This is a genomic window from Bacillus cereus group sp. BfR-BA-01383 (assembly GCF_022663495.1).
Taxonomy (GTDB): domain Bacteria; phylum Bacillota; class Bacilli; order Bacillales; family Bacillaceae_G; genus Bacillus_A; species Bacillus_A cereus_AU.
On sequence record NZ_JAKUFP010000026.1, the window covers coordinates 1 to 57,671 of the forward strand.

Here is a 57,671-nt window from a genome sequence, read left to right on the forward strand (position 1 = left end):
AACCTATAGATTATAGTTTCATAGTATTCAATATTTTATTAAAATGATCCAAATCAATTAACCAATTCGTTTTAAAAATAAAAATAAAGTTTACATAACCTATCATTATCGGTAGCAAATTTTTCCTAGAAGCCTTGTTTTTATGGTTTTTTTTCTTAATTTAATTGAAAATTGATATATTCAGAAAAATAAAAACTACAAAGAGGATGCAGGGGAAATTAAAGATGACGAAAGAGCAATTAGTTAGGGAAGCGGTGAAATGGGATGCCGAGACTTGGGACGGATTTGGAAAAGGAGAATTACACAATCGCAGCACAGCAAAGGAAATACATGAAGAAATCGCGTCGTAACATGTATGTGGCTTTAGAAGATTTGGACTTGTTATTCGATGAGAGTGAAGTGATTCGATTCCAAAAAATGTGGGAAGAAGATAAAAGCTTCATTGAAATTGTAGTAGAGCTGGGAAGACATCAGTTAGAAATTGCAGCTTTAATCATGGATCAAGCGGATAAGAACAAGATTAAATCTCGTCCAATGGGGTTAGGGGCATGAAACAACTAACGCTTGAGGATGTTGTGGGAAGTTTTGACTATGCAGCAAAAAGTACGTCGGAGAGGTTCTTGCAACGTAATAGCGTTATGACGTACTCAAGAGAGTTTTACGACAAAGATGAGAAGTGGAAGCTTTGTTGGTTTGAGGCGGGGTCTGAGGGCGAAGCTATAGGAATGGCTAAAAAGAAATACGGAAAGATACAAATTATTACCACTTATATTTCGGATAGAACCTTAGAAGAGATAATGCATTTGGATTAGGAGGCATAGTGCTATGACGTGTGATACAAAGTTACGCGTGGTTATTGGAACTGTGGATAGTGGTTTTAGATGAGAAGTTGGTGTGCTAGTTGATAACATTGAAGTACCTAAAGAGGCAATTATGCAAGCTCATGTAATTGAAAGAGGGACTTCGGATAGTGAAAGAGGCAATAACGGGTTTGGATCGACAGGAGTAAAATAAGACCAATTTTGAATTTTAATCAGGATGGGAATTCAGTGCAACAAAAAGTAATGAATAAAAGAGAAAATCCCTGTGGGGACAGGGATCTAATAGGAGAGATATTATTGTCGTACAGTGTCGGAATTTGGCGTATTCGACGAATTAATATTATCACGAGTTTTCAAGTAATTGTGATAGTTGATGTGTCAAAAATGTGTACGACTTTCATATAAAAGCGTTATTTGATACCGAATAAAAATAAAAAAAGCCCTATAAGGGGGCCGTGTAAATGCTATCGCATATCGTATACCACAGTATATACATGTTTTGGAATAATGTGAACAAAATAGTTATTGTATTGAAAAAAAACACGCACAAGAATTGCGCATGTATAATAAAAAGCTATGTCTTGTCTATGTAAATATATGCGTTGCTTATACAAACCGTGAGTATGTTTGAGCAAAATGGTTATTTATTAACAAATATAAAGAGCGCTTTCCAGGGCGATCTCTGCCAAAACTAATATTGAAAAAGAATACTCATAATATTGTATGCGTGCTGTTTAGGAATGTTGAATTTTATTACAAAAACGCTTTTTTAATCTCAAACAAAAGAGCAGCTAGCAAAAGCTATCTGCCCCGTTTTGGAGGAAAAATCAATTGTTACAGATTGGCGTATTCAAAGTATATACAGAATTTCGGGATTTATTCAGGAAAAACTGAAAAGAGCACCTTCAAGTAGTGCTCTCAGTAAGGTGGGCCCTCAGAGAGTAGTGTGGCACACATAATAATATATGTGAGTTATTCATTGAGGTGCAAATACCTAATAAAAACTACATTTTGCACAACAAAGTAGCTAGCTCAGTTAGGCTAACTACTTGTTATACAAAAGAAACTAAGTCATACAAGCAACGCTTCATGAACTGTAACTTAAAGTTACAGTTTTAGTATAAACGGTTTTGGAAATATGATGCGTTATGTTAACCTCACATGAATACAATATACAACAGGAAGTGTATTGTTAATAGAGGAATAACTTATAAATAAAGGAGGTGCCATATGAGCTGGTTTATGATTGTATTTTGGTCTTGCTGTGTACTCATTGTTGGATACTCAATATGGAGTATTCGAAAGAATAAAAATCAAACACCTACTAAAGTAGATAAGAGTTTAAATCAGCAAATAAATGAAGCTAATACTTATAAAGATATTTCTCGAAATATACCTCCTCCAGAATAAATAAAGAATCTCCTTCGGAATAACCAACTGGAGGGGATTCTTTATAGAATTTTAGATACTGTTTACTACCGAGAACGAGAATTATGTAAATGAGCTGTCCATATGGGCAGCTTATTGTATTTTTTTGCTTAGCGTGTTTTTCTTCAAAAATGCTGGCGATACCCCATCGCCAGCAAGTTAAGAAACTCATCGTTCTCCAAAACGAAAAAATGCACTCGATTATCATAGAAAACTGTGTTGAGATGAAATTTTTGTTTTTGAAGTACTTCAAAATCTTAGCTAGATGGCTATGTATCGGTACCTCCATAATAAAAAGGCAGGAATATTTTGTACATATCAAATATGTTCCTGCCTTTGATTTTATTAAGTTTAACATCTATGACCTAAATATAAGTTTATTGAGGTCTTCTTTATTTATTATTTTTTGAACCGCAAATGAACAAACTTCAATATCTTTATTAAGTTTACAATTCGAATCATTATACGCGTACTACCATCCCAATCTTTATTTGTAGGTATACCTTTAAAGAAAGGAGAGCAGCTTAATACTTTTATGTTAGAAGACCATTTTTCTATTGATTTTGGATTGTTTACATAAAAATGCATCATCGCGCCGTTATTACCAGATTTTTTTACAGTAGCATTCGAAAGATTCAGTGCGAATTTTGATTCAGCATCAAAATATAACTCTCCTCCAGGGAAGTGTTTCGACATAGCAACTATTACCTCTTTTAGTTCCTCCTCTTTAAAGTAATAAAACACACCTGCTGATATAAAAAGAATACCGTCATTCGGATTATATTGTATATCGCCAAACCAAGAAGTATCAAAAAATGATTTAGCAATACTTATATTTCTCGGTGTATCTTCAATTAACGTTTTTCGAAAAGAGATTGCATCGGGTAAATCAAGGTTGTACCAATGGATTGTACCATTATCAATTCTTGAAAAAGTAGTGTCTAGTCCAGAACCAATATTTACAATAGTAGCATTCGGATGTTTTGTTATAAATTGTTTTATCGTATCGTCAATTTTTCGTGCACGGGTAATGTAAGTAATACAGCCGTATTCACCAAATGTATCCTGTATTTTAGAGAAATTAAAGTCGCATTCTTTTATAATCCGAATAGCCTCTGAATCATCTAAAATATCCTTATTTTTCTCACTTCCATACGCCCGTCCCCATAGGGGAATAAGCATAGTGCCTTGTACTGAATGTATATCTATTTCTTTAACCATGAAATATCCTCCGTTTAATAATAAACAATATATTTAGTCGTTATTTAACATTTTTGAAAGTATTCTATTTGTTTTATATAGTCCGTAAGTTAAATCCCGTTGATCTTCTTCAGATAATTTTTCGAGATTAACTGTGAAATTATTATAAATTTGTTTCCACCTCTCATAATGCACCTTTTCAGCTTTTTCTGTCAGAAAAATTAATACAGCTCTTTTGTCTACCGTATCTTGCTTTTTTACAATATATCCGTTTAGTTCTAAGTTACGTACTGTTACACTTAATTGTTGCTTAGGGATATTTAAATAACTAGCAATCATTTTTAAATTTACAGGCACTTTTTGCTGGGCGATATACTCCACTACGTGTTGCTCTAAATGTGTAAACTCAGAGGATTTCTCCGATAGTAATTTAAAAGTACCGGACATATTTAATAATAAATTTATGTATTCGTTTAATAATTCGTTATGGGCCATTGTTTTCTCTTCCTTTATGAATTTAGTCATTATTTTATTACTATTTTAATGATTAATCAAATGATTCAATTGATTATAGTAAATAAAAAATTACTATAATATTGTTTTGAGAACTATAAGAACTGAAATAAAGAGTATAAGAAGTGATTTTTGGGTAGGCGAATATGACCAGAAATAAAATATTACTAAATATATTTAACTAATGAATGCAATGTCTTTTTCAGTTGTTATGCTGTGAATAATTTTATGATAAAATCTTTTACATAATTAAATAAAGGGGTAGTATTCTATGGGTTATTTCTCAAATAGTTTATTAGTTTTGTTTGTTCTTATCGTATGTAGCTGTATGATTTTTGGTTGATAATATAATGATAGATTTATAAAAAAGAAGGTAATTCTCAATGGTGAGATACCTTCTTTTTCTTATTTAAATCAGTTTCTCCATGTCTTAATACATAAATCAATACAATTTCCTCCTAACATATTATTTCCTTACATTATTCTTTAGAAGCTGTATAGGTCCTTTTTGTAGAGAAGGAATTCCATTCTTTATATTGAAGTACTGTTCTAGTTAGTTTCATGTCGGTCAGAATTTTTTATAGGATAGTTTTATGGAATACAAACAAACTGGAGAATAGGGAGTATTTAAATGAAAAATAGTATACGCTACACGATTGAACACCCTACAGATTTCAATGAATTATTAGCTTTATATGAATCGTTAGGATGGAATTCTCTTAAATTAACGGTTAATGAATTAGAACAAATGTGTAAACAAAGTTGGTATGTGATATATGCATTTAAGGAGCACAAATTAATAGGAATGGGGCGTGTTATATCCGAGGGAGTAATAACAGGCGTTATTTGCGGTGTATGTGTATTGCCAGAATATCAGTCTATTGGCATTGGAAAAGAAATGGTGGAACGATTAATACAGCATTGTGAACAAAACAAGGTTATTCCCCAACTTATGTGTGTAGAAAAATTGCAATCTTACTATGAGTCTATCGGATTTGAAGCATTCTCGATTGGGATGATAAAACATATGAAACGATAGTGTGGCTTTAAATGTTCAATTTACTTGCATCTATTTTATAATTTTAAAGGAGGATAGATTTATGGAGATTGCTAAGGGAGTAGAAATGCTACATCTTGAATTTCAAGAGTATATTATTCACCCAATTCTTTTATGGGATGATGAAATGGCAGTTTTAATAGATACTGGTTTTCCTGGACAATTTAGAGATATACAAGTAGAGATGGAGAAGATTGGGGTATCATTTGATAAGCTAAAGGTCGTGATTTTGACGCATCAGGATATAGATCATATAGGAAGTCTGCCTGAGTTACTGAAGAACGGTATGAGCGATATTAAGGTTTATGCACACGAGCTAGATAAGCCATATATTGAAGGGGATTTACCTTTATTGAAAGATGGAAATGTAAAGAATCCACCAAAAGGAAAAGTGAGTGATACTGTGATTGATGGGCAAGAACTTTCGTATTGTGGTGGCATTCGTATTCTCCATACTCCAGGACACACTCCGGGTCATATCAGTTTATATTTGAAACAAAGTAAAACTCTTATCGCTGGGGACTCTATGTATAGTGTGAATGGAAAGTTAGGAGGAGTTCATGCCCCAACTACTTTGAATGTAAAGGAAGCACAACAGTCTTTAGGGAAGTATTTAAATCTAGATATCGAATCTGTAGTTTGTTATCATGGTGGATTAAGCAAGGAGAATATACATGCACAAATTCAAAAGTTGTAGAAGGTGAAGATAAGAATTCTTTGTTAAATAATGCTAAAGGATAATCTAATTACTATTATATAAATAGAACTCTTAAATAAATTATAAAAGAGCATGTTTGAAGTAATTTCAAACATGCTCTTTTATTAGAACGGATATATTCTATATTAATGACTTAACCCATTCCAATAAAAAGAAACGATTTGTTTTGCTAATTCATCTATATTTGTAGTAATAGGATTGTGATTCTCATCCTTAAAATTCCCCATTGATAATAAGGCTACGAAAGCGTGGGCAGAAAATTTAGGATTTCCTTTAGGTATTTCTCCAAGGTTAATAGCGTTATCGAGTGCTTTTTCCAATACTTCATACATGTTATCTTCGGCATTTTTTAAATCTTTCAATTGTTCTTCAGATAACGATAGTTTTGCATCTTTCATAAAATTCTTCATATCAATATCTAACGTTGCGTGTAAGTAGACTTTAGCGAAGTCCAATAATCTTTCTTTTAAAGTTTTATTTGTAGAGAGTATTTGAGACATATTCTCTCGTATACGTATCATCATTTGAATCATAGTAGCGGTAAATAAATCGGCTTTTGTTGAATAATAATAGTAGACGGTTGCTTTTGTAACACCGCATTCTTTCGCGACCTCATCCATTGAAACGACTTGATAATTTTGAGTAAGAAATAACCGAGTTGCAACTTCTAAAATCAGTTCTTTTGTAGATTTTGTATTTTTATTTTGACGAGGCCTTCCGAGAGGACGTTGTTTTTGTTCCAACTACATTCGCTCCTGACATTTATTATTGAGTTAATTATAGCATAATTTTTAAACATTCTTGATTAATTAACTAACCAGTATATATAATTAATAATGGAGGGGAAAAGGAAGGTGGGTTTTTATGAAAAAGCACCCGTTACATATGTTAGGGAGGCTTGTAGCAGGGAAGCATACGCAATGGATAACTTTATCGGTTTGGATTCTTATTACATTAGTACTTTCATTTACATTACCACAAGTAAACAGTACGAAAGAACCGAATCCGAAAAATTTACCCGAAACAGCAATGTCACAGCAAGCGGAAGCAGTTATGAAAAAAGAGTTTCCTAATAATGCAGGAAATCCGTTGTTAGTAGTATGGTATAGAGATAGTGGATTACAGTCAAAAGACTATAAACTAATACAGGACGTTTATAAAGAGTTAAAAGCTAGTCCTTTAAAAGAACAATCAACGTTACCGCCATTTGATACAATCCCAGAGCAAGTATTATCAAAAAGTGCATCAAAAGATGGTACATCATTTGTTACACCGGTATTCTTTAATAAATCAGCTGGAACGGATATATTAAAAGGAAATCTTGAAGATTTAAGAAAAATAGTGAATAGTAAGGTGGATGTAGATCCATTTAAACAAAAAATAAGTGACTCTGGTTTACATGTTCGATTATCTGGACCTGTAGGTATTCAAACGGATGCGGTTAGTTTATTTAGTCAAGCAGATGTGAAATTATTAGTTGTTACTGTATTACTTGTATTGGTTTTATTAATTTTATTGTATCGCTCTCCAATTTTAGCAATTTTACCTTTACTTGTTGTTGGTTTTGCGTACGGAATTATTAGTCCGACACTTGGTTTTTTAGCCGATCATGGATGGATTAAAGTAGATGCACAGGCAATATCAATTATGACAGTTTTATTATTTGGCGCTGGAACGGACTATTGTCTATTTTTAATTTCGAGATATAGAGAGTACTTGTTAGAAGAAGAAAGTAAATATAAAGCATTGCAACTCGCGATTAAATCATCTGGCGGAGCAATTATAATGAGTGCATTAACTGTCGTACTTGGATTAGGAACATTATTACTTGCTCATTATGGTGCCTTTCATAGATTTGCAGTACCATTTAGCGTAGCTGTTTTCATTATGGGGATTGCAGCTTTAACGATTTTACCAGCATTATTATTAATTTTTGGTAGAATTGCATTCTACCCGTTTATACCGAGAACGACTTCAATGAATGAGGAGTTTACAAGAAAGAAAAAGAAAGTAGTAAAAGTAAAAAATACTAAAGGATTCTTTAGTAAAAAACTTGGGGATATCGTTGTACGTAAACCGTGGACAATTATTATGCTGACCGTATTTCTATTAGGAGGATTGGCTTCGTTTGTACCACGTATTCAATACACATACGATTTATTAGAGTCATTTCCGAAAGATATGCCTTCACGCGAAGGGTTTACGTTAATTAGTGATCATTTTTCAGCTGGTGAATTAGCACCTGTAAAAATTGTTGTTGATGCGAAAGGAAAAGATCTTCCTATTAAACAAGAACTAGAGAAGTTTTCTTTCGTAAATACAGTAAAAGAGCCAAAAGAGGGTAAAGATAATAATCAAATTAAAATGTATGAAGTTTCTTTAGCGGAAAATCCTTACTCAATTGAAGCAGTAGATCAAATCCCTAAATTGAAAAGTAGTGTAGAAAAAGTATTAAAAGATGCTGAGATTAATAATGTTGAAGATCTAGTATGGATTGGTGGAGAAACAGCGTCACTATATGACACAAAACAAATTACGGAACGTGATGAAGCAGTTATTATTCCAGTAATGATTAGTATTATAGCTTTATTACTACTAGTTTACTTACGATCAATTGTTGCGATGATTTATTTAATTGTAACTGTCGTTTTATCATTTTTCTCAGCATTAGGAGCAGGCTGGGTCTTACTGCATTTCGGTATGGGGGCTCCCGCAATACAAGGAGCGATACCATTATATGCATTCGTATTTTTAGTTGCTTTAGGTGAAGATTATAATATCTTTATGGTTTCAGAAATATGGGAAAATAGAAAGAAACAAAATCACTTGGATGCAGTAAAAAGTGGTGTTATCCAAACAGGTAGTGTAATTACATCAGCTGGTTTAATTTTAGCAGGAACATTTGCGGTGTTAGGTACACTTCCAATTCAAGTTCTTGTTCAATTTGGTATTGTGACTGCAATCGGCGTATTACTAGATACGTTTATTGTAAGACAACTACTGGTGCCTGCAATTACGGTTGTTTTAGGACGCTTCGCTTTTTGGCCAGGAAAGCTTTGGAAAGAAGAAAAGCAATTACAAAAAGAAGATACTTTATAAAAGAAGGTTGCCGATAAGGTCAGTAAAACTGATTTTTAGGCAACCTTCTTTTTTGTTTGTCTGATAAAGAATGACCATTTTGAATATGCAACGAAAAATATAGAGGAAATGTAACATGAGGTTTTAAGTGCATCAAAATTTTTCTTATCAGACATAATAATTCATAAGAAATTCCAATTGAGTGAGGAATTTCTAAAATTATGTATTGTTATAGGATGATAAAAATGTGGGACACGATTGTTTCTTATATACCTGAGTGGAAAGTTTTTATACAAGCCTTTATCGTACTTTTCATTCCATATATAATTTCAAGATTTTTCAGTTGGATTCGCGCATTAGAAAAAGAATAATATAACGAACTACATTCAAGTGAAAACAAATATTGATATGTAAGGAAGAGTGGTATAAGAAGATTTTTTGGGGAAAGAGTGATGAAGGTGAAAGCTCAAGATTCAATGGTTAATCAAAGTAAAGATCAAAGTAATACATATGAAGATGAGCCTACTGAAGTTCCTGAAGCATATTTTACAGGTGATTTCAACTTAGATTTAGAGGTGATAAAAAAAGAAGTTCTTGATAATTCGGACGTGTATTGTCGAGAGTTTAATATCGGCGGGACTAGCATCCGAGCAGTTCTTGTTTTTGTAGAAGGGCTTTCAGATAAAGATCTTATTGATACGCACATTTTGAAATCATTAATGTGTAATTTTTTTGATGAGTATAAAGATGAATCATCTAATGTGAAAGAAAATATTTCAAAAGAGTTTATTAGAAATCGGGTTCTTTCTATTAGTGGAGTCGATGAAGTACAATCTATCCAAAAAATGATGCCAAAAGTGTTAATGGGTTCAACGGCATTATTAATTGATGGATTATCAGATGTATTAATAATTAATACAAAAAAAGGAAAAACACGTAATGTTGAAGAGCCAATATCAGAGGGATCGGTTAGGGGTCCACGGGTAGGTTTCACAGAAGTTTTGTCGGACAATACGGCTTTGTTGCGGTTACACGGTGAAAATGAAGGATTATCATTAGTGAAATTTCATGTAGGAGAACGGGCTAAGAAAGACTTGGTTGTTGCCTTTATGAAAGAGATTGCTGATCCAGAATTAGTAGAAGAAGTTAAGAAGAGAATTGAGAAAATTAACATTGATAATGTGCCAGAGTCAGGTTATATAGAACAACTTATTGAAGATAATTATCTTAGTCCTTTCCCGCAAGTACAGAGTACGGAACGTCCTGATAAAGTTATCGCGGCATTAATGGAAGGAAGGGTTGCAATTTTATTGGATGGAACACCTTTTGCATTAATTGTTCCAGTTACATTTAGTATGATGATGCAATCGCCTGAAGATTATTATGAGCGTTGGATACCAGGTACACTGATTCGCTTATTGCGCTTTGGAACAGCCATTATTTCTCTATTTGCTCCCGCTCTGTACATTTCATTTATTTCATTCCATCCTGGATTGATTCCAACTAAGTTAGCCATTTCAATTATAGGAGGGCGAGAAGGCGTTCCGTTTCCTGCAATTATAGAAGGATTATTTATGGAGATTGCGATTGAAATTTTACGAGAAGCAGGATTACGACTACCTAAGCCGATTGGTTCAGCGATGGGAATTGTAGGAGGATTAATCATTGGGCAAGCAGCTGTATCAGCTGGAATTGTGAGTCCAATCATGGTAATTGTTGTGGCGGCCACAGCTATTTCTTCTTTTGCACTTTCTCATTATAGTACAGCAATCCCATTACGTATTCTTCGCTTTGTAGCTATGTTTTTCGCTGCGATATTCGGATTATATGGAGTTATTCTATTTTTCCTATGTATATGCAGTCATATTGCAAGGCTTAAAAGTTTTGGTGTACCTTATGCTAGCCCGGCTGTCTTATATCAATTTACTGATTGGAAGGATTTTATCGTTCGTATGCCAATTCAGATGATGAAACGGCGTCCAAAAATGTTGAATTTAAAAGACTATGTACGGAAAGGAAGTGAAGAGGAGTGATTACGAACTCAAAGGACAAAATTCCTACTTCACAAGCAGCTGTTATTCTTATCAATTATATACTTGCTATCGGAATTCTCACTTTACCTAGAACAGCAGCTGAGAAAGTACAAACCCCTGATGTTTGGATAACGGTTATTTTAGGAGGATTAATTGCGATAGTTGCAGGCATAATTATCGTGAAGTTAAGTCAACAATTTCCGAAAAAAACATTTTATCAATATAGCCAGGAACTTGTAGGGAAATGGCTTGGGGTGGTAATTAGTTTATTGATTATCGGTTACTTTTTAACACTTTCGTCATTTGAGCTTAGATCGTTGAAAGGTATAACAAGTTTCTTTTTACTAGAAGGTACGCCTGACTGGGCTATTATTATGCCGTTCATGTGGATATGTCTGTATTTAAATTTAGGCGGAATAAATGCGATAGCACGTTTGTTTGAAATTATTTTTCCAATTACAGTTTTTATTTTCTTAGTTACATCCTTTATGAGTATTGGAATATTTGAACTCGATAATCTTCGTCCTGTATTAGGATTAGGGATTATTCCGGCATTAAAAGGTCTAAAAACAACAACTATGGCATATTCGGGAGCAGAAATTATGTTGTTACTTTTAGCATTTATGAAGAAACCGTCTCAAGGTGTAAAAGTTGTTATAATTGGCACTACGATTCCTTTACTTTTTTATGTTATTACAGTTGTAATGGTTATAGGAGCGTTTTCTATCGATGGTGTATTGGTGAGAACATGGCCTACAATTGACCTTATGAGAAGTTTTGAAATTCAGGGCTTAATTTTTGAACGGTTTGAATCTTTGTTACTAGTGATATGGATTATGCAAATCTTTGCAACATATACAATTTGCTATTATGCAGCTGCTTTAGGGTTAGCGCAGCTCTTTAATAAAAATATTCATTCCTTTTTGTATGGATTACTTCCAGTAATATATATCGTTGCTGAAATTCCGAAAAACATAAATGAGTTATTTGAATTTGGAAATTTGATTAGTAACGCAGCGATAATATTATTTGGTATTCTCCCGTTTCTTCTCCTTATGATAGCGAAGGGGAGGAAAAACAGGCATGAATCAAAGTATTAAAAATAGAAAAATTTTTATAGGGGTAACATCAATTGTTGTTCTCTTATTACTTACAGGATGCTGGAGTAGTCATGAAATTGAAGAGTTAGGTTTCGCCGTAGGTTTAGCAATAAATAAAGAAAAAGAAACGAAGATTGAGAAAGAAATTGAAGAAAAGGGCGGCGGATATAAAAAGAAGAATTTAATAACAACCACCTATCAATTTGTTAAAGCACAATCATCATCAGACGGAGGCAAAGGTGGAGTATCACAACAAAAAGCTTATATGAATGTTGCAGAAACAGGAGATTCTCTTCATCAATCAATACGTGAAGTTGCATTAAGAAGGCAAAGGCCTATCATTTTTCATCACACGAAAGTAATAGTTGTTAGCGAAAGTATCGCCCGAACATATAATTTAACGCAGTTATTGGACATCTACGTTCGTGATAATGAGATGAGACCGAGTTGCTTTATTATGGTTAGTAAAGGGCTAGCTAGTGATGCGTTAAAATCAAAAGAACCTGGGGAAATTCCAGCATTTCGATTAATTGAAATCGAGGATAATCAATATAGATCCTCACGAATTTTACCGCCGATGCCACTTGCAAAACTACCAGGAAAAGTGAAATCTGGGGCGAGTTTTCTTTTACCAAATGTGATTTCTATAAACGGAGAAGTGAAATATGTAGGTGCTGCTGTTATGAAAGGGAGCACAAAAAAACTTCGTGGCTTTTTGAACGAGAATGAATTAGAAGGTTTAATGTGGATAACTGCAAAAGGGAAAAGTGGTTTGGTGAAAAGTTATGATGAAAAGACGAAAAAATTAGTGATGTATGAAGTGAAATCTATAAAAAGTAAAATTACGCCCCATGTCAAAGGGGATAAAATATCTTTCGATGTCAATGTACAGTCTGTGGGAAGGTTATCCGAAAGCTGGTCTGAGTCAGAGGAAGCTTTTAAAAATACATTTCTCAAAAGAGTAGAGCAATCTGCGGAGCAAGAAGTGAAGCGATTAGTGAAGCATACATTACAAAAAATTCAAAAGGAATATAAAACTGATGTTGCTGGCTTTAATACTAGTTTGAAAATCGAGTATCCAAAAGTATGGAAGAAAGTTGAAAAGGATTGGGATAAAGTGTTTAGTAAGACACCAATTAAATATAATGTAAAGTTAACAATTGAAGATTATGGTACAGAAGGCGCTTAATGAATGAACAACATGCTGGAAATATTGTGTATTGGGACCAGCAAAACCAATATCCATATTACTATATTGAAGGTGATGCTCGTCGCTGTGGCGGTTGTGGTCGTTGCTCTAGTTGTTTTGATGGTTTTAATGGTACTACTGTAACATTTGAATATTGATAAGAGACAAAAGGAATCCATTTTGAAAAAGATTGATCAAAACGGATTCCTATTTTGTGAAGCATTATACAAATTTTATAAAAAAGTGCTAACAAGTTTGCAAACGAACTTGCTAAAACCAATACGGAATAGACATAAAATATCGCTGATATGTCACTTGCTAAAATGAAAATAATCAACCACTTATAATGAATAATAGTATATTATAAAAAAAGAAACCGAAAAATTCTTTATTTTATAATTATTAGTAAAAGTTAGTGAATTCGGTCGCTAAAAATAGGAGTGGGAAAATGACAATATTACCTATACGAAAAGATGAAGCCTTAATTATTAATATCGCAAAACTATATTGTAAAGTATTTGATAAAACAAATTTTGATGAAATGGTAGAAAGAATTACAAGGCATATGGAGTATACAGATTTTAAAGGAGTAGTAGCAATAAATGATGAAAATGAAGCTATTGGTTTTACTTATGGTTATCGTTCATTGGAAGGCCAGTACTATAATCAATTAATGAGAGAAGCATTGAATTTGGAACAAATGGACCATTGGTTAGAAGATTGTTTTGAATTTGTAGAGTTAGCAGTGCACCCAGAATATCGAAATGAGGGTCTTGGGACGAAATTACATAATGGATTATTAGAAGGGGTTACAAATAGAACGAGCGTTTTAACAACACAAATAAACAATGAAAAAGCGCGTTCTTTATATAAAAAATTAGATTGGGTAAATGTATCGGAACCATTTCATCCAAGTAAAGATGATGTTCCATATGTAATAATGGGGAAATCAATAAAAACAAAAGTAAACTAGTAACTAGTTTGTTCATATAAGTTATTTGTTTATGAAAATTAAGGGGAAAGCGAAATGACGATAATATCTATTGAAAAAGCTGCAATTTTAGACGCAGAAAAGTTAACAGCAATAATGAAAAGAACATTTGATGAAGAAGCAAAACAATGGTTGTGTGACCAAGAGCATGTAATTGATTATAACATTCAACCACCTGGGTATTCTTCAGTTGAAATGACTGTATATTCGATTGAAGAGCTGGATTACTTCAAAGTGATAATGGACGACGAAATTATTGGGGGGATTATAGTTACGATTTCTGGTAAGTCTTACGGGAGAATTGATCGTATATTTGTAGATCCTAAACATCAAGGAATAGGAATTGGAGCACAGGTTATCGATTTTATTGAAGAAGAGTTTCCGAGCGTAAGAATTTGGGATCTTGAGACGTCTAGTAGACAAATTAATAATCACCATTTTTATAAAAAAATGGGCTTTGAAACAATTTTTCAAACGGAAGATGAATATTGTTATGTGAAAAGAGTAAAGACAGCTGCAAGCGAAGAGAACTTAGTTAATAATAATGATATGAAGAATGGGCAATATGAAAACTGTAATATGGCAAATACAGAGTATTATCAAGTGAACTTAAAAGATAGCTCATTTGTTTATAGCAATGTAATGAATATTAATATGAGTAATTGTAATTTAAGTCAATCAAAGTTTAAAAATATAAATTTAAGGAACTCCTCATATGCAGATTTAAATCTTTCGGGCAGTAAATTCAATTTGGTGACATTAGGTGGAGTTCAATTCAAAAATACAAATCTTGGAGCGGAAAAGGAACCTATTTCATTTGAAAAATCTGATTTGGAAGGATGTACAATAAGTAATAGTAATCTTAAAAACGTTAAGATAGAAAATTGTAATATAACTGGTATGAAAATAAACGGTATTCCAGTAGAAGAACTGCTTGAGTTGTATAATCGGGTGAAAATTAAATAAAAAATCAGGTTCTGGTGCGAAGACTTAAGGACAATTGCAATGAATCTATAAATCTTGGACATACTGTTACTATTACTTTAGAAAGGGTGCGTGATTGGTATGGAAAAGGAAAATGTATTCAAATGGAGGCATTATCAGCCTGATATTATTTTGTTAACGGTAAGATGGTACCTACGGTACAACCTCAGTTTTCGTGATTTGGTGGAAATGCTAGAAGAACGGAGTTTATCCATTTCTCATACAACGATTATACGTTGGGTACACCAGTATGGTCCTGAATTGGACAAACGAATCCGACGTCACCTCAAACAAACAAATGACTCTTGGAGAGTCGATGAAACATATATCAAAGTAAAAGGTCAATGGATGTACCTGTATCGTGCTGTTGATTCGAAAGGAAACACAATCGATTTTTGCCTGGGCAAAACAAGAGACCAGAAGACTGCAAAACGCTTTTTCAAGAAAGCTTTGCGGTCTTTTCATGTTTCGCAGCCTCGTGTTATGACAGTCGATAAGAATCCAGCTTATCCTATAGTAATTGAACAGTTGAAAAAAGAGAAAAGCATACCTGATGGCATGCAACTTAGACAACAAAAATACTTGAATAACATAGTAGAACAAGATCATCGCTTTATAAAGAAGCGAATCCGTTCTATGCTAGGGTTCAAATGTTTTGACACAGCTACATCCATTCTTTCTGGAGTAGAAGCTATGCATATGATTAAAAAAGAACAGATTGATTTACGGGACCAGTCTGTCCAAAACCAGAAAAAATTCATCCATCAATTGTTTGGACTAGTAGCATAAGATACGATTCCGTTAGGAATATATGCGCTTTATTCTCTTGTATTTTATTTTTGCACCAGAACTGGTGTTAGCAATAGAAAACGAAAAGGATTAAATATAATACTTGTAAAAAAATAAAATATCAAATAGAATCTTCCTGGCCTTTCTTAGGTAAATAGTACAGAAAGATCAGGAAGAAGACTGGTTTATACTTTAATCAAGTATGTCTATTTATTACGTATACGTTGCTCTGTATCAATATCGAAAAAATGAGCTTTAGTTAAACTAAAAGCTAACGGAATTTTATCGGTAGCTTTAATTTCTGAACGGGCATTGATTCGTGCAATAAAGTTTTGGCTCGCAAGTTTGCCATGAACCATCGTTTCAGCACCTAATAATTCAGCAACTTCTACTGTAATTTCGACAGTGGATTCAGGAGAAGATTGAAGAACAATTGGTTCATCATGAATGTCTTCAGGACGAATACCGAGTATGATTGCTTTTCCATTATACCCCTGTTTGTTTAATGTTTTTAGTAGACCATCTGGTACTTTGAAGCGAATATTTTCGATATGAAAATATTTATCTTGTAAAGTTCCAGTAAAGAAATTCATAGCTGGAGAACCAATGAATCCGCCAACAAAAATGTTTTCAGGATTATCATATACTTCTTTTGGAGTACCCACTTGCTGGATGAGTCCATCTTTCATAACAACAAGGCGTGATGCCATTGTCATTGCTTCTGTTTGATCATGTGTCACATATATAGTGGTCGTATTTAAACGGCGATGCAGTTTAGAGATTTCTGAACGCATACTTACACGTAATTTTGCGTCTAAATTCGATAGAGGCTCGTCCATTAAAAATACTTTTGCGTCACGGACAATGGCTCTTCCTAGTGCAACCCGTTGGCGTTGTCCACCTGATAATGCCTTTGGTTTTCGTTGTAAGTAATCTTCAAGCCCTAAGATTTTCGCCGCCTCCGTTACTCGGCGATTAATTTCATCTTTTGGAAGTTTGCGTAGTTTCAAGCCAAACGCGATATTATCATAAACAGTCATATGCGGGTATAGTGCGTAATTTTGAAATACCATCGCAATGTTGCGGTCTTTTGGAGCGACATCATTCATACGTTCTCCATCAATATAAAACGAACCATCGGAAATGTCTTCTAGACCTGCAATCATACGTAGAGTTGTTGATTTTCCACATCCAGAAGGTCCGACAAATACGATAAACTCTTTATCTTCAATATGTAAATTAAAATCAGAAACAGCAGTCGTTTTATTATCATAAACTTTAAAAATATGATCTAATACAAGTTCTGTCATGATTACTCACTCCTCTTTATAATTAATTGAATTATAAGATTATTTAAGGCGTAGGTAAATTGGCAGGGTGCACAAAAGAATGAGAGGTTTTTATGCAAGTTTACGAAATATCCAATGAAAGAAAAGCCATATAAACTGTTACTGCACCTTCAAAAGTTTTTATATTAATTCCTGTCTTTTCAATGAATTTATCAATTCGATATTGTAAAGTATTACGATGTAAATATAATTGTTTAGCTGCAAGTGACACATTTAAATTACATTGGAAGAATACTTTAACACTATCTATTAGTTCCTTGTTATTAGAAATGTGTGCTAATAATTGATTCGTGTATTTTTCTCTTTCTTCTTTCGGTAATGAGATCATTAATTGATAAGGGAGTAGTTGTTCAATGTGTATAATTTTTTGCGATAAATAGGGAGAAAGAACAGAAAATAAATTTCGCTCCCATTGATATAGTCGAGAAATTTCATTTGTTTGTGTATAGTGTCTTCCCATAAAAAAGGATAGAGATATAAAAAAATCTGTTTCTAGTGTATCAAGGGCTGCTTGCAATACAGACTCCGGTACATTTTCTTCTAAGATGAGGGTGCCAGTTTGCGAAGTTTCCCATATTGTTGTAGTGGTGAAAGAAAACATAGACTGTAAAGCGTATTGAAATTCTTCTCTTTCTACTATAGGGTGCGTTGTGAAGAAATGTAAAAAACGAACCGATACTATAGGGATGTTCTTATTTTTATATAATACTTCATACCATGATTTTTCTTTTTCTGTTTCATAAAATGTATCAGTATGAATAGGTGTTAAGATAGATGAAAGCAATAGATGTTCCTTTTTATGTAATCGAGTTTTTCGAATCCCTACTTTATGTTCTTCAACTAAAAACCAGCTATAATCCTCAGACAACACGGCTTCATTAATCTTTATATCTTTACCATAATATGATTTTAATTTTTGAATCATAGGAACACTCCCTTTTATATGAATTAGGCTTCATTTTTCGCTATTCGTTAGGACAAGGTAAACTAAAAACTTGAGGGGAGGATTTCTTTATCTTGTATTAATGATTAATCTTCATCAATCCGATTTTAATAGAAAGAATATATTTTATAAAAAAAATTTTTCTTTTATAGGCAATTCAATTCATAGTTTGCATTACAAAATAAATATAGAATAAGTTTGTTGAGTGATAAAAAATTAAAAAATTCAGAAAATATATTGCAGAAGAAAAAGTTGTGATGGTATACTTCATAACAACTGGTAATGACAACATTATATCATAATTGAATCTGTCATATACATAATAAATATAGTAGTCATAGTTTGTTAGTTCAACTGGTAGTGACATCATTATATCTGCGTGATAGAAAGAACAAAAAATGTTTCTTGCAAATAAAAACACTTATTTGTAAACGTTTTATTTATGGGGGGGAAATACTTGGTTTAAAATACAAATCTTTTTGTAAAAGATCGTTAGTTGGTTCAACTAACCATTAGTGTGTAATAAATGCACCGGTGAAAATGGGATGAAAAAGTGGCTTATATTCTTTTTGTCAGCATTGTTATTTGTAGCAGCAGGATGTTCTAATGGTGGCGAAAAAGCAAACACGTCATCTTTAAAAACTAGGTAGAAAACATTTGGATGATAATAAGGAAATACTTCCAAAAGACTTTAAGGAGGTGGTTTACCAAGAGGAATAATCAAAAGTAGCAGGGATAAGAAGAAGGGATAGGAGGAAGTATCAAATGAAAACTGTAAGAATTGGGATTATTGGTGCAGGACTTCGGAGTGGTATTGCAAAGTATTGGCATAACCCAGGTGGAAATTCAGTTGTCGTTGCTGCAGCCGATGTTTCGATGGAAAGATTGAAAACCTTTCAAGAAAAAATTAACCAACATGCATATATTACCACCGATTATAAAGAGTTACTCGCTCACACGGATATTGATGCTGTTGCCATTTTGTCTCCCGATTATTTACATGAAGAGCATGCGATTGCGGCACTTCAAGCTGGTAAGCACGTCTATTGTGAAAAGCCCTTAGCGATCACAGTAGAAGGATGTGACCGGATTATCGAACAAGCGGAAAAGTCTGGAAAGCATTTAATGGTTGGTTTTAATATGCGTTATATGAGTATGTACCAAACAATGAAAGAGATTATTGATTCAGGGGTAATCGGTGATCTTAAAGCCGTTTGGGTAAGACATTTTGTCGGATTTGGCGGATACTATTATTACCATGACTGGCATGGAACAGCTAAAAATACGACTTCGCTTTTATTGCAAAAGGGTTCTCATGATCTTGATGTGATCCATTGGATTACTGGAAAATATACAAAAAAGGTTTCGGCTTTTGGGGGACTCGATTTTTACGGTGGAGATAAACCAAATACATTAACCTGTCCTACTTGTGATGAAAAGGATACTTGTACGGAAGCGAGTCTGAACATATTAACCCAATGCGCTTTCCGGGAAGAAATCGATGTTGAGGACAATAATATGTTGATTATGGAACTTGAAGGCGGAATTAAAGCTTCCTACTTGCAATGCCACTTTACACCAGATTATTCAAGAAACTATACCTTTATCGGTACAAAAGGCAGAGTAGAGAATGATGATGTAAATGACAAAGTATATGTGAAAACGAGAAAATCAAACTCCTGGAATGAACTTAGCGACATAACCTATGACATGAAAAAAGAACAAGGCAGCCACGGTGGTGCGGATCCAAAAATATGCAGAGACTTTGTCGAACTAGTTTTAAACAACAAGCAGCCTTTAACCACACCATATGCGGGAAGAATGAGTGTTGCGGTCGGCTGTGCAGCGACTGAGTCCATTCGCTCTGGTGGAAAGGTTATTAAGATCAGTCAAGGTTCAACTGTCAAGTATGTGTGATCAGCTTCTGTATGAGAAGGGGGAGAGAATTTGGAAAAAATTATTCAAAGCGAGACTCGTATGCAACACGCTAACATATTAGAAAAAAAATCAGAAGCGTCCTCGTCAAAGTGGACAATTTTACAGAAGTCGTTCCGTAAAAATTGGGAACTTTATTTATTGATTTCTCCTGTAATCGCTTACTTTATTGTGTTTCATTATATCCCAATGTACGGCGTGCAAATTGCTTTTAAAGATTTTATTGCAACGCTAGGGATATGGGATAGTCCATGGGTAGGGATGAAACACTTTGAGCGTTTTTTTAATAGTTACTATTTTTGGAGACTTATTAAAAATACGTTGATTATTGGTATTTATACACTATTAGTAGCATTCCCGATTCCAATCATCATTGCCCTCATGCTAAATGAAGTAAGAAATTCTAAGTTTAAAAAATTCGTACAAACCATTATTTATGCTCCCCACTTTTTATCTACAGTAGTAGTAGTCGGGATGTTAATCCTTTTTTTAAAGCCGGATGGATTAATCAATCAAATTATTATTCTAGTGGGTGGAAAACCAATCGCATTTATGTCGGAACCAAGTTGGTTTAAAACATTATACGTGTTTTCCGATGTATGGCAAACCATGGGGTGGAGTTCTATTATTTATCTTTCTGCTTTAACTGCTGTTGATTATTCCTTACATGAATCAGCAATGATTGACGGTGCTTCGAGATTTCAAAGAATATGGCATATTAATATCCCAACGATTATGCCAACGATTATTATTCTATTTATTCTAAATGCAGGATCTGTTATGTCAGTTGGATTTGAAAAAGTTTTCTTAATGCAAAATACCCTAAACATGTCGACATCAGACGTTATATCTACCTTTGTTTATCGTAGCGGTATCGAACAAGCTGAATACAGCTTTTCTGCTGCAATAGGGTTATTCAACTCAATCATAAATTTCATTATGCTTGTAATGGTGAATTTCTTTGCTAAAAAAGTCAATCAAACAAGTCTATGGTAGGTGGTGAACTAGATTGGAAAATACAGCATCCGATAAAGTTTTTAATTTTTTCAATTATTTCTTTTTAACAATCATCGCATTACTGGTTGTTTATCCTTTGATCTTTATCATAAGCGCGTCGCTTAGCAATCCGCTCCATGTGTTAAACGGAGAAATTTGGTTTTGGCCAAAGGGGTTAAATTTCGACGCGTACAAAAAATTATTTTCAAATCATGATATTATAAACGGATTTCTCAATACGGTTAAATATACGGTGGTAGGGACTGCTATTAATGTAGTATTAACGATTATGGCAGCATATCCACTTTCTAGGGCAGACTTTGTTGGCCGTAATGTGATTATGGGAATATTTGTTTTCACGATGTTTTTTAGCGGTGGTTTAATTCCTAGCTATTTGCTTATCAAAAATCTTGGAATGATTGATACTTTTTGGGTAATGGTTATTCCTAATGCCGTATCTGTTTTTAATATTATTATTATGCGGACGTTTTTCCAAACGACCATTCCACTTGAACTTCAAGAAGCGGCCATGATTGATGGCGCAGGAAATATTAGAATTCTACTGAAAATAGTTTTGCCTCTTTCTATGCCTGTTATTGCCGTTATGATTTTATTCTATGCAGTTGCACACTGGAATTCTTATTTTACAGCATTAATTTATTTACAAAATAAAGAACTTTTTCCACTTCAATTAATCTTAAGGGAGATTCTTATTCAAAGCCAAACGAGTGATATGGTTAAATCAACGAGTGAAAGCTTCTTAAAGCAGCAGATGAGTGTGGAAGGACTGAAATATGCGGTTTTAATTTTTGCGAACTTACCAATGTTGAGTTTGTATCCATTCTTACAAAGATATTTTGTTAAAGGATTTTTGGTTGGATCTATTAAAGGATAAAATCAGGGGGTTGCGAAATGAAGAATAAAAAGAAAAAAGCTAGTATTCTATCGTTTGTTCTAATAAGTTCACTCGTATTAGGCGCATGTTCCAACGAGAAAACCACTGCCGAAAAGAAAGACAATAAAAAGGAATCTACAATATCTAATTTAAATCAAACTGGAATGCCCATTGCAAAAGATAAGATTGAGTTGGAAGGCTTTGCGGGAAAGTTTTTTCAATCACAGGATTGGAACAATTTAATGCTTTGGCAAGAATATGAAAAAATGACTAATATTCATATTAAGTGGGATGCTGTTCAAACACAAAGTTTGAAGGAAAAACGAAATCTCATGCTTGCAAGTGGTGAGTATCCAGATGTACTATTCGCAGCTGCAGTGCCGAAGACGGATTTAATAAAATTTGGTCAGCAGGGTGTATTTATTCCTCTAAATGACTTAATTGATAAGTACGCTCCGAATTTTAAAAAGATTATGGAAAAATATCCTTTAGTGAAAAAAGGAATTACGATGCCTAATGGGAAAATCTATGGATTTCCGGCTTTTTATGATCCTGAATTCAAGGGGCTCATTTATGGAACGCCATGGATTAAAAAGGAATGGCTCGATAAATTAGGATTGAAAGAACCAACGACTCTTGATGAATTTGAATCCGTATTACAAGCCATAAAAGACGGTGATCCAAATGGCAATGGAAAAGCAGACGAAATTCCTTGGGGCGGGGCATATGGAATCGATGAATTTATTAGCTCCTTAAAAGGATCTTTCGGCTTAAATAATCATGGAATTGCGAATCCAAATGTTGACTTAGATCCGAAAACAAAAAAAATGCGCTATGTACCGACCGCTGATGGATATAAAGAGCTACTGCAATATTTAAACAAGCTTTATACTAAAGGTTTAATTGATAAAGAAATCTTCACTCTTAAGACGGAAGAGTTTAGTGCGAAAGCTTCAAAGAATACCTTTGGCGTCATAAACGGAGTTGATCCTGGGACGACAGAAAATCTGAGTGGCTTTGTAGGAATGCCTGTATTAAAAGGCCCTCATGGAGATCGATTAAATACAGCAGTTGGTTCACCTTTAGGAAACATAGGGATGTTTGTTATTACGAATCAGAATAAGAGTCCTGAAGCGACGGTAAGGTGGATCGATCATTTCTATAGTGATGAAGGATCAAAAATGTTCTTTATGGGCTTCGAAGGTAAGACTTATACCAAAGATCCAACAACAGGTAAATTGGATTATGTTAATGAAATTAAAAAGAATCCGGATGGATTAACGCTAGACCAAGCAGTAAGTAAATACCTAACATGGCCTGGTGGTTATTACCCTGGTTTTGTTAAACAAAAATACTTTAACGGAGCAGAAAGCAAAGAGGCTACAACTGCAAATGCTCAACAAGCAGAACCGCTATCGCTTAAATTGGATGATGTTTGGCCAGCGTTTAACTTTACGGTAGAAGAACAGAGTGAGTTAACACCAATTTCAACCGATATGGATACGTATCTGAAAGAAATGACAGCAAACTTTATTACAGGAAAAGCAGATTTCTCTAAATGGAATGAATATAAAAGTACGTTAGAAAAAATGGGCGTTAAACGTTATCTAGAAATTTACGAAGCAGCATACAAGAGAATGGAAAAATAAAAAAGTTGATTGAACCGTACGGATGATATTGGCTCTCCGTACGTGTTTCCTTCTTAGGAAGAGGGTTATGGTGTTTATGGAAACTAATGGTCTAATATGGAAGTTTTATAATTTTTCGGAAATTGTTATGAAAATAGCCATTTTTCAAATCATTTGGATCGCCCTGACTTTAATGGGGGGCATTATCCTAGGGCTGATGCCGGCAACTGTAGGGTTATTTACAGTCATAAGGAAATGGCGGATGGGAAACGAACAACTCCGTTCATTAGTTGAAATTTATTGGATTACTTTCCGAAAAGAGTTTTGGAAAGCGAACACCATAGGCTTTGCTTTGTTTTCCATTGGGTTCCTGATCTATCTAAATTTTTCCGTTATTCGATTTACCAACGGGCTCATGCATCTATTATTATTTATTTTCATTATCACGCTTAGTATTCTTTTTTTAATCCTACTATTATATGTTATCCCTGTTTTTGTTCATTTTGAATTTAAACTGCAGCAATACTTGACAATGTCCTTATTATTAGGAATATCCTTCCCGTTCCATACGATACTATTAGCTTTCGGTTACTATATTTTATTTAGGTTGTTTTTGTGGGTTCCAGGTTTAATTCCATTTTTTAGCGTTAGTGTTGTGGCCTTTTTTACTATGTGGGTGTCAATGAATATATTTTATACGATGGAGAATAAAGTGAGAGAGACTTCCAACTTTAAATTGTCCGGTTTGAATCCGTTCTTTCATAAAAAAACATTACCATCTGAAAACCAGACCAAGGGAGTTTAAAGAGACTCTAACAAATATAGAAAAACCAATATTTACATTTTTCGTTATTAGCGATATCCAATTAACATGCTGGTAGAAGTTCTGTTTGCTACTAAGTTATAAAACTGTTATCAAGAATTTTGGGACATGACAATTTTGGAGGGAAATCATGATAACTTATGATAAGAAAAGTTGGAAGATTCATAATAAGAGAATCTTCATTTTATCTGCTACCATCCACTACTTCCGTCTTCCAAGGGCTGAGTGGGATGATGTTTTAGAAAAAGCAAAAGCTGGGGGATGTAATACAATTGAAACCTATATTCCGTGGAATTTCCATGAGATGAAGGAAGGCGAATGGGATTTCTCTGGCGATAAAGATTTAGCGCATTTTCTTCAATTATGCGCTGATAAAGGATTATATGTTATTGCAAGACCTGGTCCATATATTTGTGCAGAATGGGATTTTGGCGGATTTCCGTGGTGGCTCTCTACGAAAAAGGATATTCAATATCGTTCGGCACAGTCTAGTTTTTTACACTATGTAGATCAATATTTTGATCAGGTTATTTCAATTATTGATGAGTATCAATTAACGAAAAATGGTTCAGTTATCATGGTTCAGATTGAAAATGAATTCCAAGCTTACGGTAAACCTGATAAGCAATATATGGAATATTTGCGGGATGGAATGAAGATAAGAGGCATCGAAGTACCATTCGTTACATGCTATGGAGCAGTCGATGGTGCTGTGGAGTTCCGCAATTTTTGGTCGGGTGCCAACCGTGCCGCTGAGAGTTTAGATGAACGATTTGCCGATCAGCCGAAAGGTGTCATGGAGTTTTGGATTGGTTGGTTTGAACACTGGGGTGGAAATAAAGCGAATCAAAAAACACCTCAGCAGCTTGAACGTGAGTGTTACCAGCTCTTGAGCAATGGATTTACGACTATTAATTATTATATGTATTTTGGTGGCACGAATTTTGATCATTGGGGCGGACGAACAGTTAGTGAACAGGTTTTTTGTACGACAACATATGATTATGATGTCGCTATTGACGAATATTTACAGCCAACCAGAAAATATGAAGTATTAAAAAGGTACCATTCATTTGTCAAATGGCTGGAACCGCTATTCACAAATGCAGAACAAGCTGCTTCTGATGTGAAGCTGTCAAGTGACCTTAAATCAGAGCGAATTGTCAGTCCTCATGGCGAAGTACTATTTATTGAGAATAATAGGAATGAAAGAATGCAATCCCATGTGAGACATGGCAATGAACTTGTTCCGTTTACGATTGAAGCCAATGCCGTTTTACCGATTGTCCGCAATGTTAAGGTAGGAAATCATTTTATTATTAAAACATTAACGGGACAGACAACAGGTTTTGATTCTAGGCATGCGGTGATTTATCACGAAAATGGGCAACGTTCTACTTTAGTTTTACAGCTTGACCAAAAGGCAGAAATTCATTGTCCAACACCAAATCGATTCGAAGAGTTAGAAGACGACAGTATTGCTTTTCATTTATTTCATGGAAGTCAATCACAAACAATAAAGCTTTTATTTAAAGATGGCTCCAGCTATTCTATTGAAGTTGTCACAAGAACATCGCTGGATGTCATTGTTCCTAAGCTTGAAAAGGATACTGCACTAAATAAATTATCATGGGAAACGGCAGATGAACCTCTTTCTTTTTTAACAGGAAAGGTGAAAGAGGCAGAAAAACCGCTTGATTTCAGTAGTTTTGGACAGTTTAGCGGCTATTTAGGCTATGAAAGTGAATTTGATACAGAAGAAACGCAAACTACGACGGTTGTCTTTCCTCGCATCGAGGATCCAGTCATGGTTTTCTGTAATCAGCAATTTGTCGGGAAGCTTAGCAAGCTTGGGGCTGCTGAAATTGAGGTTCCAGTGAAAAAAGGGAAAAATACGTTAACATGCCTCGTTCAGAATATGGGACGCTTCAACTATTCTCAGGTGGTAGGGGAACCGAAGGGCATTAGTGAGCCGCCAGCACTTAACGGAAAATATCTATCCTTACGAGGAGAATGGCAGGTTGAAGGCTGTGGGGTTCAACATCATTTATCGCAAATACCAAGGATTGAAGAGCGTATCGCCTTTTTAAGAACCTTCGAGAATGAGGGTTATGATCGAGCGTTTCTCGTTGGTGAAGGCGTTTCGCGTGTTACGGTAAATGGTGAAAAGGGTAAAATCTTGATGGAATGTCAAACGGGTTGGTCAAGAAACAGTGCTGTTTATGGAGTTGCGGATATAAGTGCTGCCTTAAAGCAAGGGGAAAATGTTTTGGATTTAGATGTTCAGAATATTACTAGTATTCGTCGTTTCGACCTTTATTTGTTTAATGAAAAGGAGCAAATTTCTGGATGGAAAACGAAAGCATTTGCCCAGCAACACGAGGTAAGGGAATGGAAGATTATTAATAATAGTGATCAACAAACTATTAATCCCCGCTGGCATAAAAGTAGTTTTACCTGGAACCCTGACAATGGCTCTATTGTAAAGGTTCGTTTGAATCAGTTGAGCAAAGGATGTTTTTGGGTAAACGGCCAATGTTTAGGAAGGTACTGGAACATTGGACCACAGGAGGATTATAAGATTCCAGCATCCTTACTGAAAGAGCAAAATGAAATTGTTATTTTTGATGAAGAAGGTTTAGTGCCGGATCATGTTGTGATTCATTCCTACAGCCCATTTGTTCAGTTAGAAAAAAAACAGTTGGTTACAGTCGAAGCTGGAAGCAAAAAATGAAACTTAAATATGAAGAAAGCTTAACGTCTGCAATGATTTCGGCAAATAGTCATTTAATTGCTTTTGCTGCTGAAAAATCAAGAATAACAGGTGAAACAATATGTAACAGAATTGCAGAAAACAATGAAACAAGTGAAGTAAGGAATTTAACCTGTATCGTAAGAGTCACCTCAAAATGGGGAAATATAGGTGAAAAGAATTTTAACTGATGGAGAACCACTTTTCATTTCAATATGAGAAAGTGGTAGTAGTTCCTATTTCCATTCGTTATAATAGCCATAAAATGATTATAACAATTTTATGGATGAGGGAGTAAAATATGATTGAAAAAGATAATCGAACACCACTATATTATCAACTGCTGGATATTATTGTAGAGTTAATTGAAACTGGGAAATTACAAGAACATGATAAGCTTCCGTCAGAGCGTGAGTTATGTGAGATTCATGATGTAAGCAGAACAACAGTAAGACAGACAATGCAAGAGTTAGAGAAAGAAGGATACATTTATAAAAAGCATGGAAAAGGAAGTTTCGTCTCACCTCGTGTATTTAATCAAAGTCTTGTTCATTTTTATAGTTTCACAGAAGAAATGAAAAAGTTTGGGAAAGTGCCATCATCAAAAGTAGTATCCTTTACTATGATGAATTGCGACAAGAAAGTAGCGAAAATTATGAAGCTTGAGTTTGAAGAAGAAGTCTATCAAATTACAAGACTAAGGTTAGCTGATAAAGAACCAATGTTGTTTGAAACGTCGTATATTCCAGTAAAGTTTTTTCCGTATTTAACGAGGACAGAGCTAGAAGAGACACCAATGTACGAAATTTTTCGTACAAAATATCAAGTTCATATTACGCGAGCAGTAGAAAATTTTAAAGCAATTGCAGCAAATGAAGATCATGCAAAATGGCTGCAAATTCAAGTGAATGATCCATCTCTATTATTAGAGCGAATCGCATATGCAAAAGAAAATATAATGGAATACACAGAGACGATTGCTAGAGGGGATAAATTTACTTACACAGTTGAATTACAATAAGTATCATTATACTTATTGTAATTCAACTGGTAATGATGACGTTATAAGATATGAAATTATGTTAAGGGGGTTTGCACATGTTATTACATGCAAATGAAAAAATAAGAGAAACATATGGAGCGTGTTTTACCGCGAAAGAGATTGCACAGCAGCCAGATCTTTGGGAACAAGTATATTCGAATGTTCAAAGTAATCATCATGAAATTACAGCGTTTTTTTCCAATATTTCAAGAAGGCATGAGCAAGTACGAATTATTTTTACTGGGGCTGGAACATCAGCTTTTGTTGGAGATACACTCGTTCCATATATAAAAAGAATAGTAGATGTAAAGAAAATGCAGATTGAAAGCATTCCAACAACAAATATCGTTTCAAGTCCTTATTATTATTTACAACCAAATATCCCAACAATTTTAGTATCGTTTGCTCGCTCTGGTAATAGTCCAGAAAGTGTAGCGGCAGTGGAGCTAGCAGAACAAATGATTCATTCCGTTTACCATATTATTTTAACTTGTAATGAAGAAGGGAATTTAGCGAAACAATTTCAACATAAAGAGAATGCTTTCGTAATGTATATGCCAAAGGAGGCAAATGATCGAGGATTTGCGATGACAGGCAGTTTTACCTCTATGATGTTAACAGCACTTTTATTATGTAACTATAATGAAATCCCTCTTTTACAATCTAGCATTACGGATATTGTTCAGCTAGGAAAGAAGGTAATCGAAAAGCAAGAACGGGAAATGAAGCAAATTGCAGAAAAAGAATTTCATAAAATTGTATTTTTAGGATCAGGCGTATTCGAAGGCCTTTCTAGGGAGGCTGCACTAAAATTTTTAGAGTTAACGGCTGGCCGCATTCCCGTTATGTTTGACACGCCGCTTGGGTTTAGACATGGACCAAAATCAATTTTAGATGAAGATACAGCTGTTGTATTGTTTTTATCTAATGATGAGTATACAAAAAAGTATGATATTGATTTATTACGAGAAATTTATCAGGAGAAAGATAGAAACGATATTATTGTCATTACGCATCAAGATAGCCAGGAAGCAAGGCAGTATTGCAATACATTTTTATGCAATGACGGAAACGATTTGAAGGATGATATATATATTACGTTTATTTATATATTATATGGTCAAATTTTAGCATTATATAAATCTATTGCATTAGGCATTACTCCAGATAATCCTTGTCCAAGCGGAAGTGTAAATCGTGTCGTTCAAGGTGTAACCGTACATCCCTATAAAGGAAAGGAATAGAAATGTATGAATTATTATGTCAAAGCATCAATGTATTTACTCGAAGATGGGGTACGTGAAAGTGGGTATTTACATATTGTAAATGGCTACTTTCTAAAACATGTTGAAGAAATAGTAGACGGAGCAATGGTAATGGATTTTGAAGGGAGTATTATTGCTCCGGGATTTGTTGATACACATATTCATGGTTTAGCGGGACACGATGTAATGGATTGTACATATGAATCGTTAAACAATATTTCTATTCAGTTATTGGAAAATGGTGTTACGAGTTTTTTGCCTACAACATTAACTGATTCTTTAGAAAATACGACAAAGGCTTTACAAAATATAGCTCATGCAAAAAGAAAGGGAGTTGCAGGAGCAACTATTATTGGAGCTTTTCTGGAAGGGCCTTGTTTTACTGAAGCCTATAAAGGTGCGCAAAATCCAAAATATTTTATTAACCCAACGATTGAGTTGCTAGAAGAGTGGATTGCTGAATCAGAAGGAACAGTTAGAAAAATTGCAATGGCACCAGAAAGAGAAGGTGCCATCGCCTTTATACAGCAAGCGGTAAAAAATAATATTCGCGTGGCAATTGGTCATACAGATGCGAACTATGAAGTATGCCAGGAAGCAATTCAAGCAGGAGCGACAATCTTTGTGCATACGTTTAATGGAATGAAGGGGCTACATCATCGTGAACCTGGCGTTGTTGGAGCCGCACTTTCTACTGAACATGTGTACAGTGAAATCATTGCAGACGGACATCATGTACATCCAAGTGCAGTGAATATTTTGTATAAATGTAAAGGATACGATAAAACTTGTCTAGTTAGTGATTGCATGCGAGCGGGCTTATTAGGAGACGGCATATATCATTTAGGAGAATTTGCTGTTCATGTAAAAGATGGAGTTGCTCGAACAGAAACAGGATCTTTAGCAGGGAGCACACTTCGATTTATTGATGGTGTGAAGAATATCAAGAAATGGACAAATGCATCGTTATGGGAAAGTGTTCATATGGGATCACTTAGCCCTGCCAAAAGTATTGGGGCTGACAAAGAAATTGGGAGCATCGCACCAGGAAAAAGAGCAGATTTTCTTATATTAACAGACGATTTAGAGCTTATCGGAACAGTTGTTAGAGGAGAAATGAAATATAAAAAGAAAATGGAAAGGGTTTGAGAATATGCTTGTTTCAACTCAATTTATATTAAGAAATGCACAAGAATGTGGATACGCGGTTCCTGCTTTTAATATTCATAACTTAGAAACTTTAAAAGCGGTAGTTGAAACCGCGGTAGAATTACGATCACCTGTTATTATCGCGGCAACACCAGGTACGATAAAGTATATGGGAAAAGAAATTCTTGTGAATATGATTGAAGCGGCAAGAACGCGATATGATGTACCAATTAGCCTACATTTGGATCATCATGAAGATATAGAAGATATTAAAAGTTGCATTGATTTAGGGGTTCGCTCTGTTATGATTGATGCATCACATCATTCGTTTGAAGGTAATATTCAGATTGTTCAGGAAGTTGTTTCGTATGCAAAACAATACGGAGCAACAGTAGAAGCGGAATTAGGTCAATTATCAGGAATAGAAGAAAATATAGTAGTAGAAAACTCAATCTATACAGATCCGTATCAAGCAAAAGAATTTGTAGAGCGCACGAATATTGACTCATTAGCAGTTGCAATCGGAACAGCGCATGGTTTATATAAAGGAGAACCAAAGTTAGATTTACAAAGATTAGCAGATATTCAAAAGCAAGTTGATATTCCACTTGTACTTCATGGAGCATCTGGATTATCTGATAGTTTAGTGCAAGAAACAATCAGATTGGGCATTTGTAAAGTGAATATCGCAACAGAATTAAAAATCGCATTTGTAACGGCACTACGTAATTACCTACAAACGCATCCAGAAGAAAACGATCCGCGAAAATACTTTGCAGATGCTATTGTGGAGATGAAACGAGTCGTTGCAGATAAAATAAAGATGTGTAAAAGTTTGAATCGTGTATAAGGAGCTATTCTTATGATTGCAACGATTACATTGAATCCATCTGTTGATATGCGATATGAGTTAGATGAATTAAAGCCACATGAAGTACATCGCACGAAAGAATATGAAAAAACAGCTGGTGGCAAAGGTATTAATGTATCGAGGGTACTTTGCTTATTAGGCATAGAAATTACAGGTAGCGGCCTACTCGGTGGTAGAAATGGCGATTTTATAAGAGAAAAGTTGAAAGAACTATCAATTACAGACGAGTTTGTTTCCATTAAAGAAGAAACTCGCAATTGCTTAGCATTAATAACAAAGAATTCTGCTTCAGCTACAGAAATATTAGAAGCAGGTCCAGCTATTTCGGAAGATGAAATAGCTCTATTTATAAAAAAATATGAAAAAATTGTAGATAACTTTGAGTTTATTGTTGCATCGGGAAGCTTACCAAGTGGCATTCCAAAATCATTTTATAAACAGTTGGCGCAAAAAGCTGCTGAAAATGGTAAGAAATTTATATTAGATACAAGTGGGGAAACATTATCTCATGGTATACAAGGAAAGCCATTTTTAATTAAACCAAACATGCAAGAGATTTGTCAGTTTCTTCAAAAACAGCACGTATCACAGGAAGAAATGGTCGCAGCGGCAACTCAAATATGCCGGGGCGGTGTACAGTATGTACTTCTTTCACTTGGAAAAGAAGGAGCGATACTTATAACGAAAGATGAGAGGTTTAGGGTAATTTTACCAGAAATAGCTTCTATCAATTCGGTTGGTTCAGGGGATGCAATGGTTGCGGGCATAACGTATGCACTCGCAAAAGGATATGAGATAAAGGATGCACTTCGATTTTCTGCTGCTTGTGGCATGGCGAATGCAGCAGAGCAAGCAACAGGTTATATACAACCTCAACTTGTAGAGAAGTTGTATAACGAAATTACAATTGTATAAAAGTAGGAAGGAGAGAAATATGGGGAAAAGCTTCGCTTGTTTTGATATTGGGGGAACATTTATTAAATATGCGATGATTGATGAACAAGGAACAATATATGAAAAAGGAAAAATACAAACACCAGCACACAATCAAAAAAACGAAATTCTGCAGCGTATTTGTGACGCAATACGTGAATTAGAAAAGAATGATAAGATTCATTCCGTTGGGGTGTCGTCATGTGGACTGATTGACAATGAACGAGGAGAAGTTATATTTTCTGCCAATATTCCGGGGTATAGTGGCGCGAACATAACAGACTATATTTATAGAGAAACCGGTTATACCGCAACTGTTGAAAACGATGTTCGTTCAGCTTGTATTGGTGAAATGTGGAAAGGGGTAGGTAGTGGAAAAGAACATATTGTTTTAATTACGCTTGGAACAGGGATTGGTAGCGGTATTATGATAAATGGTCAAATGCTCCAAGGTGCAAACGGAATAGCTGGAGAGCTCGGTCATATGACAATTGTCCACAATGGAGAAGCTTGCAGTTGCGGCGGGAAAGGATGTTACGAAAGATATGCATCAACTTCAGCTCTAATTCGTCAGTATCAAGAAGCTTCCAGATTACAAGGGATAGAAATAAACACCATTACAGGTGAAGAAATTATAGAACGCATACATGGAGGAGAGCAGTTAGCAAAAGATGTATATGAACAGTTTTTACAATATGTCACTACTGGACTAGTGAATGTTGCCCATATGTTCAATCCCGAATTAATTATTATTGGAGGCGGGATTGCTGAACAAGGGGAACCTTTCTTGCAACAAATTCAAGAAAGGTTTCACCAAGCAGTAATGGAGATTTATCAAAAAAAGACGGATATAGTTTTAGCAGCATTACATAATGATGCAGGTGTGTATGGGGCTTGTTATGTGGCGCTCAACCGGTTGGAAAAAGAATTACTATTTTAGGATAGTAGTTCTTTTTTTATGAAAGTTGCTACCCGTGTCTATCAAAATATTAGATTGATAACGGATTATAATATTTTCTAATTATCCCTTTCAATAAGAACATACATTCTCATATAATGAGAATGTATGTTCTTATTTGGTTAATAAAGATTCTATGCGTCAGTTCGTTGTATGAAAAGAGAACGAGACTGCGATATATAAAACATACAAATACATGAAAGGAGAGTAGTCTTTAGCCGCATATTTAAAAAAGTGATTGGAGAAACACCTACGCATTATCGAAAACGTATGTCGAAAGAGAATTTCCAAACAATCTCTTTATCAAGCTTGAAGTTCTTACTTGATGAACAAGAAATTATTTCACGGGCCACTTAGGAAAAATAAATGGAATTTCTAGAATAACAATTATAAATTTAAAAAAAGTACGAAGAATTTAATATGTAGTGTGCCTAAAGTTGTAACGTAAACGTAAAGTAACTCCAAAATCAACTTTTATTGTATATTTTAGAGTTACTTTACGTTTACTTTTATATACAAGTCGTTAGGGTACAATACCATAGGTTGGGGTTATTCCAAAAATTCATTTCAAAATTGAATTAGAAGAAGCATGCACTTTTTGCTTGTAAAGGTATACGTTTACAAACAATTAATGATATTTAAACAAAATAGAATGCTTTAATTGTTCGAGTTCAGATTCTAATATATTTATATTTTCTCTTTTATCTTTTATCTATTTCTTTCCAGGATTGCAATTCTTTTTTCTTTTCAGCTTCGGATTCGCTGTGTATATATTTTTCGTTTTTTTCTTCTAAAACAAGTAGATCCTTACTTGTAGCAACATAATCCACAACAATTCCACCGCATTTTTTTCAGCTATTCTCATAGCGCCATGTTACTTTTTGCTTGGATCAATTTTTGTCATTTGAATTTGAAAAATGTCACTATCCTTTATACCTAGAACTTTCATTTCTTCTGTTAGTGAGCGCCACGATTAAAATTTGATAGATTTAGTAGTTTTATCTCGTAAGGTGTATTCGTGAATAAAATAGAATTTCTCATTTTTTTATTACTAATCCAAAAATCACTTAGCATGTTCTAAGTGATTTTTTATTTAAAACGGGGAATATAAGAGTTGATATTTTAAAAATGAATATCAACTCGAAATAATTATGTGAAAATAACACAAAGAAATAAGGATAGGCAGGATTTTAATATTGGATATTAGAATATGATATTCAAATGGAGGGGAGAAAGATGGAGATTAACGTTAGGGCAGTAGAAATACAAGATGCTAGAGCCATTCATCATATATGCATTCAAGATGACGTTTTACCATATATGGTTTTCTTGCCGAGTATGCGTGTAGATGCAATGGAGAATAGAATTCGAAATTTAGCGCCGAATCAATTTGAATTTATTGCCGAGTATGGCGGAGAAGTTGTTGGCTTTATCGGTTTAACCCAAAGTCCAGGACGTAGATCTCATTCGGGAGATCTATTCATCGGAGTAGATAGTGAATATCATAATAAAGGAATTGGAAAAGTGTTACTTACAAAAATGCTTGATCTTGCCGATAATTGGCTAATGTTAGAGCGAGTAGAACTTGGTGTGCTAGAAACAAACCCTGGAGCGAAGACATTATATGAAAAGTTTGGATTTGTAGTAGAGGGTGTAAAGGTCGGGAATTTGAAGGCGCATGGAAAGTTTGTTAATGAAATCATGATGAGCCGTTTTAGACCAAATGGTTTGATTGTACATAATAAATAGGGATGAAATATCGATTTGTTTTGAAAAAAGTATGGCAAAATGACGTCATGCTTTTTTAGTTTATTAAAAGTAAAGAGAAATTTTTATTTAACGGATGTTTTAGCAGGTGAAGCATTAGGAATCATCTTAATCGGGAAAGCATATTACTTAATAGAATCTATTTCTATGTGCAAGGGGAATGAACAAAATGGATATATGTCAAATCCGAAATGTCATAAATCCATTGCTTGCTGATCATGTTACAAGAGAGGCAGAGCATTTTCTCTTTATGATTCATGTGTTAGAGCAAAGGCTAAAGCAAAAGCAAAAGCAAAAGCAAAAGCAAAAGCTAAAGCAAAAGCAGATGGAACAATCCCCGCAATAATAAATAAACAAGAAAAGCATGGCAAACTAATGTCATGCTTTTCTTGTTTATAAATTGTGATTCAATTGTTTCGGTTGTAATAAAAATAATGATAATCCAATGAAAATAAGTAGAATTCCTAGTCCTTGCTGTAAAGAAATTGTTTCCTCTAAAATAAAATAGGCTAGAATACAAGTTCCAATTGTTTCTCCTAAAATACTCATCGAGATAACCGTAGCGCTCATCCATTTTAATAACCAATTGAAAATTGTTTGCCCTAAAATCGTTGCAATGAATGCTAGACCTATAAAGGAACACCATGTTTGTGCAGAGTAATTGAAAAAAGATGACTGCTGCGTGTAAGCAAATATACCGAGAAAGAGTGAACTGCTGCCATAACTAATTACCGAATACGGTATTAAGGATAGGTCTTTACGAACATGTTGACTAATGAAAAAGTAAGCTGTAATGACGCCAGCAGCAATAAAAGCTAAAATATCGCCGTATAAAGCCTCGCCACTAATTTGAAAATCTTGCCACCCCATCACGATACTTCCTGAAATTGCAATAAGGCAGCCTACAATTGCACCTTTCGTAAACCTTTCCTGAAATAAAAAATAACCACCAATCATTGAGAATAAAGGTTGTAACGTTACGATAACTGTAGAACTTGCTACAGAAGTATATTGTAAGGATTCAAACCATAGTACATAATGAGCTGCTAGAAATAATCCAGATAAGAGTCCAAATCTCCATTGTTTTTTTGATAATGAGCGAAGTTCGCTTCGATTGTTTGTATTAAATATTAGAAATGGTAAAAGAATTGCCGTAGCAAACAATAATCGATAAAAAGCAGTGATCGCTGCAGGGGCATCTGCTATTTTCACGAAGATTGCTGAAGTAGATAAGGCGAACACGCCGAAAAATAAGGTGAAATATGAAAGAATAGGTGATTTCAAAGTTTGTCCCTCCGTTAGATTGTTTATTATAATAAACTGTATATAATATAATGTACAAAAGTTAGTATATAAGCCTAAGATGAAATAAGGAAGGATTAATTACCACTGTTTAGTATGTCAGCACAAAAGGAACGAAAGATGTATTATGATGGACGAAAGGAAGTTGTAACAATGATTCATTATCGACTAGGTCAAACTGTTTTAAGTTATCGTAAGAAAAATAATATGACAATTCGTGAATTTGCTGATTATGCAGGAATTAGTACTTCACTTATTAGTCAAATTGAAAGAGGACATGCCAACCCTTCTTTAAGTGTATTGGAATTAATAGAGAAAGCATTAAATGTACCGCTATTTACTCTTTTTATTAATGATATTGATACAGACACGCTTATTTCGAAGAAGAAAGATCGGAAAAAAGTGTATCGAGAAAATAATGATCATATTGTTTATGATGTGTTAACACCAGATTTTATGAAAGCTCGCATTGAAATGCTAATGATGGATTTAAATGAACACGCAAATACAACAGAAAGTCATTATTCTCACGAAGATAAAGAAGAAATTGCTGTTGTAATGAAGGGTGAAGTGTATGTGGAATTGGAAGGGAATGAATATTTTTTAGAAGAAGGAGATGTTGTACGTATTCCGCCGAATGTGAAGCATAGATTTTTGAATAAGAGTGACGAAATGAACCACATCTTATTTGTATTAACACCTTCGTTAAGCTAAGGTAGAATTCAAGAGTTTTCACCTGGCTTATTGGCGACTTTGTAGATGCTAAAAAGCCATTTTTATTAGGGTTTAGAGGGGATAATAGAGATGGAAAATACAAATGTATTAAAAGATGGGCTTTCAATTATATCTCAATGTAAAAAAGAAACAAATGATATTTGGCATGCACATTTTGGAGCAGCTGCAATTGCTAGTTATTTTTTTACGAAAAACAATAACATTGATGAAAAAACTGCCTGTCACATTTATTCTCAAGCGAAAATGATGCTCCATAAGCAAAGGTTAGGCAAAACAATTGATAATAAACAAGGTGTCGATTATCAAAGTGCTGAAGAAAGGATAATCAAATCTTTGGAACAAACAATTGATGAACTCCATTGGGTTGGTCATAATGTAATTTATGCTTCTTTAAGTTTATTAGCTATTAAGGAGTTAAGTCATTGGGGGAGTGACCAAGATATTAATAATATTGCAAACCTTATATTATCGTTTCAAAAAACAATTCCCGGTAGGTCTTGGATTGGTTTTACAACTAAAGAAGTAAAGAAATTAAGTATAAGTAATGATGAGATTCAAAGTGAAATTAAAGACCCAAAGCAATTATCTAAGTTTATTTTAAATGAGTTATCTAAATTTAAAGTTATATATAGGGCAGAATCACATCACGATTTACTTGGCCATATGCTTACCTTTTCGCATGCGATTAATATATTATATGACTTAGGCCATATAGAATTATTTCAACGAGGAATAAAACCACTATTAAAGCTAGTTCATGTACTTAGAAAGAGGCGTAATTTAATGTCGAATGCCCAAATAATATTGAATTCTCCTGTAGATCGTTTACCTCTCACAAAAGCAAAACAAGTTGATAAACTTCCGCTAGATAATGCATTCTGGCTTAAAGACTACAGTGAATTTAATTGGGATTTTGGGCACATATTTAAATTTTCATATAGTTATTTTGATCACTTAACAAGGGTTCCAGAATATAAAGATAAAACATTTGAGAAATTTTGTTGTATTATTAATGAGTAAAAGTGTCTAACTGTAAATTAATAGTAATTGGCACATATTCATAAGCTTCAGTAACATATTTATAAAAATACGAAAGTTTTTTGTAATAACTTATTATATTTTACGTGAGAGGATGTAGAATATGTTTATTTCTGTTACTAGAATGCGCCTAAAAGGAAAAAGAATGTTACCGTTCTTTTTTATATATACAACGAGATCTGGATTGCAGGCAAATAAAGCGAATGGCTTAATACATTCTTCATTTGCAAAAGAAGGATGGCATACATATTGGACGTTAACGGTTTGGGAGAATAAGAAGTATATGAAAGAGTTCCGTAACAATGGTAATCATTTAAAGGCAATGAAAATCGCAAGGAAGATAGCTAGTGAATTAGAATATACGAATTGGGAACAGGATACTATTCCTAAATGGGATAATTGTAAGAAAGTATTGCATAGTAAGTATGGTAGAGAATTAAAATGATTTGTAAGAAGGGACTTAGTGTAAGTCTCGCATTTATGTAAGATTTTACATAAGTGCGAGGCTTTTACTTATTATGTAAGTAGGCTATACTAAAATACATACATTTTAAAATTGGAGCGAATAAAGACGACATGGAGTTAGTAAAGTTAGAAAAAATAATTGAATTGAAAAAAGAAGAATTATTGAATCTAGTCTCAAATTATGGACTTCAACATGAAAAAGTAATAGAACTCAGCCAAGAAATTGACAAATTAATAAACTGGTTTATGTTTTTAAAATAGAAAGAACTATGACGTGGTTTGAATATGTTGTAGTTCTTTTTTATGCATATATATTGTCTAATTTCTTACAGAATGCGCAAGCTGCTAGTCGAATATAAGGAATTTTGGGTATAATAATAAAGGAATTATTAATTGTATCGGTTAGGAGCGCGGCAAATATGAAAACAGTTGTTGTTATCGGTGGAGGTATAACTGGACTTTCTACTATGTTTTATTTAGAAAAACTTAAAAAAGATTATAATATCGATTTAAATTTAATCCTTGTCGAGAAAGAAGAGTTTTTAGGTGGTAAAATCCATAGCGTAGAAGAAAAGGATTTTATTATGGAATCAGGGGCAGATTCTATCGTTGCTCGTAATGAACATGTTATGCCGCTTGTTAAAGAATTAAATTTAGAAAAAGAAATGGTTTATAACGAAACAGGTATTTCTTACATATATTCTGATAACGTATTACATCCAATTCCTTCTGATACTATATTTGGGATACCGATGAGTGTCGAGTCGTTGTTTAGCAGTACGCTAGTCTCAACGAAAGGGAAAATTGTTGCTTTAAAAGATTTCATAACGAAAAATAAAGAGTTTACGAAAGATACATCACTTGCAGTATTTTTAGAAAGCTTTTTAGGGAAAGAGTTAGTGGAAAGACAAATCGCACCTGTGCTTTCAGGTGTATATTCCGGTAAATTGAATGAGCTTACTATGGCATCTACTTTACCGTATTTACTGGATTATAAAAATAAATATGGAAGTATTATTAAAGGTTTTGAAGAGAATAAAAAACAATTTCAACCAGCAGGAAATAAAAAGTTTGTATCATTTAAAGGTGGACTATCTACGATTATTGATCGCTTAGAAGAAGTGCTGAATGAGACTGTCATTAAAAAAGGTATTGTAACGACAGCTGTAAGTAAAAAAGGTGATCGATATGAGGTTTCTTTTGCAAATCATGAGACAATACAAGCTGATTATGTTGTTTTAGCAGCTCCACATGATATCGCACAAACTTTATTACAGTCTAATGAGTTAAACGAGAATTTTAATAAATTTAAAAATTCATCGCTTATTAGTATTTACTTAGGTTTTGACATACTAGATGAGCAACTACCGGCTGATGGCACAGGGTTTATCGCAACGGAAAACAGTGATTTACATTGTGATGCTTGCACATGGACAAGCAGGAAGTGGAAACATACATCGGATAAACACAAGCTATTAGTAAGAATGTTTTATAAGAGCACTAATCCAGTATATGAAACGATCAAAAGTTATAGTGAAGAGGAATTAGTACGAGTAGCTTTATATGATATTGAAAAGAGTCTTGGAATTCAAGGTGAACCAGAAGTAATTGAAGTTACAAATTGGAAAGATTTAATGCCAAAATATCATTTGGAACATAATCAAGCGTTGCAATCATTAAATGAAAAATTGACGGCTCTTTATCCAAATGTATACTTAGCTGGAGCTTCATATTACGGTGTCGGAATTGGTGCTTGTATTGGAAACGGAAAGAATACTGCCAATGAAATAATTGCGACATTGAATGAACAGTCATAGAATACATATGTAAATAAAATGTCCCTCCAACATAATGGAGGGACATTTTATTTGTAATTACTTCACATTAATTGAAATTTTTTTATGCGATGCTTTATTCTCTTTAATAGTTAATGTTATTTTTCCAGATTCTTTAAAGGAGTACGGTGAGAGTTGATAAAGTTCTTTAATATTATGTTCTTCTTGTAATTTATTTGTAGGTATTATTGTTATATTAGGCTTCCATGTTTCCTGTTTGCCTGAAGGGTAGTCTATTATTATTTTCGGATTATTTAATTGTATTGTTTCCCAAGAGGCAAAATACAGTTCAACTTCTGCATCTTTTTTTAGTAATTCTTCTGAGAAATAACCAAACTCACCAACATTACCGAAAACAATAAAATTTTGATTTTGTAATTTAATATCTAAATATCTAGGTTGATATGTTGCTGCGTGATAAATTCCGTATGAAAGAAAGAGTGTGGCAGCGATTAATATACCAACTGAAAATGTTTTAAAGCTATTTCCTTTAAAACTAGTCATCATAAGTGAATTTGGTGTGAATTTTCTTGCGAATAAAAAAATGAGCAAAATGATTAAGAGGGCTAAGCCAATGAAAATATACATAAAGTTTACGCACCTCCGTAAGAAGTATTTACTGTTTTTCTATATTTTAACATGAGAGGGTATGAATTAGAGGGGAAATTAATAAATACAACGAAGTTATATATTATTAAGAGGATAAGCGTTGCTAGAAATGTTTGATTTGTGGGACATTGAGGACTTTCCTAATTATAAGTTTTTTTCTGCTATAATAAACTAGTAGAGAGAAAGGAGTGATCCTATGGCATTTCCTATGTTAGAAACTGAACGCTTGCGCTTAGTTGAAATAGAACAATCTTATTGTCAAAAAATATATGAAATATTCTCATTGGATGAGGTAACATGTTATTACGGTATGAATTCTTTTACTGAATTTGGACAGGCTTCACGTATGATTGAATCTTTTTCGAAAAATTACTTTGAGAAAAAGGCGATACGTTGGGGGATTGTTTTAAAAGAAACAAATACTTTAGTAGGAACAATTGGATTAAATAATTTACAACTTTGGAGTAAACGATCTGAGATTGGATATGATTTACATCCTCGTTATTGGGGGAATGGCTATGCTTCAGAAGCTGCTCGAGAAATTATTACTTATGGATTTCGAGATTTAGGTTTATTTAGAATTGGAGCTATTACATATCCTGAAAATATAACTTCGTGTAATATGTTATCGAAATTAGGTTTTCAAAAGGAAGGACTGTTACGCGGATACATTCATCAAGGAAATAAACAACATGATGCATTAATGTATTCTGTTGTACGAACAGATGTAGAGGATAATCATTATTAATAAAAAGCCCCTCTTAATAAAATAAGAGGGGCATGTAAAAATCAACCTAATTTAGGTAATAAACGTTCTCCGCTTTTCATGCTACTTTTACATAAAGGGCATTTAGGCTCTTCTTCAAATGAAAAGTTTTTTCTCATCCATCCTAAACAATCCTCTGATTCACATTCCCAAACAGGGGTTTGTTCTGGTGGTACTTCTGCTACATCGTTCTTTCGATTGCGATACATGTAACCACTCCTTTTATGTAAAAATTTTTAGTTATATATTAAAAAGGTTGTTAACCGAGCTGGCAACAACCTTTTTATTGTTTGAATTATAGCTTTACAACGTTTTTAGCTTGAGGTCCACGGTTACCGTCTTCAACTTCGAAGCTAACTTCTTGACCTTCTTCAAGAGATTTGAAGCCGTCGCCAGTGATAGCTGAGAAGTGAACGAATACGTCGTTACCGTCTGCAACTTCGATGAAACCGAAACCTTTTTCGCTGTTAAACCATTTTACTTTACCTGTTAATGTCATGGTAATGCCTCCTAAAATTTAAAAAGATTACAATATGATCGGCCTTATTTGATTGAAAATAAAAGTTCACATATTATCAAAAACCCATAAGGAGTAAAAAAATGTTCCTGATTGATACTTGATAATATGCAAAGAAAATATAGTGTTAAATTGACCTTAATTACTATCTTACAACAAATGGTGTGAAATAGCAAGTGCTGGTAATACCAGTAAGAAATGCGGGGGAGAATGGTAAAAGACACAAAGACATCTCTTTTATTTATATATTATTCCTATTTTTGGTTTATGCTAAACTAAGAACATTTTTGTGGAAAATTTGTATGAGGGAAACGATATATATTTAAGAATAGTGGTGATGTATTTGTTAAGGAGGAGAGGATATTGCAACCTACTCATTTTAAAATAATTGAAGCAGCAAAAGAAGGAAGAAAAAAAGTTCATCCTGTATTCGCTGTTATACTTGCAATTGTATTTTTAACTTTAGGTGAATTGTTTATGTTATTTATGTTGTTTTTACCGAAAGCAGAAACAACCTTTATAAAGGCGATTTATAGCAATATTGAGATGATATTAACGTTTGGCGGTGCTATATTTTTTGTTTTTTTATGGGTTAGATTTGTAGAGAAAAGATCATTTTCATCAATTGGTTTTTGGAAAGATCAATGGATAAGAAAATATTTGAGAGGTGCATTTATAGGGTTTATTTTCATTTCAATACCAGTAATGATACTTTTATTAACAGGAATTGTAAAACTACAAATGCAACAAATTACGCTAACCGCCATATTTGGTATTGTAGGATCTTTAGTTGCATTTTTAATACAAGGGGCAACGGAAGAAATTATTGTACGAGGTTGGTTATTTCCGGTTCTTTCTGTTAGAAGTCGTATGTGGATTGGGATTACCGTGACGTCGTTTTTATTTGGTTTTCTTCATTTACTTAATCCAGGTATTACAATTCTTTCAATATCGAATATAATATTAGTTGGTATATTTGCAGCTTTTTACGTATTAAAGGACAGTAGTCTTTGGGGGATATGCGCATGGCATTCCATTTGGAATTGGGCGCAATATAATGTTTACGGTTTTGCAGTTAGTGGTATGACGATATATTCAACACCACTGTTTAAACCTGTAACAAACGGATCTGAAGTACTTCATGGAGGCTCATTCGGAATTGAAGGTAGTATTATTACAACAATAATGCTTTCTATCGCTTCCATTGTTTTATGGAGACAGTTATGGGGGAGAAAAGCGAAACAACGAGATTTTAGTTAATGAAAGTGGGAGAAACTATGGGGATTATAGCGTTTGAGGGAGCCAGTGCTGTTGGTAAGAGTACAACATGTCGTGAACTAGAAAAAAATTATGGTGCTTATATTATACCTGAAGTGAATTTTTTATTTGAAAGACCAAAAAATGAGCATAGAACATGGTATTTTGAAAAACAAGTAGAGCGCTGGAATATAGCAGTGCAGAAATCGGAGCAATATAAATTAGTAATACTTGATGGGGACATATATCAGCCGCTTAGTTATAATTGGTGTTTCCATTTTGATATATTTAACCAACCGTTATCTTTAATAGAAAACTTTTATAAAGAAAAGATGATCAATAGGGAAATTGGTTTTCCTGATCAATATTTTTATTTACATACGAATGATGAAGAACTTAGAAAACGGAAAGAATCTGACGAGACAAAAAAAAGGAGAAACTTTGAAAAACATTTACATATATCAAAATCGTTTCAACGTTATTATGAAAATTTAAATACCGTTACAGATGGATACTGCAAAATGATTGACGCGAAAAGTTTAAAATCGAATGAATTAAAAATTGTGAAAAGTTTAAAAAACTTGAACGTGTGTGAAGAGAGACGTTTTGATGTTTCGAGGTTAGATGCTATTACGAAGTGGTTAAAAGAAAATCATCCATATTAAAAAGCAACGGGTGTCACTCAAGACGCTCGTTGTTTTTTTATATAGCAAAATATTTTTGTTATTTAACAGAATAATCTTTCAAATTACCTAGAAAAGAAATACAATATAAGGAAATATATGAATAGTTTTACTATGTGGTTTAGGGAGGGATCAGTGATTCAAAAGTAAAGAAGTATTAATAAATTTATTGAAATAGTTTTAATACAGTAACGAAGTACAAATTGTGAAAGGAGACTATATTTAAGTATGAGGAAAGTTATTCTACAACATCTAAATCGAGACGCATCTGAAGTGGTTGCATTTGGAGATGACTACAATGATATGGAAATGATAGAGAAGTGTGGGATTGGTGTAGCGATGAGTAATGCTGTTGAGGAATTAAAATCAGTTGCTAAATTTATTGCGAAAAGTAACGATGAGGATGGCGTTGCTACATTTTTAGAAAGTAATAGTTATGTTTATATTAATTAGTATGAAAAAAGTATGCTAAACCAGCTTTAATAGATAGAAATTATGAAAAGGGATATGCGGGGGGAAATAAGCGAGATGAAAACACTATTTAAAATAATCGGTATTATAGCTGGTATGGCGGTAATCGGAGTAGGTTTAACGTATGGTATGCTATATTATTTGAATAATAGTAAGCCAGCTGCGAAAAAGACAACACCAGCTGCTCCGGCAGTAGAAATACTAGCTGATAGTAATGTAAAAGCGGAAGATGCAAAGATTTTAGAAAATGGTAATCATTCATTACCGAATAGCGGTTTTAATAAAAATTTTAAATGGACAGATGAGCATATACAGACAGCATTACATGAAATGGCACATCAAAAAACGAAAGCGGATCAAAAGTGGGGTTATATTTTTATAACACAAGAACGTATTGAAAGTTTACTTGAAATTATAAACAGTAATGATGTTGCGCAAAAAAGTACATATGTGGACATTTTAGAACGATGGAAACAAGGGAAATATGAAAAGGTAGATGCGGATCACAACAAGATTTGGAAATTACAAAGTGGGAATTTAGGGGAAGGGAAAGGAGTAATGTCAGAAAAGGAGCAAAAAGAATTAATTAATCAAGTGTTTATGCAAAAAGGTACATATTCAGGTAGTAAATTAATTGCGGGTGGGAGACAGACTAATAAATAATATAATAATTAATGCAAAAGAGTAAGTGCCTATTAGGCACTTACTCTTTTTTGTATGTACTTTTTTATATCTTAATCTCACTCTAGTAAGGAAAGAAACGACTGTACTACAGGGGAAATCCATCTAGATTTATGATAGATTACATGACTTTGAATAACGGCCGGAGTTTCGATAGGTTGAAAACAAAGCTGCTCTTTTTGGCAATTTTCTTGTACAACGATGTAAGGAAGAATTGAAATGCCTAACTCGCACATCACAGATTGTTTAATGACTTCAACATTGGAAGTTTCAAATGTTTTATCTGGAATATTCCCGCTTTGACGTAAAAAACGATCTACCATTGGTCTATAGCCACAGCTTTGTTCTGTAAAGATAAACTGGGTGTTCTGTAATAAATGGAATGGATTTGTGTGTGCAGAGGAATAAGGTGGTAAAATCCATCCAAATGTTTCATTACTAAAAGTACGCGTAATAAAATCATTATGTTCTATACTTTCTCCAATTAAGAAGATAACATCGGTTTCGCCTTCATGTAGCTTTTTTAATGCTTGTTCATTCGTATTTGTTTCAAGTACGATATTTACTTTCGGATTTTCCTGCTTGTAAGTACGTAATAATTGTGGTAACCGGTACACTGCTAATGATTCGTTAGATGTAATACTTAATGTCCCTTCCAAATCATCACTATTTTGAGGGATTTCTTGCGCTTTTTCATAAATAGCAAGTAATTCTAAGGCATAAGGGTGAAATTGATGTCCTGCTTTTGTAAGAAGTATTTTTTTCCCTAATCGATCGAAAAGAGGGATGTGTAGATCGTTCTCTAATGATTTAATATGCCCTGTAACAGTAGATTGCGCATAACCTAACACATGAGCAGCTTTAGAAAAACCACCATATTTAACAATGGCACAAAAAGTTTTAACATGTCTCATTTCCATAAATGATCCCTCTTTTATTATCATGATTTGTGAATGATTATATCATGTATTTCAATTTTTCAAATGATTAAATTTCTTTTAATATTAACTTGTGGAGAAATTCATTTAAGCAGTATTGGAGGAGAAACAATGAGTAAAAAGGGCTATCATGTAGCTATTGTTGGAGCTACAGGTGCAGTTGGACAGAAAATTGTTGAATTGTTAGAGGAAGAAACAAATTTTAATATAGTTGAAGTTACGTTGCTTTCGTCAAAACGATCTGCTGGTAAGACAGTACAATTTAAAGGACGGGAGATAATCATACAAGAAGCAAAAACAGATAGCTTTAAAGGTGTAGATATTGCTTTTTTTAGCGCTGGGGGAGAGGTTTCTAGACAATATGTAGATCACGCTGTTTCTAATGGTGCAATCGTAATTGACAACACAAGTGAATACCGAATGGCGCAAGATGTACCACTTGTCGTTCCAGAAGTAAATGCGCATACTTTAAGGCAGCATAAAGGTATTATAGCGGTGCCGAATTGTTCAGCCTTACAGATGGTAACGGCACTCCAGCCAATTCGAAAAGCATTCGGATTGGAACGAATTATCGTTTCCACATACCAAGCTGTATCAGGTTCTGGTATTCATGCGATTCATGAATTAAAAGAACAGGCTAAGTCTATGCTTGCAGGTGAGGAGATGAAAAGTACCATATTACCAGCAAAAAAAGATAAAAAGCATTACCTAATTGCATTTAATGTACTGCCTCAAGTAGATATATTTACAGATAATGATTTCACCTTTGAAGAAGTAAAGATGATTCAAGAGACGAAGAAAATTTTAGAAGATCCTAACCTAAAAATGGCAGCTACTTGTGTCCGGGTTCCAGTTGTATCAGGACATTCAGAATCGGTTTATATTGAACTTGATAAAGAAGCATCTGTAGCAGAGATTAAAGCAGTGCTAATGGATGCACCAGGTGTTATTTTACAAGATAACCCTAGTGAACAGTTGTATCCAATGCCATTATATGCAGAAGGGAAAATAGATACATTTGTCGGAAGAATACGTAAAGACCCTGATACGCCAAACGGATTCCATCTCTGGATTGTTTCCGATAATTTATTAAAAGGTGCAGCTTGGAACTCAGTTCCAATAGCAGAGACGTTGGTGGAAAAGGGGATACTTTAGAATAGATTAAAAAACTGGGAAATCGTTAATGATTTCTCAGTTTTTATTTAATAATTGTTTTCTTTATTTCGACCAAATTTAAACTAAATTAGTCTTTATTGAAATTTTATAAATATCCACTTTATCCGCAGTAAAACATGGGGTTTTGGATTTTTGGTTATTACGGTAATTTAAACAAGGTTTTAATTAGTCGGTAAAGAAATATTAGTTAAGATTTTGAAAATGGTGATGTAAAGGGGGAAATAGTAAAAAGCATCAAGGGAAAATAAAACTCATTTGATATGATATGGATATATCGAGCGTGAGGAGGAATTATAATGTATCAAGTAAAAGGGTATTTTTCATCATTAAAAGGAAGCCATTATCAAATTGGAAAAAAGCAAGGAGAATTTGTGAAACAACATCCGTATCTCATTCCACAATTTATACAGCAAGAACATTCAGTATCAGATAATCATTGGAAAGAATCTAGAAATATACTGGGGCAATATTGTCCAGGAATTAATGAAGAAATTGAAGGGTTTTGCGAAGTATTGAAAATACCTTCTAAAAATATGATGTATTATTATCAAACATTATTAAAAGCGGGTTGTAGTCATTGTGCAGTATTACCTAAAAAGACAGATTCAGAGCACACATATGTATTAAGAAATTATGATTTATCACCAAAAATAGATGATATGCGTTTTTGCTCGACGCATGTTGAAGGTGCATATGCACATAGTGGTTTTTCTACTCAATATTTTGGCCGAACAGAAGGAGTTAACGAACATGGGTTATCTGTTACATTTTCTGCATGTGGTCAACCGGTTGGGAATATTGAAGGGTTAAGAAAGCCAAAGGTAAATGGATTACAATGTTTTTCGATAATCCGGGTATTATTAGAGAAATGTAAAAATGTTCAGGAAGCTATATCATTAATAAAAGAACTGCCTAGTGCAAGTAATATTAATATAATTGTAGCTGATCCTATAAATGCAGCACATATTGAAATATTTGACGGGCATAAATCCATAACAACAAATGAAGATGACAATCAAGCTTTCATCGTATCAACAAACCATGCAGTTAGTTCATCTATTCAGAAATTAAATAATAGTAAATTAGAACAATCTACAAAGAGATATCACATTTTACATGAACATATAAATCGAGATAAAAAGTTGAGCATGGAGTCTTTAAAAGGATTAGTAGAAGAAGAATATCCTGCAGGGCTGACAGTACATAATTATGAAGAATGGTTTGGGACTTTGCATTCTGTAGTATTTGATTTACATGATTGTACAATGAATATTTGTTTTGGATCGCCACTTTTAAATGATTGGTATTCATTGAAAGTAGGAGGAAGTCTTCCGTTTTCTGAGGTGAATGTGAACTTTAAAAATAAAACGTATACTAACTTTTGGATAGAAGAGAAAAGTGAGTTGATTCCAATAGATTAGATAGAATAATAAAGTAATGTAAAGAAGTGCAAATATACTGGAGGGATTGCCATTGCTACAAGTTATGTTACCAATTATTTTTATCTTTTTACTAGTTGCTTCGATATATATAACTTATCAAAAAAGAAAAAAAGCAGAGATAAAAGGATTAAAAAGTTCGCTAACTTCAATTTGTTTCTTTACACTTGCAATCTTAAATTTATTTTCATATTGGTTTCATTTTGGTGGTATTTTTAGTTGGTTATTTTTAATCGTATTATTGCTAGTGGGGGCATATTTTACGAAATACATTCCAATATCTAAAAAGGTACATTAAAATTTATACGTAATGTTGTATTTCATTTTGAAAAGAGAGTATTCTATTAGGTCGTTGTGAAACGGTTTCATAGGATATGCTCTTTTTATGTTTATTTTCGTGTATTAAAAGAAGGACAGGTGTTACAGTAGCGTTTGCTAATCGTATTATGCATAAGGAGAAACAAAATATTGAAGGTTTAAATAGAATTTTAGAAGTAAAATCACTTTCTACTAGTTGCCGAAAAACATTTGAAAAACGAATGAGGGGAGAAGAAATTAGTACGAAAGAGAGGATTGAAGGAAAAAAAGAATAATTTTTTTATTATAAGTAGTGTATTTCTATTAGTAAAAGCTAATTAGAAAGCACTATTTTTATATAATTAACTTATTAATATTCAGAAATCTTAATATTGGTTTATTCGACTTGTTTTTTAATAGTCAAAACATAAAATTAATTAGACTATTTTTTATGTTTTATGATACTATATTGATTTGTAAGGCCTATGTTTTATGAGTAGGTCATATAAGTATATCTAATTTAATGGAATTGACGTATGGAGGTACAACATGGGGAATGTTGAAAAAATTGTAAATCCTCTAATAGAAGAACCGAAAAGAGAGCAGTTATTTCCTTTATTTGAAGAAGTATTTGGGATTACAAGTCAAACATTGAATGATTTTTCGGAGAAAGGATATTGGGATTATACATATAAAGCTTTATCATGTTTACAAGAAGATAAAGTGATTGCAAATGTTGCAGCATTTTCATTACCATTGCTAATCAATGGTGAAAAAATTAATGCAGTGGGCATTCAATCAGTAATGACACATCCTAATTTTCGTAGACAAGGACTAATGACACGGTTAATGAGTAAAATGATAGAAGAAATCGATAAACAGTGTGAATGTGCGTTATTGTTTACTGAAACTCCTGAACTATATACATCATTTGGATTTAAAGTTGTGCAGGAATATTTGATGACTATACCATACGATAAAAATAATAATAAGGATTCTCTACTTAGAAAATTAGATTACTATAATGAAGAAGATAGACAGTTAATACATGAAACGATCGATAGTAGCCAAAGGCTTTCAAATAAATTTTCAACATTAAACTTCCAGTCTTCATTTTATTTAAATATGTATGACACGAAATGGAATGAGAAACTGTATTATTCAGAGAAACTAGATGCTCTGATCGTTTATGAAGTAGACAATGAAAAGTTGAAAGTATTTGGCGTATTTGCACCGGTACTTCCAGTGTTAGATGAAATATGTGCGGAAATCACGGAAAGCTTTACAGAAATTGAATTTTATTTTTCTCCAGATCAATTAGGGATTGAGGATGTACAGTTTACAGAATTACAGTCTAGTAAGTATTTAATGGTTCGAAGTAGTAAAGAGTTAGACTTTAAAGGTTATAAATTCCCAGTATTAACGGAGTTTTAAATGTACATATAAATGCTTTTTTATTGAACAAATATAGAGGGAAACCGTATTCTTTTAATAAAGAATACGGTTTTTTTTATTTATGTAAGGTAAAGCACATTTATTGACCAGAAAGGAATCAATACTTATCATTTAATAATGTTAAATATTAATTTACATAATATAATAGAAGGAATGAAGAAATTACAGACTATATGGCTTAAATAAGGAGGGGATACGAAGTATTCAGTGATAATTTCATGAGAGAAGGAGATTATGTATGAAATCATTTCGCAAGTTGTTACAGTATTTAAAACCATACATGTTCTTCGCTATTATTGGACCGCTATTTATGGTACTTGAGGTTGCGATGGACTTAATTCAGCCGACTATTATGCAACATATTATTGATGTTGGGATAGCAAATCGGGATTTGAATTATGTAATAAAAATGGGGCTTCTTATGATAGGAGCAGCAGCACTTGGTTTAGTTGGCGGACTTGGGTGTATGATGTATTCTACAAAAGGTGCTGTTAATTTTGCTACAGACATACGAAAAGATGTTTTTGTGAAAATGGAAACATTTTCTAGCAATAATCGTGATTCATTTGGAACAGGAAAATTATTAACGATTGTTACAAATGATATTACTTCAATTCAGTCGGCAATGACGATGACATTACGTGTTCTTGTTCGTGGGCCGTTGTTATTTATAGGAAGTATAATTATTGTTTTTGTAACAGCTCGAGAGTTATTTCCTATATTACTTGTAGTCGTCCCAATTTTATTACTTGCGATTATATTAATTGCAAGTAAAGCAAGCGGAACGTTTAAAAAGGTGCAAGAGGCATTAGATAAAGTGAATACAAAGCTACAAGAAAATTTATCTGGTGTACGTGTAATAAAAGCATATGTAAGACAAAAATATGAAATTTCTCAGTTTGGAAATGTTAATACAAATTTAACGAAGATAAATATTCGAGCTGTGCAGCTCATTTCGTTAATGATGCCACTCATTATGCTAGTTGTAAGTGGTGGGATTGTTGCAACACTATGGATTGGTGGAGAAAAAGTATTTAATGGAACTCTTCAAGTAGGAGCGATTTTAGCATTTATTAACTACTTAAATATCATTTTAATGGCACTTATGTCTATTAGTATTGTATTTATTCAAATTGCTCGAGCTTTTCCATCTGCGGATCGTGTACAACAAGTCTTAAATACTGAAGTTGATATTATGAACGAGGCTAATGCAATTGAACCTGAGCAAATCGAGGGGAATATTGATTTTAAAAATGTGAGTTATAGTTATACGAAAAATAATGAATACGTTTTAAAAGATATTTCATTTAGCATACGAAAAGGTGAAAAAGTAGGGATTATTGGATCAACAGGAAGTGGTAAATCTACTTTAGCTAAATTATTACCGCGTCTCTATGATGTTGATCAAGGTGAAATATGTATAGATGGAATGAATGTTAAAACATATGATTTACAAAAATTGCGCGCTTCCATAGGTTTTGTACCTCAAAAGGCACTGTTGTTTTCCGGAAGTATAAAAGAGAATTTACGTTATGGTAAAGAAGATGCTACACACGATGAACTAGAAGTAGCAGCTTCATCAGCTTGTGCGACTGAGTTTATCAACAAGATGGAAGAATCTTATGAATATAATTTAACTCAAGGTGCGACGAATCTATCAGGTGGACAAAAACAACGTGTATCCATTGCAAGAGCGTTTGTAAGAAAGCCATCCATCCTTATATTAGATGATTCTACATCAGCAGTTGATGCGAAATCAGAGACTAACATTCAATCGGCATTAAGAACAGAATATAAAGGAACGACGACATTATTAATTGCTTCTAAAATTTCATCTATAATAGATGCTGATAAAATTCTTGTACTAGATAATGGTGAATTAGTTGGTGATGGTTCTCATGAACAACTGTTAGAACAATGTCAGGTATACCAGGAAATCTATCTTTCCCAAGGTGGCAATTTACATAAAGAGGGTGGGAAAGAATATGCGTAATTTTCATGGGCAATTTGCTAATAAAGGTGGACGTAACGCACCGAAGACGGGAAAAGCTAAAAATACTAAAGGAACTGTAATGCGGATATGGAACTATATGGGCTATCAAAAAGCTGCTCTTATGTTCGTTATATTTCTAGTATTTGCTACGACATTACTTGGGTTATTAGGTCCGTATTTTATGGGGGTAATTATAGATCAATATATTGTACCGAAAGATTTAAGTGGTACTGCAAGAATGTGTATGTTACTTATCGCGATATACTGCGTAACGGTGCTTTTAACATGGTTACAAACATTTGTCATGATTAACGTTGCGCTAAAAACAATACAAAAAATACGCCAAGATATCTTTGAGAAAATCCAAACGCTTTCTTTACGGTTTTTTGATGTACGTTCTCAAGGTGATTTAATGAGCCGTGTAACTAATGATATAGATAATTTGAATCAGGCGTTAACACAAAGTGTTGTACAAATTATTTCATCAGCATTAACCTTCATAGGTGTGACGATTGCGATGTTTTCATTAGATTGGATTTTAGCAATTGTAACTTTAATTACAGTACCTATTATGTTTATTGTTACAAAAAAACTAGTTGCATATAGTGGTAAAAACTTTGCGAAGCGTCAAAAAGATTTAGGGGAATTAAATGGATTTATTGAAGAAGCAATAACAGGTGCGGATGTTACAACATTGTACGGGAAAGAAAAAGAAACAGTACAAAATTTTAATAAAATTAATGAACAGCTAAGAGTTTCAGCTACGAAGGCGGATACATTTTCAGCTTTTATTTTTCCAAGTATGAACTTTATTAATAACTTAGGAATGGGGCTTGTAATTGGAACGGGATCAGTTATGGTTTTAAACGGCATGACAACGGTAGGTGTTATTGCAGCTTTTATTAATTATTCGCGTCAATTTTCAAGACCACTAAGCCAATTCGCAACTTTAATGAATACAATTCAAGCAGCAGTTGCTGGCGGGGAACGTGTCTTTGAAATTATGGATGAAGTACCAGAAATTCAAAATAAAAAAGATCCATATGTTGTACAAAAATTACAAGGACATGTTGTACTTGAGAATGTTTCATTTGGCTATGAAGAAAATAAAATGATTTTAAAAGAAGTGAACCTTAAGGCACAGCCAGGAGAGACAATTGCTTTAGTTGGTCCAACTGGGTCAGGAAAAACAACCATTATTAATTTATTAACGCGCTTTTATGATATACAACAGGGACAAATTAAAATTGATGGAAATGATATAAAAGATTATGATATTAACTCTCTGAGAAGTAAAATAGGAGTAGTTTTACAGGATACGTATTTATTTGCTGGGTCGATTATGGATAATATACGTTATGGACGATTAAATGCTAGTGATGAAGAAGTAATCAATGCAGCTAAGGCTGCATCAGCACATTCTTTTATTAAGCATTTACCGGATCAATATGAAACAAAAATCGCTTCAGAAGGATCGAATTTAAGTCAAGGACAAAAACAACTGCTTGCGATTGTACGAGCAATTTTAGCAGATGCAGATATATTAATTCTCGATGAAGCGACATCTAATATTGATACGAGAACAGAATTGCAAATTCAAGCAGGGCTAAATAATTTAATGAGAGGTCGAACAAGTTTCGTAATCGCTCATCGACTCAAAACAATCGAAAAGGCAGATCAAATCCTTGTTATAAAAGATGGAAGTATTTTGGAAAGAGGGAATCATGAATCTCTTATGGAAGATAGAGGATTTTACTTTGAATTATATACGAGTCAGTTTAAAATTTAATTAAAACGTTGATATGGTGCGGTTTCTCTTGAAAGGAGAAACCGCATTTTAATGTTTTTTCATATTCATTATATATAACGTACTTCAGTCCAAATAATTGAATACCAGCAATCTTTATATAGGGTTTGCATTAGAGTGAAGTATCAATTAAGACTAAATTTGAATTTTGGATACAAACCGAACTATAACCAAATGGAAGTGTTTAAATTGCGGAGAGGAATTTACAACGGAAGAATTGGATGTAGATAATGAGTTGAATTAAGGGACTGGTATTTTGTTGATTTTGTCAAATCCGTATTTTTACATGGTATATAGACAAAGAAGAGCCTGATATGGCTCTCAGGCTCTTCCCTCAATAGCAAAGAGTAAGTCTTTTAATCACCCTTCTGTTACATAATACACAAAATGTATATGGATGTATAGAACAGGGAATTCCAATATAATTATTCAGATATAATGTTTAAAGATGAAATTATCAAATTTAAATAAGGAATTAAATTGTAAATGTTGATTTATCACATGTTATAAAGGGGATTCTATTAATCAGTAGTTAATAAAGAGATATTGAGATAATAAAATATGGAATATTGCATATTTTATTACAGAACGCTAAGAAGTGAAATGAAAAGATTTTATTCTGCAATTTACGGGGAAATAATGAGTGGGAGGATAAATCAAAAATAAGTAAAAAGAAAATAAGTAAACTATTGACCTTTCCAAAAGAAATGATGATTCCACAACTTAAAACTGTAGTTGTGGTTTTTATTTTTGAGGTGCTTTGTTTTTGAAGATAGATAATCTGGAATTTTTAAAATTTCCAATAGATTAGCGCCCTATTTATTGTTTGTTGTAACTATATTGAATATTTGGCCGGACAATAAGACGAGCTTTGAATATATTAATAAAAAAGGGGATGTAGAACAATGGCTAGATATAGTTTACATGGAGGCCATAACAGTATTGTACAGGGTGCAAATTATGGGAATCGGAAAGAACATATTATGGATCGCCAAGTTAAGGATGCAGTTGTAACTAAATTAAGAGAATTGGGACATACAGTTTATGATGATACTGATGAGGTAGGGACAACACAAGCGCAAAATTTAAGTAATATTGTAGCAAAAACTAACTCGCATGATGTAGATCTAGTAATTTCATTTCACTTAAACTCGTATGATACTAATGCTAATGGTGTCGAAGTACTTTACTATGACCAACAAGCTTTATCAGCAAAAATAGCATCGCAACTTTCGACAGATGTTGGATGGTCAAACCGAGGCGCGAAGGAACGAAAAGATCTTTATGTATTAGCAAATACAAAAGCACCGGCAATTTTAATTGAACTTGGATTTATTGATAATGAATCGGATATGGCAAAATGGAATGTAGATAAGATTTCAAATTCAATTGTTTATGCTTTAACTGGGCAATCTGGTGGGACAACTCCACCATCTAAACAAAATATCATCCAATCAGGCGCTTTTTCACCATATGAAGCTCCTGAGGCTATGCAAGCTTTAAATTCAGTTAAGATGACAGCTAAATTTATTTTACAATCTGATGGATTAACATATTTTATTTCCGATCCAACTTCAGATGCGCAATTAAACGGTATGAAAGGCTGGCTTGATCGTAAAGGCTGGTGGTATGAGGTTAAGTAAATTAGAAGGAATCTGGATTAAGCGATTATTAATCTGTTATTTGCGAGCAGTCAGTTTGATTTCCACTAATAATCGGTGGGGATGAGCAAAAATCCACTCCGATTAAAGTTTCATTTTATCATTTTCCGGCTGAAACTCTCCCACCTTAAAGAATAGATAGAACATGATCCAATAAGTAGGTGGGAGTTATGTGCCGGATAGGTGAAAAAATTCAACTATTTTTGGGAATAAAGTGTGATATACCAGAGTTACAATCTGATTTTAATAGAAAGAAGATTTACAAGTATCAAAAATAAGTATAGACCTAGTGTATAACGATTGAAATAGCACTGAAAACTAACAAGATGGCCATAATGATGTTAAATAATTGATTATGTTTTAATAAAATCTTTTGGAACATTGAACCGAATAGGCTCCAACTAAATGTACTCATTAAACCGACTATACCTAGGAATAAGGAAAAGAGAACGTAGCTTAAATATGATTGGTAATAAGGGAGTATAAAAGTCGATACTACGGTCAATCCGAATAATATCCCTTTAGGATTAACAAATTGAAGGGAAATCCCCACTGTAAATAAGTTATTATCATTTTTCTTAGTGGAATTCGTACTGCCTTTACTAGTGAGTATTTTAAAAGCTAAATATAGCATATACGCTACACCTAAAATTTTTAAAGGTAATTCGATTATGGGTAGGATATTAATTAGTACAATATTAAAGAAACTACATAAGAAAGTAAGGATGAAAAAACCGAAAGCTACTCCAAAGCAAAATTGTATGCTCCTCTTTAAACCATGTTGATTGGCATACGTCATAGCTAAAAAATTGTTAGGTCCGGGTGTGAAGCTACTTATAAAAACAAATAATAAAAAAGAAAATATAGGCATTTCAAAACCCCCTGAAAAAATCGTGTGTTATAATGACCGAAAAGAACAATATAACGTGTGCTTTTTATTATACATAACGGTCGTTATATTGTATATGGTTTAGGAGTGTTTTTTATGGAAGAAATTCAACTTATTCTGGCGAAAAATTTAAAAACAATACGAGAGAAAGAAAAATTAAGTTTAGAAAAGGTTGCTCAATTAACAGGTGTGAGTAAAACGATGATTGGGCAAATTGAAAGGGGTGAATCAAGCCCAACACTAACGACAATATGGAAAATTGCGAATGGTTTGAAAGTGTCTTTTACCACTTTAATCAATAATCCACAACCTGATACAAAAGTGGTTTTACGAAATGATGTTCAAGTCTTGTCTGAGGATAATGGGAGATATAAAGTATATCCTTCTTTTCCTTTCCAAGAGCATAGGAACTTTGAAATCTATACGGTTGAAATTGAAAAAGAAGGGAAA

57 protein-coding genes and 4 pseudogenes (1 of these 61 running past the window's edge) are annotated in these 57,671 nt (G+C 33.5%); 49 read left to right on the forward strand and 12 right to left on the reverse strand.

Going from position 1 to position 57,671, the window contains the following annotated elements:
• The first annotated feature begins 224 nt into the window (after positions 1–224).
• The 5 genes and pseudogenes from MR065_RS27495 (at position 225) to MR065_RS19835 (ending at position 2,231) form a co-directional block, all read left to right on the forward strand.
• Positions 225–350 carry a hypothetical protein gene (locus tag MR065_RS27495; RefSeq protein WP_277927480.1) on the forward strand — a complete coding sequence of 42 codons (126 nt, stop codon included), beginning with the start codon at positions 225–227 and terminating at the stop codon, positions 348–350.
• On the forward strand, positions 331–552 hold the full coding sequence (locus MR065_RS19820) for a helix-turn-helix domain containing protein (RefSeq protein ID WP_277927481.1): 222 nt from the start codon (positions 331–333) through the stop codon (positions 550–552). Before MR065_RS27495 ends, MR065_RS19820 begins: the two co-directional genes overlap by 20 nt.
• A complete protein-coding gene (locus MR065_RS19825) occupies positions 549–812 on the forward strand; it encodes a hypothetical protein (protein ID WP_242214832.1) in 264 nt (87 codons plus the stop codon). Before MR065_RS19820 ends, MR065_RS19825 begins: the two co-directional genes overlap by 4 nt.
• Positions 808–1,014: pseudogene (locus tag MR065_RS19830) on the forward strand (dUTP diphosphatase); the annotation flags it as partial. The gene MR065_RS19825 and the pseudogene MR065_RS19830, both read left to right, overlap by 5 nt.
• Positions 1,015–2,051: 1,037 nt before the next feature.
• Positions 2,052–2,231, forward strand: coding sequence for a hypothetical protein (locus MR065_RS19835; protein ID WP_242214833.1), 180 nt, complete (start codon positions 2,052–2,054; stop codon positions 2,229–2,231).
• Between the two features lie 417 nt (positions 2,232–2,648).
• On the opposite strand, the gene MR065_RS19840 is transcribed toward MR065_RS19835, so the two are convergent.
• Positions 2,649–3,470 (reverse strand): class I SAM-dependent methyltransferase, encoded by an 822-nt coding sequence (locus tag MR065_RS19840; RefSeq protein ID WP_242214834.1) that lies wholly within the window; start codon positions 3,468–3,470, stop codon positions 2,649–2,651.
• Positions 3,471–3,503: 33 nt separating this feature from the next.
• Complete coding sequence (locus tag MR065_RS19845) at positions 3,504–3,944, reverse strand: MarR family winged helix-turn-helix transcriptional regulator (protein WP_242214835.1); 441 nt, start codon at positions 3,942–3,944, stop codon at positions 3,504–3,506.
• 649 nt (positions 3,945–4,593) lie between these two features.
• On the opposite strand from MR065_RS19845, the gene MR065_RS19850 reads away from it, so the two are divergent.
• Positions 4,594–5,001, forward strand: coding sequence for a GNAT family N-acetyltransferase (locus MR065_RS19850; protein ID WP_242214836.1), 408 nt, complete (start codon positions 4,594–4,596; stop codon positions 4,999–5,001).
• Positions 5,002–5,062: 61 nt separating this feature from the next.
• Complete coding sequence (locus MR065_RS19855) at positions 5,063–5,716, forward strand: MBL fold metallo-hydrolase (protein WP_242214837.1); 654 nt, start codon at positions 5,063–5,065, stop codon at positions 5,714–5,716.
• Positions 5,717–5,862: 146 nt separating this feature from the next.
• On the opposite strand, the gene MR065_RS19860 is transcribed toward MR065_RS19855, so the two are convergent.
• The gene (locus MR065_RS19860) at positions 5,863–6,480 is read right to left on the reverse strand and encodes a TetR/AcrR family transcriptional regulator (RefSeq protein WP_242214838.1); all 618 of its coding nucleotides are present in this window, start codon (positions 6,478–6,480) and stop codon (positions 5,863–5,865) included.
• Between the two features lie 121 nt (positions 6,481–6,601).
• Between MR065_RS19860 and MR065_RS19865 the strand changes: the two genes are divergently transcribed.
• The 8 genes from MR065_RS19865 (at position 6,602) to MR065_RS19900 (ending at position 15,901) form a co-directional block, all read left to right on the forward strand.
• On the forward strand, positions 6,602–8,836 hold the full coding sequence (locus tag MR065_RS19865) for an MMPL family transporter (protein WP_242214839.1): 2,235 nt from the start codon (positions 6,602–6,604) through the stop codon (positions 8,834–8,836).
• Between the two features lie 431 nt (positions 8,837–9,267).
• Positions 9,268–10,848 carry a spore germination protein gene (locus tag MR065_RS19870; protein ID WP_242214840.1) on the forward strand — a complete coding sequence of 527 codons (1,581 nt, stop codon included), beginning with the start codon at positions 9,268–9,270 and terminating at the stop codon, positions 10,846–10,848.
• Positions 10,845–11,948: a spore germination protein gene (locus tag MR065_RS19875; protein ID WP_242214841.1), complete on the forward strand. Its 1,104-nt coding sequence runs from the start codon at positions 10,845–10,847 to the stop codon at positions 11,946–11,948. Before MR065_RS19870 ends, MR065_RS19875 begins: the two co-directional genes overlap by 4 nt.
• Entirely contained in the window at positions 11,932–13,137 is a 1,206-nt protein-coding gene (locus MR065_RS19880) for a Ger(x)C family spore germination protein (protein WP_242214842.1), read from the forward strand. Before MR065_RS19875 ends, MR065_RS19880 begins: the two co-directional genes overlap by 17 nt.
• On the forward strand, positions 13,137–13,295 hold the full coding sequence (locus tag MR065_RS19885) for a heterocycloanthracin/sonorensin family bacteriocin (protein WP_242214843.1): 159 nt from the start codon (positions 13,137–13,139) through the stop codon (positions 13,293–13,295). The genes MR065_RS19880 and MR065_RS19885 overlap by 1 nt, the downstream gene beginning before the upstream one ends.
• Positions 13,296–13,585: 290 nt before the next feature.
• A complete protein-coding gene (locus MR065_RS19890) occupies positions 13,586–14,110 on the forward strand; it encodes a GNAT family N-acetyltransferase (RefSeq protein ID WP_242214844.1) in 525 nt (174 codons plus the stop codon).
• A gap of 54 nt (positions 14,111–14,164) precedes the next feature.
• Entirely contained in the window at positions 14,165–15,094 is a 930-nt protein-coding gene (locus tag MR065_RS19895; protein ID WP_242214845.1) for a GNAT family N-acetyltransferase, read from the forward strand.
• A 99-nt stretch (positions 15,095–15,193) separates the two neighbouring features.
• Positions 15,194–15,901: an IS6 family transposase gene (locus MR065_RS19900; protein WP_242214846.1), complete on the forward strand. Its 708-nt coding sequence runs from the start codon at positions 15,194–15,196 to the stop codon at positions 15,899–15,901.
• Positions 15,902–16,107: 206 nt separating this feature from the next.
• On the opposite strand, the gene MR065_RS19905 is transcribed toward MR065_RS19900, so the two are convergent.
• Positions 16,108–17,211: an ABC transporter ATP-binding protein gene (locus tag MR065_RS19905; protein ID WP_098989191.1), complete on the reverse strand. Its 1,104-nt coding sequence runs from the start codon at positions 17,209–17,211 to the stop codon at positions 16,108–16,110.
• Between the two features lie 100 nt (positions 17,212–17,311).
• Positions 17,312–18,175, reverse strand: a complete 864-nt coding sequence (locus MR065_RS19910; protein ID WP_242214847.1) for a PucR family transcriptional regulator — start codon at positions 18,173–18,175, stop codon at positions 17,312–17,314.
• A 783-nt stretch (positions 18,176–18,958) separates the two neighbouring features.
• Between MR065_RS19910 and MR065_RS19915 the strand changes: the two genes are divergently transcribed.
• From MR065_RS19915 to MR065_RS19975, 13 genes are all read left to right on the forward strand, one after another.
• Complete coding sequence (locus MR065_RS19915; protein ID WP_242214848.1) at positions 18,959–20,110, forward strand: Gfo/Idh/MocA family protein; 1,152 nt, start codon at positions 18,959–18,961, stop codon at positions 20,108–20,110.
• A gap of 30 nt (positions 20,111–20,140) precedes the next feature.
• The gene (locus tag MR065_RS19920) at positions 20,141–21,124 is read left to right on the forward strand and encodes an ABC transporter permease (protein WP_242214849.1); all 984 of its coding nucleotides are present in this window, start codon (positions 20,141–20,143) and stop codon (positions 21,122–21,124) included.
• Between the two features lie 13 nt (positions 21,125–21,137).
• Positions 21,138–22,019, forward strand: coding sequence for a carbohydrate ABC transporter permease (locus MR065_RS19925; RefSeq protein ID WP_071719670.1), 882 nt, complete (start codon positions 21,138–21,140; stop codon positions 22,017–22,019).
• A gap of 17 nt (positions 22,020–22,036) precedes the next feature.
• On the forward strand, positions 22,037–23,668 hold the full coding sequence (locus tag MR065_RS19930; protein ID WP_242214850.1) for an extracellular solute-binding protein: 1,632 nt from the start codon (positions 22,037–22,039) through the stop codon (positions 23,666–23,668).
• 76 nt (positions 23,669–23,744) lie between these two features.
• Positions 23,745–24,452: a YesL family protein gene (locus MR065_RS19935; RefSeq protein WP_242214851.1), complete on the forward strand. Its 708-nt coding sequence runs from the start codon at positions 23,745–23,747 to the stop codon at positions 24,450–24,452.
• A 148-nt stretch (positions 24,453–24,600) separates the two neighbouring features.
• The gene (locus MR065_RS19940) at positions 24,601–27,204 is read left to right on the forward strand and encodes a beta-galactosidase (protein ID WP_242214852.1); all 2,604 of its coding nucleotides are present in this window, start codon (positions 24,601–24,603) and stop codon (positions 27,202–27,204) included.
• Positions 27,201–27,413 carry a hypothetical protein gene (locus MR065_RS19945; RefSeq protein WP_098991696.1) on the forward strand — a complete coding sequence of 71 codons (213 nt, stop codon included), beginning with the start codon at positions 27,201–27,203 and terminating at the stop codon, positions 27,411–27,413. Before MR065_RS19940 ends, MR065_RS19945 begins: the two co-directional genes overlap by 4 nt.
• Positions 27,414–27,523: 110 nt before the next feature.
• The gene (locus MR065_RS19950; RefSeq protein WP_098991695.1) at positions 27,524–28,243 is read left to right on the forward strand and encodes a GntR family transcriptional regulator; all 720 of its coding nucleotides are present in this window, start codon (positions 27,524–27,526) and stop codon (positions 28,241–28,243) included.
• 77 nt (positions 28,244–28,320) lie between these two features.
• On the forward strand, positions 28,321–29,508 hold the full coding sequence (locus MR065_RS19955) for an SIS domain-containing protein (RefSeq protein ID WP_242214853.1): 1,188 nt from the start codon (positions 28,321–28,323) through the stop codon (positions 29,506–29,508).
• Positions 29,509–29,514: 6 nt separating this feature from the next.
• Positions 29,515–30,678, forward strand: a complete 1,164-nt coding sequence (gene nagA, locus MR065_RS19960) for an N-acetylglucosamine-6-phosphate deacetylase (RefSeq protein ID WP_242214854.1) — start codon at positions 29,515–29,517, stop codon at positions 30,676–30,678.
• A gap of 4 nt (positions 30,679–30,682) precedes the next feature.
• Entirely contained in the window at positions 30,683–31,528 is an 846-nt protein-coding gene (locus tag MR065_RS19965; protein ID WP_242214855.1) for a tagatose-bisphosphate aldolase subunit GatY, read from the forward strand.
• 12 nt (positions 31,529–31,540) lie between these two features.
• Entirely contained in the window at positions 31,541–32,464 is a 924-nt protein-coding gene (gene pfkB / locus MR065_RS19970) for a 1-phosphofructokinase (RefSeq protein WP_242214856.1), read from the forward strand.
• A gap of 19 nt (positions 32,465–32,483) precedes the next feature.
• Positions 32,484–33,422, forward strand: a complete 939-nt coding sequence (locus tag MR065_RS19975; RefSeq protein WP_242214857.1) for an ROK family protein — start codon at positions 32,484–32,486, stop codon at positions 33,420–33,422.
• 719 nt (positions 33,423–34,141) lie between these two features.
• Here the strand turns inward: MR065_RS19975 and MR065_RS27500 are convergent.
• The gene (locus MR065_RS27500; RefSeq protein ID WP_277927484.1) at positions 34,142–34,270 is read right to left on the reverse strand and encodes a hypothetical protein; all 129 of its coding nucleotides are present in this window, start codon (positions 34,268–34,270) and stop codon (positions 34,142–34,144) included.
• A 406-nt stretch (positions 34,271–34,676) separates the two neighbouring features.
• Here MR065_RS27500 and MR065_RS19980 point away from each other — a divergent pair, with 406 nt between their 5' ends.
• Together MR065_RS19980 and MR065_RS19985 are read left to right on the forward strand one after the other, a co-directional pair.
• Entirely contained in the window at positions 34,677–35,189 is a 513-nt protein-coding gene (locus tag MR065_RS19980) for a GNAT family N-acetyltransferase (RefSeq protein WP_242214858.1), read from the forward strand.
• Positions 35,190–35,382: 193 nt separating this feature from the next.
• Positions 35,383–35,553: pseudogene (locus MR065_RS19985) on the forward strand (DUF2935 domain-containing protein); the annotation flags it as partial.
• A gap of 47 nt (positions 35,554–35,600) precedes the next feature.
• Here MR065_RS19985 and MR065_RS19990 read toward each other — a convergent pair.
• Complete coding sequence (locus MR065_RS19990; protein WP_242214859.1) at positions 35,601–36,491, reverse strand: DMT family transporter; 891 nt, start codon at positions 36,489–36,491, stop codon at positions 35,601–35,603.
• Positions 36,492–36,605: 114 nt separating this feature from the next.
• Between MR065_RS19990 and MR065_RS19995 the strand changes: the two genes are divergently transcribed.
• The 5 genes from MR065_RS19995 (at position 36,606) to MR065_RS20015 (ending at position 40,564) form a co-directional block, all read left to right on the forward strand.
• Positions 36,606–37,223, forward strand: a complete 618-nt coding sequence (locus MR065_RS19995; RefSeq protein WP_242214860.1) for a helix-turn-helix domain-containing protein — start codon at positions 36,606–36,608, stop codon at positions 37,221–37,223.
• A 90-nt stretch (positions 37,224–37,313) separates the two neighbouring features.
• The gene (locus tag MR065_RS20000; protein WP_242214861.1) at positions 37,314–38,264 is read left to right on the forward strand and encodes a hypothetical protein; all 951 of its coding nucleotides are present in this window, start codon (positions 37,314–37,316) and stop codon (positions 38,262–38,264) included.
• 121 nt (positions 38,265–38,385) lie between these two features.
• Positions 38,386–38,727, forward strand: a complete 342-nt coding sequence (locus MR065_RS20005; RefSeq protein ID WP_242214862.1) for a hypothetical protein — start codon at positions 38,386–38,388, stop codon at positions 38,725–38,727.
• Positions 38,728–38,858: 131 nt separating this feature from the next.
• Positions 38,859–39,008, forward strand: a complete 150-nt coding sequence (locus tag MR065_RS20010) for an aspartyl-phosphate phosphatase Spo0E family protein (RefSeq protein WP_002148032.1) — start codon at positions 38,859–38,861, stop codon at positions 39,006–39,008.
• Between the two features lie 158 nt (positions 39,009–39,166).
• A complete protein-coding gene (locus MR065_RS20015; RefSeq protein ID WP_242214863.1) occupies positions 39,167–40,564 on the forward strand; it encodes a protoporphyrinogen oxidase in 1,398 nt (465 codons plus the stop codon).
• 57 nt (positions 40,565–40,621) lie between these two features.
• On the opposite strand, the gene MR065_RS20020 is transcribed toward MR065_RS20015, so the two are convergent.
• Positions 40,622–41,170 (reverse strand): hypothetical protein, encoded by a 549-nt coding sequence (locus MR065_RS20020; RefSeq protein ID WP_242214864.1) that lies wholly within the window; start codon positions 41,168–41,170, stop codon positions 40,622–40,624.
• Between the two features lie 217 nt (positions 41,171–41,387).
• On the opposite strand from MR065_RS20020, the gene MR065_RS20025 reads away from it, so the two are divergent.
• Positions 41,388–41,939 (forward strand): GNAT family N-acetyltransferase, encoded by a 552-nt coding sequence (locus MR065_RS20025; RefSeq protein WP_071771456.1) that lies wholly within the window; start codon positions 41,388–41,390, stop codon positions 41,937–41,939.
• A gap of 41 nt (positions 41,940–41,980) precedes the next feature.
• Here MR065_RS20025 and MR065_RS20030 read toward each other — a convergent pair whose 3' ends face one another.
• Entirely contained in the window at positions 41,981–42,166 is a 186-nt protein-coding gene (locus MR065_RS20030) for a cold-shock protein (RefSeq protein WP_000286203.1), read from the reverse strand.
• An 86-nt stretch (positions 42,167–42,252) separates the two neighbouring features.
• Positions 42,253–42,456 carry a cold-shock protein CspD gene (gene cspD / locus MR065_RS20035; RefSeq protein ID WP_097903077.1) on the reverse strand — a complete coding sequence of 68 codons (204 nt, stop codon included), beginning with the start codon at positions 42,454–42,456 and terminating at the stop codon, positions 42,253–42,255.
• 381 nt (positions 42,457–42,837) lie between these two features.
• On the opposite strand from cspD, the gene MR065_RS20040 reads away from it, so the two are divergent.
• From MR065_RS20040 to MR065_RS20055, 4 genes and pseudogenes are all read left to right on the forward strand, one after another.
• Entirely contained in the window at positions 42,838–43,734 is an 897-nt protein-coding gene (locus tag MR065_RS20040) for a CPBP family intramembrane glutamic endopeptidase (RefSeq protein ID WP_242214865.1), read from the forward strand.
• The gene (locus MR065_RS20045) at positions 43,734–44,396 is read left to right on the forward strand and encodes a nucleoside/nucleotide kinase family protein (RefSeq protein ID WP_242214866.1); all 663 of its coding nucleotides are present in this window, start codon (positions 43,734–43,736) and stop codon (positions 44,394–44,396) included. The genes MR065_RS20040 and MR065_RS20045 overlap by 1 nt, the downstream gene beginning before the upstream one ends.
• Before the next feature lie 258 nt (positions 44,397–44,654).
• Positions 44,655–44,867 (forward strand): annotated as a pseudogene (locus MR065_RS20050) (HAD family hydrolase); the annotation flags it as partial.
• 75 nt (positions 44,868–44,942) lie between these two features.
• Positions 44,943–45,548: a PRK06770 family protein gene (locus MR065_RS20055; protein WP_242214867.1), complete on the forward strand. Its 606-nt coding sequence runs from the start codon at positions 44,943–44,945 to the stop codon at positions 45,546–45,548.
• A gap of 77 nt (positions 45,549–45,625) precedes the next feature.
• Here MR065_RS20055 and MR065_RS20060 read toward each other — a convergent pair whose 3' ends face one another.
• Positions 45,626–46,486 carry a LysR family transcriptional regulator gene (locus tag MR065_RS20060; RefSeq protein WP_242214868.1) on the reverse strand — a complete coding sequence of 287 codons (861 nt, stop codon included), beginning with the start codon at positions 46,484–46,486 and terminating at the stop codon, positions 45,626–45,628.
• Positions 46,487–46,615: 129 nt separating this feature from the next.
• On the opposite strand from MR065_RS20060, the gene MR065_RS20065 reads away from it, so the two are divergent.
• The 8 genes and pseudogenes from MR065_RS20065 (at position 46,616) to MR065_RS20100 (ending at position 56,314) form a co-directional block, all read left to right on the forward strand.
• The gene (locus MR065_RS20065) at positions 46,616–47,659 is read left to right on the forward strand and encodes an aspartate-semialdehyde dehydrogenase (RefSeq protein ID WP_242214869.1); all 1,044 of its coding nucleotides are present in this window, start codon (positions 46,616–46,618) and stop codon (positions 47,657–47,659) included.
• A 317-nt stretch (positions 47,660–47,976) separates the two neighbouring features.
• Entirely contained in the window at positions 47,977–49,101 is a 1,125-nt protein-coding gene (locus tag MR065_RS20070) for a C45 family autoproteolytic acyltransferase/hydrolase (RefSeq protein WP_242214870.1), read from the forward strand.
• Positions 49,102–49,153: 52 nt separating this feature from the next.
• Entirely contained in the window at positions 49,154–49,417 is a 264-nt protein-coding gene (locus MR065_RS20075; protein WP_242214871.1) for a hypothetical protein, read from the forward strand.
• A 118-nt stretch (positions 49,418–49,535) separates the two neighbouring features.
• Positions 49,536–49,712 (forward strand): annotated as a pseudogene (locus MR065_RS20080) (3-alpha domain-containing protein); the annotation flags it as partial.
• Between the two features lie 253 nt (positions 49,713–49,965).
• Positions 49,966–50,850: a GNAT family N-acetyltransferase gene (locus tag MR065_RS20085; protein ID WP_242214872.1), complete on the forward strand. Its 885-nt coding sequence runs from the start codon at positions 49,966–49,968 to the stop codon at positions 50,848–50,850.
• A 259-nt stretch (positions 50,851–51,109) separates the two neighbouring features.
• Positions 51,110–52,864: an ABC transporter ATP-binding protein gene (locus MR065_RS20090; protein ID WP_242214873.1), complete on the forward strand. Its 1,755-nt coding sequence runs from the start codon at positions 51,110–51,112 to the stop codon at positions 52,862–52,864.
• Positions 52,857–54,653, forward strand: a complete 1,797-nt coding sequence (locus tag MR065_RS20095) for an ABC transporter ATP-binding protein (protein ID WP_242214874.1) — start codon at positions 52,857–52,859, stop codon at positions 54,651–54,653. Before MR065_RS20090 ends, MR065_RS20095 begins: the two co-directional genes overlap by 8 nt.
• Before the next feature lie 923 nt (positions 54,654–55,576).
• On the forward strand, positions 55,577–56,314 hold the full coding sequence (locus tag MR065_RS20100; RefSeq protein WP_242214875.1) for an N-acetylmuramoyl-L-alanine amidase: 738 nt from the start codon (positions 55,577–55,579) through the stop codon (positions 56,312–56,314).
• A 304-nt stretch (positions 56,315–56,618) separates the two neighbouring features.
• Here the strand turns inward: MR065_RS20100 and MR065_RS20105 are convergent, their stop codons facing one another.
• Complete coding sequence (locus tag MR065_RS20105) at positions 56,619–57,203, reverse strand: LysE family transporter (RefSeq protein WP_098992007.1); 585 nt, start codon at positions 57,201–57,203, stop codon at positions 56,619–56,621.
• A gap of 57 nt (positions 57,204–57,260) precedes the next feature.
• On the opposite strand from MR065_RS20105, the gene MR065_RS20110 reads away from it, so the two are divergent.
• Positions 57,261–57,671 carry the 5' portion of a helix-turn-helix domain-containing protein gene (locus tag MR065_RS20110; protein WP_242214876.1) on the forward strand. The gene runs 204 nt beyond the window's last position, so the window shows 411 of its 615 coding nt (coding positions 1–411); the start codon lies at positions 57,261–57,263; the stop codon falls past the right edge of the window.

What these genes read in the sequence shown, in the direction of transcription:
- MR065_RS27495 (WP_277927480.1), top strand. Translation starts at nt 225, where the DNA reads ATGACGAAAGAGCAATTAGTTAGGGAAGCGGTGAAATGGGATGCCGAG.
- MR065_RS19820 (WP_277927481.1), top strand. Translation starts at nt 331, where the DNA reads ATGAAGAAATCGCGTCGTAACATGTATGTGGCTTTAGAAGATTTGGAC.
- MR065_RS19825 (WP_242214832.1), top strand. Translation starts at nt 549, where the DNA reads ATGAAACAACTAACGCTTGAGGATGTTGTGGGAAGTTTTGACTATGCA.
- MR065_RS19835 (WP_242214833.1), top strand. Translation starts at nt 2,052, where the DNA reads ATGAGCTGGTTTATGATTGTATTTTGGTCTTGCTGTGTACTCATTGTT.
- MR065_RS19840 (WP_242214834.1), bottom strand. Translation starts at nt 3,470, where the DNA reads ATGGTTAAAGAAATAGATATACATTCAGTACAAGGCACTATGCTTATT.
- MR065_RS19845 (WP_242214835.1), bottom strand. Translation starts at nt 3,944, where the DNA reads ATGGCCCATAACGAATTATTAAACGAATACATAAATTTATTATTAAAT.
- MR065_RS19850 (WP_242214836.1), top strand. Translation starts at nt 4,594, where the DNA reads ATGAAAAATAGTATACGCTACACGATTGAACACCCTACAGATTTCAAT.
- MR065_RS19855 (WP_242214837.1), top strand. Translation starts at nt 5,063, where the DNA reads ATGGAGATTGCTAAGGGAGTAGAAATGCTACATCTTGAATTTCAAGAG.
- MR065_RS19865 (WP_242214839.1), top strand. Translation starts at nt 6,602, where the DNA reads ATGAAAAAGCACCCGTTACATATGTTAGGGAGGCTTGTAGCAGGGAAG.
- MR065_RS19870 (WP_242214840.1), top strand. Translation starts at nt 9,268, where the DNA reads ATGAAGGTGAAAGCTCAAGATTCAATGGTTAATCAAAGTAAAGATCAA.
- MR065_RS19880 (WP_242214842.1), top strand. Translation starts at nt 11,932, where the DNA reads ATGAATCAAAGTATTAAAAATAGAAAAATTTTTATAGGGGTAACATCA.
- MR065_RS19885 (WP_242214843.1), top strand. Translation starts at nt 13,137, where the DNA reads ATGAATGAACAACATGCTGGAAATATTGTGTATTGGGACCAGCAAAAC.
- MR065_RS19890 (WP_242214844.1), top strand. Translation starts at nt 13,586, where the DNA reads ATGACAATATTACCTATACGAAAAGATGAAGCCTTAATTATTAATATC.
- MR065_RS19895 (WP_242214845.1), top strand. Translation starts at nt 14,165, where the DNA reads ATGACGATAATATCTATTGAAAAAGCTGCAATTTTAGACGCAGAAAAG.
- MR065_RS19900 (WP_242214846.1), top strand. Translation starts at nt 15,194, where the DNA reads ATGGAAAAGGAAAATGTATTCAAATGGAGGCATTATCAGCCTGATATT.
- MR065_RS19905 (WP_098989191.1), bottom strand. Translation starts at nt 17,211, where the DNA reads ATGACAGAACTTGTATTAGATCATATTTTTAAAGTTTATGATAATAAA.
- MR065_RS19910 (WP_242214847.1), bottom strand. Translation starts at nt 18,175, where the DNA reads ATGATTCAAAAATTAAAATCATATTATGGTAAAGATATAAAGATTAAT.
- MR065_RS19915 (WP_242214848.1), top strand. Translation starts at nt 18,959, where the DNA reads ATGAAAACTGTAAGAATTGGGATTATTGGTGCAGGACTTCGGAGTGGT.
- MR065_RS19930 (WP_242214850.1), top strand. Translation starts at nt 22,037, where the DNA reads ATGAAGAATAAAAAGAAAAAAGCTAGTATTCTATCGTTTGTTCTAATA.
- MR065_RS19935 (WP_242214851.1), top strand. Translation starts at nt 23,745, where the DNA reads ATGGAAACTAATGGTCTAATATGGAAGTTTTATAATTTTTCGGAAATT.
- MR065_RS19940 (WP_242214852.1), top strand. Translation starts at nt 24,601, where the DNA reads ATGATAACTTATGATAAGAAAAGTTGGAAGATTCATAATAAGAGAATC.
- MR065_RS19945 (WP_098991696.1), top strand. Translation starts at nt 27,201, where the DNA reads ATGAAACTTAAATATGAAGAAAGCTTAACGTCTGCAATGATTTCGGCA.
- MR065_RS19950 (WP_098991695.1), top strand. Translation starts at nt 27,524, where the DNA reads ATGATTGAAAAAGATAATCGAACACCACTATATTATCAACTGCTGGAT.
- MR065_RS19955 (WP_242214853.1), top strand. Translation starts at nt 28,321, where the DNA reads ATGTTATTACATGCAAATGAAAAAATAAGAGAAACATATGGAGCGTGT.
- nagA (WP_242214854.1), top strand. Translation starts at nt 29,515, where the DNA reads ATGAATTATTATGTCAAAGCATCAATGTATTTACTCGAAGATGGGGTA.
- MR065_RS19965 (WP_242214855.1), top strand. Translation starts at nt 30,683, where the DNA reads ATGCTTGTTTCAACTCAATTTATATTAAGAAATGCACAAGAATGTGGA.
- pfkB (WP_242214856.1), top strand. Translation starts at nt 31,541, where the DNA reads ATGATTGCAACGATTACATTGAATCCATCTGTTGATATGCGATATGAG.
- MR065_RS19975 (WP_242214857.1), top strand. Translation starts at nt 32,484, where the DNA reads ATGGGGAAAAGCTTCGCTTGTTTTGATATTGGGGGAACATTTATTAAA.
- MR065_RS19980 (WP_242214858.1), top strand. Translation starts at nt 34,677, where the DNA reads ATGGAGATTAACGTTAGGGCAGTAGAAATACAAGATGCTAGAGCCATT.
- MR065_RS19995 (WP_242214860.1), top strand. Translation starts at nt 36,606, where the DNA reads ATGTCAGCACAAAAGGAACGAAAGATGTATTATGATGGACGAAAGGAA.
- MR065_RS20000 (WP_242214861.1), top strand. Translation starts at nt 37,314, where the DNA reads ATGGAAAATACAAATGTATTAAAAGATGGGCTTTCAATTATATCTCAA.
- MR065_RS20005 (WP_242214862.1), top strand. Translation starts at nt 38,386, where the DNA reads ATGTTTATTTCTGTTACTAGAATGCGCCTAAAAGGAAAAAGAATGTTA.
- MR065_RS20010 (WP_002148032.1), top strand. Translation starts at nt 38,859, where the DNA reads ATGGAGTTAGTAAAGTTAGAAAAAATAATTGAATTGAAAAAAGAAGAA.
- MR065_RS20015 (WP_242214863.1), top strand. Translation starts at nt 39,167, where the DNA reads ATGAAAACAGTTGTTGTTATCGGTGGAGGTATAACTGGACTTTCTACT.
- MR065_RS20020 (WP_242214864.1), bottom strand. Translation starts at nt 41,170, where the DNA reads ATGTATATTTTCATTGGCTTAGCCCTCTTAATCATTTTGCTCATTTTT.
- MR065_RS20025 (WP_071771456.1), top strand. Translation starts at nt 41,388, where the DNA reads ATGGCATTTCCTATGTTAGAAACTGAACGCTTGCGCTTAGTTGAAATA.
- MR065_RS20030 (WP_000286203.1), bottom strand. Translation starts at nt 42,166, where the DNA reads ATGTATCGCAATCGAAAGAACGATGTAGCAGAAGTACCACCAGAACAA.
- cspD (WP_097903077.1), bottom strand. Translation starts at nt 42,456, where the DNA reads ATGACATTAACAGGTAAAGTAAAATGGTTTAACAGCGAAAAAGGTTTC.
- MR065_RS20045 (WP_242214866.1), top strand. Translation starts at nt 43,734, where the DNA reads ATGAAAGTGGGAGAAACTATGGGGATTATAGCGTTTGAGGGAGCCAGT.
- MR065_RS20055 (WP_242214867.1), top strand. Translation starts at nt 44,943, where the DNA reads ATGAAAACACTATTTAAAATAATCGGTATTATAGCTGGTATGGCGGTA.
- MR065_RS20060 (WP_242214868.1), bottom strand. Translation starts at nt 46,486, where the DNA reads ATGGAAATGAGACATGTTAAAACTTTTTGTGCCATTGTTAAATATGGT.
- MR065_RS20065 (WP_242214869.1), top strand. Translation starts at nt 46,616, where the DNA reads ATGAGTAAAAAGGGCTATCATGTAGCTATTGTTGGAGCTACAGGTGCA.
- MR065_RS20070 (WP_242214870.1), top strand. Translation starts at nt 47,977, where the DNA reads ATGTATCAAGTAAAAGGGTATTTTTCATCATTAAAAGGAAGCCATTAT.
- MR065_RS20085 (WP_242214872.1), top strand. Translation starts at nt 49,966, where the DNA reads ATGGGGAATGTTGAAAAAATTGTAAATCCTCTAATAGAAGAACCGAAA.
- MR065_RS20090 (WP_242214873.1), top strand. Translation starts at nt 51,110, where the DNA reads ATGAAATCATTTCGCAAGTTGTTACAGTATTTAAAACCATACATGTTC.
- MR065_RS20095 (WP_242214874.1), top strand. Translation starts at nt 52,857, where the DNA reads ATGCGTAATTTTCATGGGCAATTTGCTAATAAAGGTGGACGTAACGCA.
- MR065_RS20100 (WP_242214875.1), top strand. Translation starts at nt 55,577, where the DNA reads ATGGCTAGATATAGTTTACATGGAGGCCATAACAGTATTGTACAGGGT.
- MR065_RS20105 (WP_098992007.1), bottom strand. Translation starts at nt 57,203, where the DNA reads ATGCCTATATTTTCTTTTTTATTATTTGTTTTTATAAGTAGCTTCACA.